The organism is Streptomyces sp. NPDC003697 (genome assembly GCF_053587115.1).
Genome location: NZ_JBSFNN010000003.1, coordinates 112688 through 160698 on the forward strand (window position 1 = coordinate 112688; position 48011 = coordinate 160698).

40 protein-coding genes (1 of these 40 cut by a window edge) are annotated in these 48011 nt (G+C 72.0%); 14 read left to right on the forward strand and 26 right to left on the reverse strand.

Going from position 1 to position 48011, the window contains the following annotated elements:
- From ACWDNY_RS02135 to ACWDNY_RS02160, 6 genes are all read right to left on the reverse strand, one after another.
- On the reverse strand, positions 1-447 hold the beginning of the coding sequence (locus tag ACWDNY_RS02135) for a cysteine desulfurase (RefSeq protein WP_451643771.1). It extends 810 nt beyond the left edge of the window; the window shows 447 of its 1257 coding nt (coding positions 1-447); its start codon is at positions 445-447; its stop codon lies off the left edge, out of view.
- A complete protein-coding gene (gene sufC / locus ACWDNY_RS02140) occupies positions 444-1235 on the reverse strand; it encodes a Fe-S cluster assembly ATPase SufC (protein WP_451643772.1) in 792 nt (263 codons plus the stop codon). Before sufC ends, ACWDNY_RS02135 begins: the two co-directional genes overlap by 4 nt.
- 7 nt (positions 1236-1242) lie before the next feature.
- The gene (locus ACWDNY_RS02145) at positions 1243-1572 is read right to left on the reverse strand and encodes a non-heme iron oxygenase ferredoxin subunit (RefSeq protein ID WP_451643773.1); all 330 of its coding nucleotides are present in this window, start codon (positions 1570-1572) and stop codon (positions 1243-1245) included.
- Positions 1569-2786, reverse strand: coding sequence for a Fe-S cluster assembly protein SufD (sufD, locus tag ACWDNY_RS02150; protein ID WP_451643774.1), 1218 nt, complete (start codon positions 2784-2786; stop codon positions 1569-1571). Before sufD ends, ACWDNY_RS02145 begins: the two co-directional genes overlap by 4 nt.
- A gap of 86 nt (positions 2787-2872) precedes the next feature.
- The gene (sufB, locus tag ACWDNY_RS02155; protein WP_451643775.1) at positions 2873-4294 is read right to left on the reverse strand and encodes a Fe-S cluster assembly protein SufB; all 1422 of its coding nucleotides are present in this window, start codon (positions 4292-4294) and stop codon (positions 2873-2875) included.
- Entirely contained in the window at positions 4291-5046 is a 756-nt protein-coding gene (locus ACWDNY_RS02160; protein WP_451643776.1) for a helix-turn-helix transcriptional regulator, read from the reverse strand. The genes sufB and ACWDNY_RS02160 overlap by 4 nt, the downstream gene beginning before the upstream one ends.
- Positions 5047-5214: 168 nt before the next feature.
- On the opposite strand from ACWDNY_RS02160, the gene ACWDNY_RS02165 reads away from it, so the two are divergent.
- From ACWDNY_RS02165 to ACWDNY_RS02180, 4 genes are all read left to right on the forward strand, one after another.
- The gene (locus tag ACWDNY_RS02165) at positions 5215-6027 is read left to right on the forward strand and encodes an aminoglycoside N(3)-acetyltransferase (RefSeq protein WP_451643777.1); all 813 of its coding nucleotides are present in this window, start codon (positions 5215-5217) and stop codon (positions 6025-6027) included.
- A gap of 100 nt (positions 6028-6127) precedes the next feature.
- Positions 6128-7036 (forward strand): ABC transporter ATP-binding protein, encoded by a 909-nt coding sequence (locus ACWDNY_RS02170; protein ID WP_451643778.1) that lies wholly within the window; start codon positions 6128-6130, stop codon positions 7034-7036.
- The gene (locus tag ACWDNY_RS02175; protein WP_451643779.1) at positions 7033-7803 is read left to right on the forward strand and encodes an ABC transporter permease; all 771 of its coding nucleotides are present in this window, start codon (positions 7033-7035) and stop codon (positions 7801-7803) included. Before ACWDNY_RS02170 ends, ACWDNY_RS02175 begins: the two co-directional genes overlap by 4 nt.
- Before the next feature lie 47 nt (positions 7804-7850).
- Positions 7851-8858: a COX15/CtaA family protein gene (locus tag ACWDNY_RS02180; RefSeq protein WP_451643780.1), complete on the forward strand. Its 1008-nt coding sequence runs from the start codon at positions 7851-7853 to the stop codon at positions 8856-8858.
- Between the two features lie 461 nt (positions 8859-9319).
- Here the strand turns inward: ACWDNY_RS02180 and ACWDNY_RS02185 are convergent, their stop codons facing one another.
- Together ACWDNY_RS02185 and ACWDNY_RS02190 are read right to left on the reverse strand one after the other, a co-directional pair.
- A complete protein-coding gene (locus tag ACWDNY_RS02185; protein ID WP_451643781.1) occupies positions 9320-9652 on the reverse strand; it encodes a hypothetical protein in 333 nt (110 codons plus the stop codon).
- Positions 9653-9795: 143 nt separating this feature from the next.
- A complete protein-coding gene (locus ACWDNY_RS02190; RefSeq protein WP_451643782.1) occupies positions 9796-10797 on the reverse strand; it encodes a heme o synthase in 1002 nt (333 codons plus the stop codon).
- Between the two features lie 356 nt (positions 10798-11153).
- On the opposite strand from ACWDNY_RS02190, the gene tkt reads away from it, so the two are divergent.
- Genes tkt through pgl form a run of 5 tightly spaced genes read left to right on the forward strand, consistent with a single transcriptional unit; the run spans position 11154 to position 17778 of the window.
- Positions 11154-13256 carry a transketolase gene (gene tkt / locus ACWDNY_RS02195; RefSeq protein ID WP_451643783.1) on the forward strand — a complete coding sequence of 701 codons (2103 nt, stop codon included), beginning with the start codon at positions 11154-11156 and terminating at the stop codon, positions 13254-13256.
- Between the two features lie 35 nt (positions 13257-13291).
- On the forward strand, positions 13292-14410 hold the full coding sequence (gene tal, locus ACWDNY_RS02200; protein ID WP_451643784.1) for a transaldolase: 1119 nt from the start codon (positions 13292-13294) through the stop codon (positions 14408-14410).
- Between the two features lie 4 nt (positions 14411-14414).
- Positions 14415-15953, forward strand: a complete 1539-nt coding sequence (gene zwf / locus ACWDNY_RS02205; RefSeq protein WP_451643785.1) for a glucose-6-phosphate dehydrogenase — start codon at positions 14415-14417, stop codon at positions 15951-15953.
- The gene (opcA, locus tag ACWDNY_RS02210; protein ID WP_451643786.1) at positions 15950-16999 is read left to right on the forward strand and encodes a glucose-6-phosphate dehydrogenase assembly protein OpcA; all 1050 of its coding nucleotides are present in this window, start codon (positions 15950-15952) and stop codon (positions 16997-16999) included. Before zwf ends, opcA begins: the two co-directional genes overlap by 4 nt.
- The gene (gene pgl / locus ACWDNY_RS02215) at positions 16996-17778 is read left to right on the forward strand and encodes a 6-phosphogluconolactonase (RefSeq protein WP_451643787.1); all 783 of its coding nucleotides are present in this window, start codon (positions 16996-16998) and stop codon (positions 17776-17778) included. The genes opcA and pgl overlap by 4 nt, the downstream gene beginning before the upstream one ends.
- A gap of 129 nt (positions 17779-17907) precedes the next feature.
- On the opposite strand, the gene ACWDNY_RS02220 is transcribed toward pgl, so the two are convergent.
- The 5 genes from ACWDNY_RS02220 to ACWDNY_RS02240 all read right to left on the reverse strand — a co-directional run bounded on the left by ACWDNY_RS02220 (position 17908) and on the right by ACWDNY_RS02240 (position 24638).
- Positions 17908-18747 (reverse strand): carbohydrate ABC transporter permease, encoded by an 840-nt coding sequence (locus ACWDNY_RS02220; RefSeq protein ID WP_451643788.1) that lies wholly within the window; start codon positions 18745-18747, stop codon positions 17908-17910.
- On the reverse strand, positions 18744-20114 hold the full coding sequence (locus ACWDNY_RS02225) for an ABC transporter permease subunit (protein WP_451643789.1): 1371 nt from the start codon (positions 20112-20114) through the stop codon (positions 18744-18746). The genes ACWDNY_RS02220 and ACWDNY_RS02225 overlap by 4 nt, the downstream gene beginning before the upstream one ends.
- A gap of 6 nt (positions 20115-20120) precedes the next feature.
- Positions 20121-21446: an ABC transporter substrate-binding protein gene (locus tag ACWDNY_RS02230; RefSeq protein ID WP_451643790.1), complete on the reverse strand. Its 1326-nt coding sequence runs from the start codon at positions 21444-21446 to the stop codon at positions 20121-20123.
- A 62-nt stretch (positions 21447-21508) separates the two neighbouring features.
- On the reverse strand, positions 21509-23212 hold the full coding sequence (locus ACWDNY_RS02235; RefSeq protein WP_451643791.1) for a glycoside hydrolase family 13 protein: 1704 nt from the start codon (positions 23210-23212) through the stop codon (positions 21509-21511).
- A gap of 151 nt (positions 23213-23363) precedes the next feature.
- Positions 23364-24638, reverse strand: a complete 1275-nt coding sequence (locus ACWDNY_RS02240; protein ID WP_451643792.1) for an ABC transporter substrate-binding protein — start codon at positions 24636-24638, stop codon at positions 23364-23366.
- Positions 24639-24762: 124 nt separating this feature from the next.
- Between ACWDNY_RS02240 and ACWDNY_RS02245 the strand changes: the two genes are divergently transcribed.
- Genes ACWDNY_RS02245 through ACWDNY_RS02255 form a run of 3 tightly spaced genes read left to right on the forward strand, consistent with a single transcriptional unit; the run spans position 24763 to position 28358 of the window.
- Entirely contained in the window at positions 24763-25278 is a 516-nt protein-coding gene (locus tag ACWDNY_RS02245) for a PadR family transcriptional regulator (RefSeq protein ID WP_451643793.1), read from the forward strand.
- Positions 25275-26024 (forward strand): ABC transporter ATP-binding protein, encoded by a 750-nt coding sequence (locus ACWDNY_RS02250; protein ID WP_451643794.1) that lies wholly within the window; start codon positions 25275-25277, stop codon positions 26022-26024. Before ACWDNY_RS02245 ends, ACWDNY_RS02250 begins: the two co-directional genes overlap by 4 nt.
- A gap of 51 nt (positions 26025-26075) precedes the next feature.
- Positions 26076-28358 carry an FtsX-like permease family protein gene (locus ACWDNY_RS02255; protein WP_451643795.1) on the forward strand — a complete coding sequence of 761 codons (2283 nt, stop codon included), beginning with the start codon at positions 26076-26078 and terminating at the stop codon, positions 28356-28358.
- Between the two features lie 70 nt (positions 28359-28428).
- Here the strand turns inward: ACWDNY_RS02255 and pgi are convergent, their stop codons facing one another.
- The 12 genes from pgi to uvrC form a co-directional block, all read right to left on the reverse strand.
- On the reverse strand, positions 28429-30084 hold the full coding sequence (pgi, locus tag ACWDNY_RS02260) for a glucose-6-phosphate isomerase (protein WP_451643796.1): 1656 nt from the start codon (positions 30082-30084) through the stop codon (positions 28429-28431).
- Positions 30085-30147: 63 nt separating this feature from the next.
- Positions 30148-31416 (reverse strand): MFS transporter, encoded by a 1269-nt coding sequence (locus ACWDNY_RS02265; RefSeq protein WP_451643797.1) that lies wholly within the window; start codon positions 31414-31416, stop codon positions 30148-30150.
- Positions 31417-31635: 219 nt separating this feature from the next.
- Positions 31636-31971 carry an RNA polymerase-binding protein RbpA gene (locus tag ACWDNY_RS02270; protein ID WP_003976875.1) on the reverse strand — a complete coding sequence of 112 codons (336 nt, stop codon included), beginning with the start codon at positions 31969-31971 and terminating at the stop codon, positions 31636-31638.
- Positions 31972-32178: 207 nt separating this feature from the next.
- Complete coding sequence (secG, locus tag ACWDNY_RS02275) at positions 32179-32415, reverse strand: preprotein translocase subunit SecG (protein ID WP_451643798.1); 237 nt, start codon at positions 32413-32415, stop codon at positions 32179-32181.
- A gap of 112 nt (positions 32416-32527) precedes the next feature.
- The gene (tpiA, locus tag ACWDNY_RS02280; protein ID WP_451643799.1) at positions 32528-33304 is read right to left on the reverse strand and encodes a triose-phosphate isomerase; all 777 of its coding nucleotides are present in this window, start codon (positions 33302-33304) and stop codon (positions 32528-32530) included.
- Positions 33305-33309: 5 nt separating this feature from the next.
- Complete coding sequence (locus ACWDNY_RS02285) at positions 33310-34521, reverse strand: phosphoglycerate kinase (protein WP_451643811.1); 1212 nt, start codon at positions 34519-34521, stop codon at positions 33310-33312.
- A 129-nt stretch (positions 34522-34650) separates the two neighbouring features.
- Positions 34651-35658 (reverse strand): type I glyceraldehyde-3-phosphate dehydrogenase, encoded by a 1008-nt coding sequence (gene gap, locus ACWDNY_RS02290; RefSeq protein WP_451643800.1) that lies wholly within the window; start codon positions 35656-35658, stop codon positions 34651-34653.
- A 316-nt stretch (positions 35659-35974) separates the two neighbouring features.
- Positions 35975-38929: a M14 family zinc carboxypeptidase gene (locus tag ACWDNY_RS02295; RefSeq protein ID WP_451643801.1), complete on the reverse strand. Its 2955-nt coding sequence runs from the start codon at positions 38927-38929 to the stop codon at positions 35975-35977.
- Between the two features lie 687 nt (positions 38930-39616).
- On the reverse strand, positions 39617-40606 hold the full coding sequence (gene whiA, locus ACWDNY_RS02300; RefSeq protein WP_361499187.1) for a DNA-binding protein WhiA: 990 nt from the start codon (positions 40604-40606) through the stop codon (positions 39617-39619).
- Positions 40597-41691 carry a gluconeogenesis factor YvcK family protein gene (locus ACWDNY_RS02305; protein WP_451643802.1) on the reverse strand — a complete coding sequence of 365 codons (1095 nt, stop codon included), beginning with the start codon at positions 41689-41691 and terminating at the stop codon, positions 40597-40599. The genes whiA and ACWDNY_RS02305 overlap by 10 nt, the downstream gene beginning before the upstream one ends.
- The gene (gene rapZ / locus ACWDNY_RS02310; protein ID WP_451643803.1) at positions 41688-42740 is read right to left on the reverse strand and encodes an RNase adapter RapZ; all 1053 of its coding nucleotides are present in this window, start codon (positions 42738-42740) and stop codon (positions 41688-41690) included. Before rapZ ends, ACWDNY_RS02305 begins: the two co-directional genes overlap by 4 nt.
- Positions 42737-44848 carry an excinuclease ABC subunit UvrC gene (uvrC, locus tag ACWDNY_RS02315; RefSeq protein WP_451643804.1) on the reverse strand — a complete coding sequence of 704 codons (2112 nt, stop codon included), beginning with the start codon at positions 44846-44848 and terminating at the stop codon, positions 42737-42739. Before uvrC ends, rapZ begins: the two co-directional genes overlap by 4 nt.
- 365 nt (positions 44849-45213) lie before the next feature.
- Here uvrC and ACWDNY_RS02320 point away from each other — a divergent pair, with 365 nt between their 5' ends.
- Complete coding sequence (locus tag ACWDNY_RS02320) at positions 45214-46161, forward strand: hypothetical protein (protein ID WP_451643805.1); 948 nt, start codon at positions 45214-45216, stop codon at positions 46159-46161.
- A gap of 119 nt (positions 46162-46280) precedes the next feature.
- Here the strand turns inward: ACWDNY_RS02320 and ACWDNY_RS02325 are convergent, their stop codons facing one another.
- On the reverse strand, positions 46281-46706 hold the full coding sequence (locus ACWDNY_RS02325) for a Rieske (2Fe-2S) protein (protein ID WP_451643806.1): 426 nt from the start codon (positions 46704-46706) through the stop codon (positions 46281-46283).
- A 233-nt stretch (positions 46707-46939) separates the two neighbouring features.
- Between ACWDNY_RS02325 and ACWDNY_RS02330 the strand changes: the two genes are divergently transcribed.
- Complete coding sequence (locus tag ACWDNY_RS02330) at positions 46940-47851, forward strand: carbohydrate kinase family protein (RefSeq protein ID WP_451643807.1); 912 nt, start codon at positions 46940-46942, stop codon at positions 47849-47851.
- Positions 47852-48011 lie beyond the last annotated feature (160 nt).

The following is a 48011-nucleotide window of genomic DNA, read 5'->3' on the forward strand; positions in this document are numbered from 1 at the left end:
CGCGCCGGTGCGCTGCGCCAGCAGCTGCCACGGCACGATGTTGGAGTGGTGCTCCATCTCGGTGATGACGATCTCGGTCTCGTGGTCCACCCGGTAGGGCTCGTCGGCCCAGCCGAGCATGTTGGCCACGAGGTTGAGCGACTCCGAGGCGTTCTTGGTGAAGATCACCTCGTCGCGGCTGGGCGCGTTGATGAACGCCGCGACCTTGTCGCGCGCGCCCTCGTACAGCGCCGTGGCCTCCTCGGCCAGCACGTGCACACCGCGGTGGACGTTGGCGTTGTGCTGTTCGTAGTACTCGTCCAGGACGTCGATCACCTGGCGCGGAGTCTGCGAGGTCGCCGCGTTGTCGAGGTAGACGAGTTTCCTCCCGTCGTGGACCACGCGGTCCAGGATCGGGAAGTCCTTGCGGATCGCCTCGGTGTCGAGGAGGCCCGGCAGCTGTGTCACGCGACTACCTCCTCCGGGTTCGCTCCGCTCACGGGGCCACCCGTCACATATGCCTCGTAGCCCTCGTTCTCCAGCTTGTCCGCGAGCTCCGGACCGCCGGACTCGACGATCCGGCCGGCGGCGAACACGTGGACGCGGTCGGGCTTGATGTAGCGCAGGATGCGCGTGTAGTGAGTGATCAGCAGGGTGCCGACCTCGCCGGACTCGCGAACGCGGTTGACGCCCTCGGAGACCACGCGCAGCGCGTCGACGTCCAGGCCGGAGTCGGTCTCGTCGAGGATCGCGATCTTCGGCTTGAGCAGCTCCAGCTGGAGGATCTCGTGGCGCTTCTTCTCACCGCCGGAGAAGCCCTCGTTCACGTTGCGCTCGGCGAAGGCGGGGTCCATGTGCAGACGCTCCATGGCCTGCTTGACCTCCTTCACCCAGGTGCGCAGCTTGGGCGCCTCGCCGCGGATCGCGGTGGCCGAGGTGCGCAGGAAGTTGGAGACCGAGACGCCGGGCACCTCGACCGGGTACTGCATCGCCAGGAACAGGCCCGCGCGGGCGCGCTCGTCGACGGACATCTCCAGGACGTCCTCGCCGTCGAGCAGCACGGTGCCGCCGGTGATCGTGTACTTGGGGTGACCCGCGAGCGAGTAGGCGAGGGTGGACTTGCCCGAGCCGTTGGGGCCCATGATGGCGTGCGTCTCGCCCTGCTTCACGGTGAGGTCGACGCCCTTGAGGATCTCCTTCGTGGCGTTGTCGGCCTCGACGGTGACGTGCAGGTCTCGGATTTCAAGCGTTGCCATGGGTGCCTCAGGACTCCTGGGTGAGGGAGACGAGCACGTCGTCCCCTTCGATCTTTACGGGGTATACGGGGACGGGGCGCGTCGCGGGAGGGCTGTCGGGCTTGCCGGAGCGCAGGTCGAAGCGCGAGCCGTGCAGCCAGCACTCGATGTGGCAGTCGTCCACCTCGCCCTCGGCGAGGGAGACGTTGGCGTGGGAGCAGATGTCGTTGATCGCGAAGACCTCGCCCTCGGCCAGGACGACCGAGACGGGCGTGCCGTCGATCTCCACCCGCTTCGGGGTGTCCTCCTCCAGCTCGCTCAGCCCGCAGACGCGGACGAACGCCGATGAGGCAGTCATGCGACCGATGCCTCCAGCTCCTCTTCGATCTTGACGAGCAGGCGCTCCTCGATGTCGTCCACGCCGATCTGCTGGACCAGCTCGGCGAAGAAGCCGCGGACGACGAGGCGACGCGCCTCGAGCTCCGGGATTCCGCGTGCCATCAGGTAGAAGAGCTGCTCGTCGTCGAAGCGGCCGGTGGCGCTGGCGTGGCCCGCGCCGACGATCTCGCCGGTCTCGATCTCCAGGTTCGGAACCGAGTCGACCCGCGCGCCGTCCGTCAGGACGAGGTTGCGGTTCATCTCGTAGGTGTCGGTGCCCTCGGCCCTGGCCTCGATGAGCACGTCGCCGATCCACACCGCGTGGGCGCTGTCGCCCTGGAGCGCGCCCTTGTAGACGGCGTTCGACTTGCAGTGCGGGGTGTTGTGGTCGACCAGGAGGCGGTGCTCCTGGTGCTGGCCCTGGTCGGTGAAGTACAGGCCGAACAGCTCGGCCTCGCCGCCGGTGCCGGCATAGGCCACGCGCGGGTGCAGGCGGACCACGTCACCGCCGAAGGTGACCACGACCGACTTGAAGGAGGCGTCCCGGCCGACGAGGGCGTTGTGCTGGGCGACGTGCACGGCCTTGTCGTCCCAGTCCTGGACGGAGACGACGGTCAGCTTGGCGCCGTCGCCGAGGACGTACTCGACGTTGGCGGCGAGCACCGCGTCACCGGTGTGGTCGATGACCACGACCGCCTCGGCGAACGCGCCCAGTTCGATCACCTGGTGGGCGAAGGCGGTCCCGCCCTGGCCGTGCACCGCGATGCGGACCGGCTCGGTGAGGACGGTCTCCTTCGGCACGGTCACGACCGAGGCCTCCTCGAAGGCGGAGAACGCCTGCGCGGCGACGCGGTCCGCCGGGACGCCCGCCCTGCCGAGCCGCGTGTCGTCGCGGCCGACCGTCTCGACGGTGACGCCCACGGGTGCCTGCACGTCGACCTTGACGCCGTCGCCGGTGACGACGGCGGTGCCGTCGTGCAGACCCCGCAGCCGCTCCAGCGGGGTGAAGCGCCACTCCTCCTCACGGCCGTGCGGGACCGGGAAGTCCGCCACGTCGAAGGACGGCGGCGCGCTCATGCGCGTGGCGACGGTCGACTCGGCGGCCACCGCGATCGAGCCGGAGGTCGTCGACCCCACGGATGGTCCACCCGCCCGAGCGGATCCGGGGATGGGGGAGTTCTGGGCCTCAGCCATGGCTGTCGTTCTGCTCGCTTTCTTGAAACGGGTGCGATCACCGGCTCGCCGGGGGCGGGCCGTCTGCGGCGGGGACGGGCGGCGCGTCAGCCGACCGCGCCCTCCATCTGCAGCTCGATCAGCCGGTTGAGCTCCAGCGCGTACTCCATGGGCAGCTCCTTGGCGATCGGCTCGACGAAGCCGCGCACGATCATCGCCATGGCCTCGTCCTCCGACAGGCCGCGGCTCATCAGGTAGAAGAGCTGGTCGTCGGAGACCTTGGAGACGGTGGCCTCGTGGCCCATGGACACGTCGTCCTCACGGACGTCCACGTAGGGGTAGGTGTCCGAGCGGGAGACGGTGTCGACGAGCAGCGCGTCGCACAGCACGTTCGACTTCGACCCGGCGGCGCCCTCGCCGATCTCGATCAGACCGCGGTAGGAGGTACGGCCACCGCCGCGCGCCACGGACTTGGAGACGATGTTGGACGAGGTGTTGGGGGCCATGTGGACCATCTTGGCGCCCGCGTCCTGGTGCTGGCCCTCGCCGGCGAAGGCGATGGACAGGGTCTCGCCCTTGGCGTGCTCGCCCATCAGGTAGACGGCCGGGTACTTCATCGTCACCTTGGAGCCGATGTTGCCGTCGACCCACTCCATGGTCGCGCCCTCGTAGGCGACGGCGCGCTTGGTGACCAGGTTGTAGACGTTGTTCGACCAGTTCTGGATGGTCGTGTAGCGGCAGCGGGCGTTCTTCTTGACGATGATCTCGACGACCGCGGAGTGCAGCGAGTCCGACTTGTAGATCGGGGCGGTGCAGCCCTCGACGTAGTGGACGTAGGCACCCTCGTCGACGATGATCAGGGTCCGCTCGAACTGGCCCATGTTCTCCGTGTTGATGCGGAAGTAGGCCTGCAGCGGGATCTCCACGTGCACGCCCTTCGGCACGTAGATGAAGGAGCCGCCGGACCACACGGCCGTGTTCAGCGCGGCGAACTTGTTGTCACCGGCGGGGATGACCGTGCCGAAGTACTCCTTGAAGAGCTCCGGGTGCTCCTTCAGCGCGGTGTCCGTGTCGAGGAAGATGACGCCCTGCTCCTCCAGGTCCTCGCGGATCTGGTGGTAGACGACCTCCGACTCGTACTGGGCAGCGACACCCGCGACGAGGCGCTGCTTCTCCGCCTCCGGGATGCCGAGCTTGTCGTACGTGTTCCTGATGTCCTCGGGCAGGTCCTCCCAGGACTCCGCCTGCTTCTCCGTGGAGCGCACGAAGTACTTGATGTTGTCGAAGTCGATCCCCGACAGGTCCGAGCCCCAGTTCGGCATGGGCTTCTTCTCGAAGAGCCGCAGACCCTTCAGGCGCAGCTTGGTCATCCACTCCGGCTCGGACTTCTTGCCCGAGATGTCGCGGACGACCTCCTCGTTCAGACCGCGGCGCGCCGACGCGCCGGCCACGTCCCGGTCGGCCCAGCCGTATTCGTACTTGCCCAGGCCCTCGAGTTCGGGGTGGGCAGTCTCCGTGGGGAGAGTCATGCGGGGTTCCTCCCGGCCGTGCTTGCGGATGCGTTCTGAGTGGTCTTGGAAGTCTTCGGAATGAACGTCGTGCAGACGCCGTCGCCGTGCGCGATGGTGGCCAGCCGCTGGACGTGGGTGCCCAGCAACTCGGCGAAGAACTGGGTCTCGGCCTCACACAGCTGCGGGAACTGCTCGGCGACGTGCGCGACCGGGCAGTGGTGCTGGCACAGCTGCTCACCCTGCTGTGGGTGGGGCGCGCTGCGCGCGGTAGCAGCGTACCCGTCCGCGCTCAGGGCCTTGGCCAGCGCTCCGGTGCGCTCACCGGGAGCGGCGGCGTCCATCGCCCGGCGGTAGGCGGCGGCCTGCCCGGCGAGCCTCGCGCGCGCGAAGGCGACGACGGCCTCGTCCCCGCCGAACCGCTCCTGGATGAAGCGCAGGGCGTCCGCGGCCAGCTTGTCGTACGACTGGTCGAAGGCGTCCCGGCCGCAGTCGGTCAGGGCGAAGACCTTGGCGGGGCGGCCGCGCGTGCGCGTTCCGTAGACCCGCTGCTCGCGCGCCTCCACGACGCCGTCGGCGGTCAGGGCGTCCAGATGGCGCCGTACGGCCGCCTGGGTGAGCCCCAGCCGCCCGGCCAGCTCGGCGACGGTCGACGGGCCGTGGTCCAGGACGGACCGCGCGACGCGGTTGCGCGTGGAGCGCTCACCGGTCGCGGACTCGTCCTGAGGGACAGCCCCCGCAGGGGTCTCCCGAGCCTCGCCAACGTTTTTCACAACGCCATTGTTGCGTAATTCCCGAGATACTGACAAGCGCCGTCCGGATCAAGGGGCGGTGCCCTGCATCACTTAGGTCAACCTAATCGGACCTGCGGCAACGGCCGGCGGCGGATCGCCCGGCCGTCCGGTGGCGCCGGAAAGGGACTTGGGGGAGACTGCTCCACCATGCCGAAACCCTTCCCGACCGGCCCTCTTGTGACCCGGGACACCCTCGCCGCCCAACTGCGCGAGGCGGGCGTGAGTCCCGGCGAGACCCTGCTGGCGCACTCCTCGCTGAGCTCGCTCGGCTGGGTGTGCGGCGGAGCGGCCACGGTCGTCCAGGGGCTGCTCGACGCGCTCGGCCCGGACGGCACCCTCGTCGTCCCCACCCAGTCCGGCCACCTGACCGATCCGGCGGCGTGGAGCAATCCCCCGGTGCCCGAGGAGTGGTGGGAGGAGATCCGGGACACGATGCCCGTCTACGACCCGGCGACCACGCCCTCGCTCGGCGTCGGGGTGATACCGGAGACGGTCCGCACCTGGCCGGGCGCCCTGCGCAGCGCCCACCCGCACACCTCCTTCGCCGCGGTCGGCCCGCGCGCCGCGGAGATCGTCCGGGGGCACGCCCAGGACTGCCGGCTCGGCGAGCGGAGCCCGCTGGCCGCCCTGGAGACGCTCGGCGCCCGGGTCCTGCTGCTCGGCGCCGGATACGACTCCTGCACCAGCTTCCACCTGGCCGAGTACCGGATACCGGCGCCGCTCACCGCGGTGGGACGGCCCGGGCCGGACGGGTGGGAGGTCCTGACCGAGGTGTCGATCAGCTCCGAGCGGTTCGACGAACTCGGCCACGACTTCGAACGCGACCGTCCGGTCCTGCGGGGCAGGGTGGGCGCGGCCGACGTGCGGCTGTTCCCCGTCGCGGACGCCGTGGCCTACGCGCAGCGGTGGCTGGCGCTGCACCGGCCCCGGGAGGAGGAGTTCCCGCACCCGCGCGTCTGAGGCCGGCGGGGCCTACCTAGACTCTGGACCCATGCGAAGTGAGCCCGCCCGCCCGTCTCCCGGCCTCCACCCCTCGAGGAGACGCTTCGCGCCACACCCGATGATCGAGGTTCGGGCCCTGGTGAAGCGGTACGGCACGAAGACCGCGGTGGATGGCCTCGACCTGGTGGCCCGGGCGGGCGTGACCGCCGTGCTCGGTCCCAACGGAGCGGGCAAGACGACCACGGTCGAGACCTGCGAGGGGTACCGGAAGCCGGATTCCGGCACGGTGCGCGTCCTGGGCCTCGACCCGGTGAGACAGTCCGCCGAGCTGCGCCCCCGCGTCGGCGTGATGCTCCAGTCGGGGGGCGTGTACTCCGGCGCGCGGGCGGACGAGATGCTGCGCCACGTGGCCAGGCTGCACGCCCACCCGCTGGACGTGGACACCCTGATCGAGCGGCTCGGGCTCGGTGCCTGCGGGCGCACCTCGTACCGCCGGCTGTCCGGCGGCCAGCAGCAGCGCCTCGCCCTGGCGATGGCCGTGGTGGGCCGCCCCGAGCTGGTCTTCCTCGACGAGCCGACGGCAGGCCTGGACCCGCAGGCCCGCCGGGCCACCTGGGAACTGGTGCGCGACCTGCGCGACGACGGCGTGTCCGTGATCCTCACGACGCACCACATGGAGGAGGCCGAGCAGCTCGCCGACGACGTCGCGATCATCGACGCCGGCCGGGTCATCGCCCAGGGGTCGCCGGAGGAGCTGTGCCGCGGCGGCGCCGAGAACACCCTGCGCTTCGCCGGACGTCCGGGCCTGGACGTCGGGTCCCTGCTGAAGGCACTGCCCGCGGACTGCGCCGCCGCCGAGCTGACACCGGGCTCGTACCGGATCGTCGGCAAGGTCGACCCGCAGCTGCTCGCCACGGTCGCGTCGTGGTGCGCGCAGCACGGGGTGATGCCGGACCGGATCTCCGTGGAGCGGCACAGCCTCGAGGACGTCTTCCTGGAGCTGACCGGCAAGGAGCTGCGCTCATGACCGCCACCGGTACCTACACGCCGAAGCCCGGCGCGGCCTCGCTGCCCCGCATGATCGCGGCACAGGCGGCGCTGGAGACGAGGATGCTGCTGCGCAACGGCGAGCAGCTGCTGCTGACCGTGGTGATCCCCACACTGCTGCTCGTGCTGTTCAGCTTGGTGGACATCGTGGACACCGGCGCCGGCGAGGCCGTCGACTTCCTCGCCCCCGGCATCCTGGCCCTCGCCGTGATGTCGACGGCGTTCACGGGGCAGGCCATCGCCACCGGTTTCGAGCGCCGTTACGGGGTGCTGAAGCGGCTGGCCTCCTCGCCGCTGCCGCGCTGGGGGCTGATGACGGCCAAGACGGCGTCGGTGCTGGTCACGGAGGTACTGCAGATCGTCCTGCTGACGGTGATCGCCTTCGCGCTGGGCTGGTCCCCGCACGGCGGTCCGGCAGCCGTCGTCCTCCTGCTGGTCCTCGGGACGGCCGCCTTCTCGGGGCTCGGCCTGCTGATGGCGGGCACGCTCAAGGCCGAGGCCACGCTGGCCGCCGCGAACCTGGTCTTCCTGCTGCTGCTCGTCGGCGGCGGCGTGATCGTCCCGCTGGAGAAGTTCCCCTCCGGCGTACAGGACGTGCTCGGGCTGCTGCCGATCTCCGCCCTGTCGGACGGCCTGCGGGAGGTGCTCCAGCACGGCGCCGGCATGCCGTGGGGCGACCTGTCGGTGCTGACCGTGTGGGCGGTCCTGGGGCTCGCGGCCGCCGGCCGGTTCTTCCGCTGGGAGTAGCCGCCGGGACGGACCCTCGTGAAAGGGTGCACAAGCGGCGCCCTACCATGGACGGCGTGCCGAACCTGACCCGCGCCGACGCCGCGTCCGCCGCGCGCAACCCGCTCGCCTTCGTCGCCGCACGCTGGACCCCGCATCCGAGGACCGTCCAGCGGGCGGCCCTCGCCGCGCTCGTGATGGCGGTGGTCATCGTCGTCACCGGCGGCGCCGTCCGTCTGACCGGCTCGGGCCTGGGCTGCCCGACGTGGCCCAAGTGCACCGCCGACTCGCTCGCCACCACGCGGGCGATGGGCCTGCACGGCGTCATCGAGTTCGGCAACCGGATGCTGACGTACGTGCTGTGCGCGGCCGTCGGCTGGGCGATCGTCGCCGCCCGCTCGCAGAAGCCGTGGCGGCGCAGCCTCACGCGGCTGGGCTGGGCCCAGTTCTGGGTGGTCATGGGCAACGCCGTGCTCGGCGGCATCGTGGTGCTCGTCGGCCTGAACCCGTACACCGTCGCGGCCCACTTCCTGCTGTCCACGGCCCTCATCACGGTCGCCACGGTGATGTGGCAGCGCACCCGCGAGGGCGACGCGGCGCCCCGGCCGCTGGTCGGCAAGGCCGTGCAGCAGCTGGTGTGGTTCCTGACCGCCGCCGCCGTCCTGCTGGTCGCCGCCGGTACGGTCGTCACGGGGGCGGGGCCGCACGCGGGCGACTCCCAGGAGGTCGCGCGGATCCCCGTCGACTGGGAGACGGTCACCAAGCTGCACGCGGTGCTGGCCTGGATCGTGGTGACGCTGACGTTCGCCCTGTGGTTCGTGCTCAAGGCGGTCGACGCGCCCGGTGCACCGCTGCACCGCACCCGCGAGCTCTTCCTGGTCCTGCTGGCGCAGGGCGTGATCGGCTATGTCCAGTACTTCACCCACCTGCCGGAGGTGCTGGTGGGCGCGCACATGCTGGGGTCGTGCCTGGTGTGGATCGGGGTGCTGCGGGTGCTGCTGTCGCTGCGCGAGCGTCCCGCGGCGGTGGCGGACCTGGCGGGGCCCGCGGCCGAGACGGCCCTGACGAAGGTCTGACGCGGGGCCGCACCCCGGTACACGCCGGCGCGGCGCCCGCGTCGGCGCACACGTACGGGAAGACCCGGGCGGGACGGGCGGCGTGGTGGTGACGCGGGGAGCCGTGCGGCAGGACGGGAAGCGGTCCCGAGGCCGGCGGAGGCGCGAGTGACCGCACTGCGGGACGGGAGGCGGTCCCGAGGCCGGCGGGGGCACGGGCGGAACCGGTCGGCGCGCGACGGGCGGGCCCCCGGGGCGGGCGAGAGCCGGGCCTCGAAAACGACTGGGCCCGGCTCCGTTATGAGCACGCCGGGGCGGTACCGGTCCACCAGGGACGGCGTTTCGGCCGTCCGGACGCCTTCCGGGGGTGGACCGTGCGCTCCCCGGGGCCCGTCGCCGGGCCCCGCGCTCCTACGGTCCCCATGGGTGAACCCGGCGTCGGATGTCGCTCTGCGGCGACGTGTACGGCGGTCCGGCGGCCGTCAGCCGTTGCTCGGGCCGCCGACCTGGATGCCCGCCATGCGCGTCCACTCGTACGGCCCCGTCCTGACCTTGGCCGCGAACTCGCCGTCGAAGGCCTCGTGGACGGTGATGCCGGCCTTCCGTACCGCCTGCTCGGCGAGGGCGTGGCTGGGGGCCACGACGTCGCCCCAGGCGCCGTCCTCGCCGACGAGGACGATGCGGGCGCCGCGCTGCCCGAGGTAGGCCACCTGGCCCTCGGCGCCGCCGTGGGCCCTGGCGAAGGAGCTGATCTGCTTGGCGAGCCGCGCCACCTTGCGCTCGGCTCCGGGCTCAACCTGCTGCGTGTCTGCCATGCCCAGATGCTACCGACGGGTAGAGGGGACGGCGACGGGCGGGGTCCGTGGCCTTGACCACGCTCCCCCGTCCTCCCGGCCCGGCAGGGGCGTCGCGGTGTCCCGTCGCCCCGGGACGCCCGGGGGTCCGGCCGGTGCGGGAACTACCGCAGGAAGGGGTCCACCGCGATCGCCACGAACAGCAGCGACACGTAGGTGATGGACCAGTGGAACAGGCGCATCTCCTTCAGCTTCGCGCCGGTCGCCTCGGCCCTGGCGCGGTTCTGCAGCGCGTGCGCCTCCCACAGCCACCAGCCACCCGCCGCGAGCGCCACCGCGGTGTAGAACCAGCCGGTGTAGCCGAGCGGCGTCAGCAGCAGCGACACGCCGACCATTACCCAGCTGTAGACCACGATCTGCCGCGCGACCACCTTGTTGGAGGCGACGACCGGCAGCATCGGCACGCCCACGCGCGCGTAGTCGTCCTTGACCTTCATGGACAGCGGCCAGTAGTGCGGCGGCGTCCAGAAGAACATGACCAGGAAGAGGATGACCGGCGCCCAGGACAGGGAGTCGGTGACCGAGGACCAGCCGATGAGGACCGGCATGCAGCCGGCGATGCCGCCCCAGACGATGTTCTGCGACGTGCGCCGCTTGAGGATCATCGTGTAGACGACGACGTAGAAGAGGAGCGCTCCGAGGGACAGCCACGCCGACAGCCAGTTGACCGTGAGGCCGAACAGCAGCGTCGAGACCACGCCCAGGGCGATGCCGAAGGCGAGGCACTCGCGCGGGCTGACCGTCCCGGTGACCAGCGGACGCTGCGAGGTGCGGTCCATCAGGGCGTCGATGTCGCGGTCGATGTACATGTTCAGCGCGTTGGCGCCGCCCGCGGAGAGGTAGCCGCCGAGGCAGGTCAGCAGCACGAGCCCCAGGTCGGGAACACCCTGCTGCGCGAGGAACATCACCGGAACGGTGGTGATCAGCAGCAGCTCGATGATCCGTGGCTTGGTCAGCGCCACGAACGCCTTGACGCGGGTCCCGAACGGCCGGCGGATCGGGCTCTCGTTCGCACCGAGTTCCCCCATTGCCTGGACGGCATGGGAGGGACCCCCATCCGCTGGACGGGATTCGACGGCCGTCACGCACACCCCTGACAGAGACATCCCAGCGAGCCCTCCCGTGTGAATGCACGGTAAAGGCTCGCGCGTACCACGCCACTGTAGACGTTGCCCAGACCCGGACATTCGCGGGGGTCCGGCTGTGTTGGAGCGTGTGGCCCGACGGGCGTACGGACGCTCGATTGAGCAGTCGGATGAGCGCCGTCGTATTCATGTGTCGAATGGGACGCCGGCCAGTGGACAGGCGGAAGTTCGGAGAGTCCCGGCACTCCGCGGCGACGCGGAAAAACGCAGGTTGTTAGGGGATAGGCTCGACAGCGGCCGGCCGGCGCCGATGCGCCGGCAGCCCGTGGGCGCACGTACCCCGGCAACCGACATGTGGAGAGGAGCCCTGACCCAGGGTGAGCACCAAGCCGACCACCACAGAGCTCGAGTGGACCGAGCTGGACCAGCGCGCGGTGGACACCGCGCGCATCCTGGCCGCCGACGCCGTACAGAAGGTCGGCAACGGCCATCCCGGTACGGCGATGAGCCTGGCCCCCGCCGCCTACACCCTCTTCCAGAAGGTGATGCGGCACGACCCGGCCGATCCGCAGTGGGTGGGGCGCGACCGCTTCGTGCTGTCCGCCGGCCACTCCTCCCTGACCCTCTACACCCAGCTGTACCTGGCCGGCTTCGGCCTGGAGCTGGACGACCTGAAGTCCTTCCGCACCTGGGGCTCGAAGACGCCGGGCCACCCGGAGTACGGGCACACCAGGGGTGTGGAGACCACGACCGGTCCGCTCGGACAGGGTGTCGCCAACGCGGTGGGCATGGCGATGGCCGCCCGCTACGAGCGCGGCCTGTTCGACCCGGACGCGCCGGAGGGCGAGTCCCCCTTCGACCACTTCGTGTACTGCATCGCCGGCGACGGCTGCCTGCAGGAAGGCATCTCCGCCGAGGCGTCCTCGCTGGCCGGCCACCAGAAGCTCGGCAACCTGATCCTGCTGTGGGACGACAACCACATCTCGATCGAGGGCGACACCGAGACGGCCGTCTCCGAGGAGACCACCGCGCGCTACGAGGCCTACGGCTGGCACGTGCAGCGGGTGGAGCCCCAGGAGAACGGCGACCTCGACCCGCAGGCCCTCTTCGCGGCGCTCCAGGAGGCCAAGGCGGTCACCGACCGGCCGTCCTTCATCGCGATGCGCTCGATCATCGCCTGGCCCGCCCCGAACGCGCAGAACACCGAGGCCGCGCACGGCTCGGCACTGGGCGACGAGGAGGTCGCGGCCACCAAGCGCGTTCTCGGCTTCGACCCGGAGAAGACCTTCGAGGTCTCCGATGAGGTCCTGGACCACACCCGCCAGGCCCTGGAGCGCGGCCGCCAGGCCAAGGACATCTGGGAGAAGAGCCTGCAGGAGTGGCGCGACGTCAACCCCGGGCGCGCCGCCGAGTTCGACCGCATCAGCGCCGCCGAGCTGCCCGCGGGCTGGGAGGAGAAGATCCCGGTCTTCGAAGCCGGCAAGGCCGTCGCCACCCGCGCCGCCTCCGGCAAGGTGCTGCAGGCGCTCGGCGAGGTGATCCCCGAGCTGTGGGGCGGCTCCGCCGACCTGGCCGGCTCGAACAACACGACGATCGACAAGACGTCGTCGTTCCTCCCGGCGGGCAACCCGCTGCCGGAGGCGGACCCGTACGGCCGCACCATCCACTTCGGCATCCGCGAGCACTCCATGGGCGCGGAGCTGAACGGCATCACGCTGCACGGCAACACCCGCGCCTACGGCGGCACGTTCCTCGTCTTCTCCGACTACATGCGCAACGCGGTGCGGCTGTCGGCCCTGATGCACCTGCCGGTGACGTACGTGTGGACGCACGACTCCATCGGCCTGGGCGAGGACGGCCCGACCCACCAGCCGGTCGAGCACCTGGCCTCGCTGCGGGCGATCCCCGGCCTGAACATCGTCCGCCCGGCCGACGCCAACGAGACCGCCATCGCCTGGCGCGAGATCCAGCGCCGCTGGACCAAGGAGTTCGGCAAGGGCGCCCCGCACGGGCTGGCGCTGACTCGTCAGGGCGTGCCGACGTACGAGCCGAACGACGACGCCGCGCGCGGCGGCTACGTCCTGTTCGAGGCCGAGGGGCCCGGAGGGGAGAGCGCCGAGCCGCAGGTGATCCTGATCGCCACCGGTTCCGAGGTGCACGTCGCCGTCGAGGCGCGCGAGCAGCTCCAGGCCGACGGCGTCCCCACCCGCGTGGTCTCCATGCCGTCCGTGGAGTGGTTCGAGGAGCAGGACCAGGGGTACCGGGACAGCGTCCTGCCGCCTGCCGTCAGGGCGCGCGTCGCGGTCGAGGCGGGTGTCGGGCTCACGTGGCACAAGTACGTGGGAGACGCCGGCCGCATCGTGTCCCTGGAGCACTTCGGTGCCTCCGCCGACGCCAAGGTCCTCTTCCGCGAATTCGGATTCACCGCGGAGAACGTGGCCGCCAAGGCCCGGGAATCTCTCACCGCCGCCCAGCGCTGACGCTCATATACGACACGTAGGAGATGACTCATCCCATGACAGACGCACTGAAGCGCCTTTCCGACGAAGGCGTCGCGATCTGGCTGGACGACCTGTCGCGCAAGCGGATCACGTCCGGCAACCTCGCCGAGCTGATCGACGAGCAGCACGTCGTGGGCGTCACGACCAACCCGACGATCTTCCAGAAGGCCATCTCGCAGGGCGACGGCTACGACCAGCAGCTGTCCGACCTCGCCGCCCGCAGGGTCACCGTCGAAGAGGCGATCCGCATGATCACCACGGCGGACGTCCGGGACGCCGCCGACATCATGCGCCCCGTGTTCGACGCCACCGGCGGCCGGGACGGCCGGGTCTCCATCGAGGTCGACCCGCGCCTCGCGCACAACACGAAGGCCACCGTCGCCGAGGCGCGGCAGCTGGCCTGGCTGGTGGACCGCCCGAACGCGCTCATCAAGATCCCCGCCACCCAGGCGGGCCTGTCGGCGATCACCGAGACGATCGCGAACGGCATCAGCGTCAACGTCACGCTGATCTTCTCCCTCGAGCGCTACCGCGCGGTCATCGACGCCTACCTCACGGGCCTGGAGAAGGCGCGCGAGAAGGGCCTGGACCTGTCGCGGATCCACTCCGTGGCCTCCTTCTTCGTGTCCCGCGTGGACACCGAGATCGACAAGCGGATCGACGCGCTCGGTACCGACGAGGCCAAGGCGCTGCGCGGCAAGGCGGGCATCGCCAACGCGCGGCTGGCCTACCAGGTGTTCGAGGAGGTCTTCGCCTCCGACCGCTGGAACGCGCTGGAGAAGGCGGGCGCGAACAAGCAGCGTCCGCTGTGGGCCTCCACCGGGGTGAAGGACCCGGCGTACAGGGACACCATGTACGTCGAGGAACTGGTGGCGCCGAACACGGTCAACACCATGCCGGAGGCCACCTTGGAGGCCACCGCCGACCACGGTGAGATCCGCGGCGACACCATCAGGGGCACCTACGAGCAGGCCCGCGCCGACCTCGACGCGCTGGAGAGGGTCGGCATCAGGTACGCCGAGGTGGTCCGACTGCTGGAGGACGAGGGCGTCGACAAGTTCGAGACGTCCTGGAACGACCTGCTCAAGTCGACCGAGGCGGAGCTCCAGCGCCTCGCCCCCGCGGAGGGCTGAGACCTTGTCCCGGCCTTCCGGTACCGGAGCGAACCCGCTCCGTGACCCCGCCGACCGACGGCTCCCGCGCATCGCGGGGCCGTCGGGCCTGGTCATCTTCGGCGTCACGGGCGACCTGTCCCGCAAGAAGCTCATGCCCGCCGTCTACGACCTCGCCAACCGGGGTCTGCTGCCGCCGGGTTTCTCGCTCGTCGGCTTCGCCCGGCGCGACTGGGAGCACGAGGACTTCGCCCAGGTCGTGCACGACGCCGTCAAGGCGCACGCGCGGACGCCCTTCCGCGAGGAGGTCTGGCAGCAGCTCATCCAGGGGATGCGCTTCGTACAGGGCACGTTCGACGACGACGAGGCGTTCGAGCGGCTGCGCGGCACCATCGAGGAGCTCGACAAGGCCCAGGGCACGGGCGGCAACTTCGCCTTCTACCTGTCGGTGCCGCCGAAGTCCTTCCCCGTGGTCATCCAGCAGCTGAAGAAGCACGGGCTGGCCGACCAGACGGGCGGGTCCTGGCGGCGCGCGGTCATCGAGAAGCCCTTCGGCCACGACCTGAAGTCGGCCGAGGAGCTCAACGCGATCGTCCACGAGGTCTTCGCCCCGGACCAGGTCTTCCGGATCGACCACTACCTGGGCAAGGAGACCGTCCAGAACATCCTGGCGCTGCGCTTCGCCAACCAGATGTTCGAACCGATCTGGAACCGGTCCTTCGTGGACCACGTGCAGATCACGATGGCCGAGGACATCGGCATCGGCGGCCGCGCCGGCTACTACGACGGCATCGGCGCCGCTCGCGACGTCATCCAGAACCACCTGCTGCAGTTGCTGGCGCTGACCGCGATGGAGGAGCCCTCCTCCTTCGACGCCGACGCGCTGGCCGCGGAGAAGACCAAGGTGCTGGGTGCCGTGCGGCTGCCGAAGGACCTCGGCGCCTCCACCGTGCGCGGGCAGTACGCGGCCGGCTGGCAGGGCGGCGAGAAGGTCATCGGCTACCTCGAGGAAGAGGGCATCGACAAGGCGTCGAAGACCGACACCTACGCGGCGGTCAAGCTGGGCATCGACAACCGCCGCTGGGCGGGCGTCCCCTTCTACCTGCGCACCGGCAAGCGGCTCGGCCGCCGCGTGACGGAGATCGCCGTGGTCTTCCAGCGGGCGCCGCACTCCCCCTTCGACACCACCGCCACCGAGGAGCTCGGCCAGAACGCGGTCGTCATCCGCGTCCAGCCGGACGAGGGCGTCACCGTCCGCTTTGGATCCAAGGTGCCGGGCACGTCGATGGAGATCCGGGACGTGTCGATGGACTTCGCCTACGGCGAGTCCTTCACGGAGTCCAGCCCGGAGGCGTACGAGCGGCTCATCCTGGACGTCCTGCTCGGCGACTCCAACCTCTTCCCGCGCACCGAGGAGGTCGAGCTGTCCTGGGAGATCCTCGACCCGATCGAGGAGTACTGGGACCAGCACGGCAGGCCCGCGCAGTACCCGTCGGGCACGTGGGGGCCGGCCGAGGCGGACGAGATGCTCGCACGAGACGGACGGAGCTGGCGCCGGCCATGAAGATAGACCTGACCGACACCACGTCCAGCAAGATCAACAAGGCGCTCGTCGAGGGCCGCCGGGCCATCGGCACACCGGCCGTCGGCATGGTGCTCACGCTGGTCATCGTCACCGACGAGGAGAACGCCTACGACGCCCTGAAGGCCGCGAACGACGCCTCACGCGAACACCCCTCGCGCACGCTGGTGGTCGTCAAGCGCGTCTCGCGCACGTCGCGCGACCGCACGTCCTCGCGTCTGGACGCCGAGGTGCGGGTCGGCGCGGACGCGGGCACGGGCGAGACGGTCGTGCTGCGGCTGCACGGCGAGGTCGTCGACCACGCCCAGTCGGTGGTCCTGCCGCTGCTGCTGCCGGACGCGCCGGTGGTCGTCTGGTGGCCGGTGAGCGCCCCCCTCGACCCCGCGAAGGACCCCCTGGGCGCACTGGCGCAGCGCCGGGTCACCGACACCTACGCCTCCGAGGACCCGGTGCGGGACCTGGCGGCGCGGGCCGAGGCGTACACGCCGGGCGACACGGACCTGTCGTGGACCCGCATCACGCCCTGGCGGTCGATGCTCGCCGCGGCCCTCGACCAGGTGACCTGCGAGGTCCAGGCCGTCGAGGTGCAGGGCGAGGAGTTCAACCCGAGCTGCGAACTGCTCGCGATGTGGCTCGCGGACCGGCTGGACGTGCCGGTGCGGCGGACCGTGTCCGCGGGGCCGGGCCTGACCGCGGTGCGCATGGACACCACCTGCGGCCCGATCGCCCTGGACCGCGGCGACGGCCGGCTGGCGACCCTGGCCATCGAGGGACAGCCGGAGCGCGCGGTGGCGCTCAAGCGGCGGGACACGGCCGAGCTGATCGCGGAGGAGCTGCGGCGTCTGGACCCGGACGACACGTACGCCTCGGCGCTGAGGTTCGGGGTGCACCGGCTGCTCGGGGCGCCGGCGACCGGCGGGCCGGTCGCGGTGCCGGAGCCGGAGGACGACGTCGCCAAGGGCCCGGCCCAGCGGTCGGCCTCCGGCGGCGCCGAGAGGGTGGCGACACGGGAGGCGGCGGCGAAGTGAGCACTCCGCAACTGGTCGTCCACCGCGACAAGGACCTGATGGCGCAGGCCGCCGCGGCCCGCCTCATCACGCGGATCGTCGACGCGCAGATCTCCACGGGGTCGGCGTCGGTGGTCCTCACCGGCGGCCGCAACGGCAACGGCGTGCTGGCCGCGCTGGCGGCGGCACCGGCCCGGGACGCCGTCGACTGGAGCCGGCTGGACCTGTGGTGGGGCGACGAGCGGTTCCTGCCGGAAGGCGACCCCGAGCGCAACGTCACCCAGGCCCGCGAGGCGCTGCTGGACTCCGTTCCGCTGGACCCGAAGCGCGTGCACGCCATGCCCGCGTCGGACGGACCGTTCGGCTCGGACGTCGAGGCGGCGGCGGAGGGCTACGCCGAGGAGCTGGCCCGGGCGGCCGGCCCCGGCAACCACGGCGGCGTCCCGGCGTTCGACGTGCTCCTGCTGGGCGTGGGCCCGGACGCGCACGTGGCCTCGCTGTTCCCGGAGCACCCGGCGGTGCGGGAGACGGAGCGCACCGTGGTGGGGGTGCACGGCGCTCCGAAGCCGCCGCCGACCCGGATCTCCCTCACGCTGCCCGCGATCCGCGCGGCCCGCGAGGTGTGGCTGTTGGCGGCGGGTGAGGACAAGGCGAACGCGGTGGCGATGGCGCTGTCGGGCGCGGGTGAGATACAGGCTCCCGCGGCGGGCGCCCGGGGCCGGGCCCGCACCCTGTGGCTGCTGGACACGGCGGCGGCCTCGCAGCTGCCGAGATCGCTGTACCCGCCGGCGTCCGCGTGACCGCGCGAACCCGTCCACGCCCGAGGCGTGGACGGGTTCGTTCGTGTACGGGGTTCGCGCGGGTGCGGGTTCGCGCGGGGGCCGGCGCGGGCCGGGAACGCCCACGCCGGCCCCCGGCCACCGCCTCCGCTACTTCACGGACCCGGCCATCACGCCCTGCACGAAGTGCCGCTGGAACGCGAAGAACACCACGACCGGCACGACGAGCGACAGGAACGCCCCCGGCGCCAGCACGTCGATGTTGCTGCCGAACTGCCGGATCTGCGACTGGAGCTGGACGGTCAGCGGCTGTGAGGAGCTGTCCGCGAACAGCAGCGCCACCAGCATGTCGTTCCACACCCACAGGAACTGGAAGATGGCCAGGCTCGCGATCGCGGGCCGCCCGACGGGCAGCACCAGCCGGGTGAAGATCCGCCACTCGCTGCCGCCGTCCATCCGCGCGGCCTCCAGCATCTCCTTGGGCATCTCGGCGAAGTAGTTCCGCAGCAGGAACACCGCGAACGGGAGCCCGTAGGCCACGTGGAAGAGGACGACGCCCGGGATGGTCCCGAACAGGCCCAGCAGGCCGAAGAGTTTGGCGACCGGCAGCAGCCCGATCTGCACGGGCACCACCAGCAGGGCCACCACCAGCAGGAAGAGCGGCTCCCGGCCGGGGAAGTCCAGCCAGGCGAAGGCGTATCCGGCCAGCGCGGCGATCACGACGACGAGCGCCGTCGTGGGCACCGAGATCAGCACCGTGTTCCAGAACGCCCGGGTGATGCCGGCGTTCTCCAGCAGGGCCGCGTAGTTGTCGAAGGACAGCTGCCCGGGACTGGCCAGGGCCGTCCACCAGCCGCCCTTCGCGGTGTCTGCGGCGGACCTCAGCGAGGACAGGAACAGTCCCGCCAGCGGCGTCAGCCAGACCAGCCCGACCAGCACCAGGAAGGCCTGCACGAGCCCGTTGCCCAGGCCCCGCCTGACCGCGTTCATCGCTGACTCCTTCGGAAGCGGCGGACGTTGAAGACCATCGCGGGGACGACCAGCAGCAGCAGGAGAACCCCGAGCGCGCTGCCGAGGCCCTGGTTGTTGCCGCCGCCGAACGACACCAGCCACATCTGGGTGGCCAGCACGGTCGCGTCCTCCTGCACCGGCCCGGGCGCGATGATGTAGACGAGGTCGAAGACCTTCATCACATTGATCACCAGGGTCACGAAGACGACGGTCAGCACCGGGGCGAGCAGCGGGACCGTGATGCGCCGGAAGATCTGCCACTCGTTCGCCCCGTCCATCCGGGCCGCCTCCAGTGCGTCCCGGGGCAGCGTGGACAGGCCCGCGCCGATCAGGACCATCGCGAAACCGGTCCAGATCCACAGGTAGGCCCCGATGATCGCCGGAGTGACGAGGGTCGGGCCGAGCCAGGAGACGCCCTGGTAGGGCGCCGCGAAGTTGGACGCCGGCAGCCTCACCGCGTACGCGCCGGTGTCGAGCCCGGAGAAGCGGAAGGAGCCGTCGGCGGCCGTCGTGGCGCTCGCGACCGTCCGTCCGCCGCGCACCGCCTGGACCTCCATGCCGGGCAGTCCGCTCTCCGACCGGTCGACCGCGCCCTGCCTTCCTCCCCCGCCGGGGGTGAAGTCGAGGTAGACCACACCGCGGATCTCGTCCGGCGCGGCCTTCCGCCCGGCCGCCCCGGACGCGGGTTCGGCGTCCCGGGACAGGTCCCCGGGCAGCACGCCGACCATGGGCAGCGTCACCGCGTCGCCCGGCGAGAGGCTCGCGCCGGTCGCGTAGGAGCCGTCGCCGTCCGGGTTCAGCCCGAGCCCCGTGCGGGCCCGTGCCGTCGGATAGGACGGCGTGGTGGTGAAGGCGTCGTGCACCGAGGTCACGGCGGCGTTGAGCACGCCCTTGTCGGGGTCCTCGTCGTAGGCGAGCCGGAAGATGATGCCGGCGGCGAGGAAGGACACCGCCATCGGCATGAACAGCAGCAGCTTGAACGCCGTCGCCCAGCGGACCTTCTCCACCAGAACGGCGAGGATCAGGCCGAGGCCGGTCAGCAGGGCCGGGGCCACGACCACCCAGATCGTGGTGTTGCGGATGGCCTTGAGCGTCGCCGGGTCGCGGAACATCTCGGCGTAGTTGCCGCCGCCGACGAACCGGGTGCCGGAGGCGTCGAAGAAGCTCCGCCCGACGGAGAACAGCACCGGGTAGACCACGAGCGCGCCGAGCAGCAGCAGCGCGGGGAGGACGAACAGCACGGCGGCGACCCGCCCCCGCCGCCGCGGGCGCCCCGGGCGGGGGACGGGCCCGGCGGCGGGCGGGGGGCTCGCCCCCTTCTCCTTCACGGGAGTGATGGCGGTCATCGCGGCTCAGCCCTGGTAGGCCTTGGCCGCGGCGGCCTCCAGCTTCGCCGCGGTCGCCTTCGGGTCGGAGGGGTCGCGCAGGAAGTCCTGCAGCAGCTTCCACTCGCCGGTGCCCTTGGTGCCGCCGAACGCCGCGGGTGCCTGGTCGGACATGTCGAAGCGGACCGAGTCGCCGGCGTCGACCAGGGACTTGGCGGTGGCGCGGGTGACGTCGTCGCCGTAGGAGGCGAGGTCGAGCTTCCTGTTCGGGGACAGGAAGCCGCCCGCCTTCGCCCACACGGCCGCGGCCTCGGGGGTCGCCAGGTACTCCAGCAGCTTCATGCCGGCCCGGGCGTGCTTGCCGTCCTTCAGCACGACGGCCGCGTCGCCGCCGCTGACCACGGGTGCCGTGCCGCCGTCGACGGCCGGGAAGGGGAAGAAGTTCGCGTCCTTGCCGACGGTCCTGCCGAACTGGTCCTTGGCGACGCCCGCGACGAAGTCGCCCTCGTAGACCATGCCGGCCAGGGGCTTGGGCCCGAACACCTTCTCCACCGAGCCGGGGAAGTCGGTGTTGAGGGCCGTGTTCTGCCCGCCGGCGATGAGCTGCTTGTCCTTGAACAGCTCGCCGAGCGTGCCGAGCGCCTTGACCACGCTCGCGTCGGTCCACTTCAGCTTGTGGGCGGCGAGGGCGTCGTACTTCTCGGGGCCGGCCTGGGAGAGGTAGACGTTCTCGAACCAGTCGGTGAGGGTCCAGCCGTCCTGGCCGGCGACCGCGAACGCGGCGAGCCCGGAGTCGGAGACCGTGTGCCCGGCCTTCAGCATCTCGGCGTAGGTCTTCGGCGGGGTGACGCCGGCCTGCGTGAGCGCGTCGGGGCTGTACCAGACGGTCGACTTGTGGGCGGCCTTGAAGTACAGGCCGTACAGGGTGCCGTCGACGCTGCCGTAGTTCTTCCACACGGGGGCGAAGCCCGCGTCGACGGACTGCCGGGCGGTGGCGGACAGCGGCGTGAGCCAGCCCTTCTTCGCGAACTGCTGCAACACGCCGACCTGCGGGACCATGACGACGTCGGGCGCGTTGCCGCCCTCGATCTTGCTGCCGACGACGGTGGAGACGTTGTCGCCGGTGGACACGAACTGCGTCTTGGCGCCGGTCTTCTCGGTGAACGCGTCCAGCACCTTCTGGAAGTTCTTCTGCTCGGTGCCCGACCAGACGCCGGCCACGGTGACCGTCTGGCCGCTGAGCGCCTTGTCGCCGCCGCCCGCGGTGACGGGGCCGCCGCCGCAGGCGGTGGCGCCGAGCGCGAGGGCCAGGGCGGTGCAGCCGGTGAGCAGGGTGGTACGTCGTCGCATCATCGTTGATGTCCCTTCAGGGGTTGGTGACCGGGTTGGTGACCGGGTTGGTGACTGACGGTTGATCAGGACGTGCTGTCGTCCGTGATCCACCAGGCGGCGGTGGACCCGGCGAGCACGCCGGGCGGGCAGGTGCCGCTGGCCAGCAGCGGGGTGCCGGGGACCGGCGCGGGAGTGGGCGCCGTACCGAAGTTGACGGCGCACACGAGACCGTCGCCGCGGACGAAGCCGAGGACGCCGGGCGGGGTGTCCAGCCACCGCAGCGTGCCCTCGCCCAGTTGCGGCAGTGAGGCGCGCAGGTGGAGGCCGTCGCGGTACAGGTGCCAGAAGGAGCGGGTGTCGGCGAGGGCGCGGTCGGTGGCGTGCTCGGCGAACCACTCCGGCTGGGGCAGCCACGGTTTGGCGCCCCCGGCACCGGAGGTGAAGCCGAACGGCGAGGCCTGCCCCGACCACGGCAGGGGCACCCGGCAGCCGTCGCGGATCCGGGCGCGGCTGCCCGTGCGGCGGAAGATGGGGTCGGTGAGGACGTCGTCGGGCAGGTCGACGACCTCCGGCAGGCCCAGTTCCTCGCCCTGGTAGATGTACGCGGCCCCGGGCAGCGCCAGCATGAGCAGCGCGGCGGCGCGGGCCCGGGCGGCGCCCAGACCGCTGCCCGCCGGGGTCGTTTCGCCGTAGCGGGTGACGGTACGGACCTGATCGTGGTTGTTCAGGACCCAGGTGACCGTCGACCCGGTGCCGGCGATGTCCTGCATGGCCTCGGAGATCACCTTGCGGAAGGCGTCGGCGTCCCAGGGGGCGCTGAGCAGGTCGAAGAAGAACGCCTGGTGGAGTTCGTCCGGACGGACGTAGCGCGCGTGCTCGCGGGCGGTCGGCACCGACACCTCGCCCACCAGCAGGCGCTCGCGGCCGTCGCGTGCCGTGTACTCCTCGCACACCGCCCGCCAGTGCCGCCACACGTCGTGCACCTCGGGCTGGTTCCAGGCGAGCGGGTTGACCGAGTCGCGGGTGCGGGCGTCGGCCTCGGGGTCCGGGGAGTCGGGCAGGGCGGGGTGCTTGAAGAGGCCGGCCGCGACGTCGATGCGGAAGCCGTCGACCCCGCGCTCGAGCCAGAACCGCAGCACCCGGTCGAACTCGGCGGCGACCTCGGGGGTGCGCCAGTTCCAGTCGGGCTGCTCCGGCGTGAACATGTGCAGGTACCACTGGCCGGGTCGGCCGTCCGCCTCGGTGATCCGGGTCCAGGCCGGGCCGCCGAACATGGCGTGCCAGTTGTTGGGCGGCTCGCTGCCGCCAGGACCGCGGCCGTCGGCGAAGTGGAACCGGGCGCGGGCCGCGCTGCCGGGCGGGGAGGCGAGCGCCTCGCGGAACCATGGGTGCTCGCTGGAGCAGTGGTTGGGGACGATGTCCAGCAGCACCCTGACGCCGAGTCGGCGGGCGGTCGCCACGAGCAGGTCGAACTCGGCGAGGTCGCCGAAGGTGGGGTCGACGTCGCAGTAGTCGGCCACGTCGTAGCCGTGGTCGTGCTGCGGCGAGGGGTAGAAGGGGCTCAGCCAGATCCCGTCGACGCCCAGCTTCTTCAGGTACGGCAGGCCGGCCCGGACACCGGCCAGATCGCCGATGCCGTCGCCGGTGCTGTCCAGGAAGCTGCGGACGTACACCTGGTAGATCACCGCGTCGCGCCACCAGCGGTGGGCGGGTATGGGCTTGGGACTCACCCCGTTGACCTGTCTGTGCGTGCCGGGCGGCCCCGACCGGGGCGCGCTGTTATGCATGCATGTTAGGTAGAGGTGTCACGAGGGTGTCAACGAACGTGCACGATGCTGTCGGCGCGCCAACGCCCCTAAAAAGGGGCATACCGGTTCGGTTTGCGTGCAGTTGAGATGTGCGCGTTACCTAACAGGTAAGCAGGAAGGGGTGAGCGGTTCAGCCGCGGCGCGAGATGGCTGCCAGCTCGCGCGCCAGCCGCCGGACGGCCGCCTCGGGTGTCTGACGTCCGGTCAGTGCGTCGTGCACCACCGCCTGCACCACCAGGCTCACCTGGTCGTAGTGCGGGCTCTTGGGACGGGGAGCGGCCGTGAGCACGGCGGTGCGCAGGGTCGGCAGGTAGGGGAACCGCCGCACCAGCTCGGGGTCCTCGTAGAGCGCGGCACGCACCGGCGGCAGGGCGCCGCGGGTCAGCACCTGGCGCTGGACGCGCTCGCCGGTCAGGTAGGCGATCAGGCGCGCTGCGGACTCGGGGTGCCGCGCGTGCGTGGTGACGGCCAGGTTCGATCCGCCCAGGACGCTCGTGCCCGGCCCGTCGGGCCCCGGCAGCGGCACGGCGCCGATCCTGCCGGCGACCTTCGATCCCGGGGCGGAGGCCACGGCGTACGCGTACGGCCAGTTGCGCAGGAAGAGCAGCCGGCCGTCCTGGAAGGCCTGCTTGGACTCCTCCTCCTTGTACGTGAGCGCCTCCTTCGGGATCCAGCCCTCGCGCACGCCGCGGGCGAGGAACCCGATGCCCTCGCGCGCCGCGGCGGAGTCGACGGTCACCCGGGTGCCCTCGTCGCCCAGGACGCTGCCGCCCGCCGAGTACACGGCCTCGGCCGCGTTGACGGTCAGGCCCTCGTAGGGCAGGAACTGGCCCGCATAACCGCCGAGTCCGTGCCGGGGCGCGATCGTCGCCGCGTCGCGCTCCAGCTCCGCCCAGGTGCGTGGCGGGGGGACGCCCTCCTCTGCGAGGACGTCCTTGCGGTACAGCAGCAGCCCGGCGTTGGTGACGTACGGAACGGCGTACAGCCGCCCGTCGTAGGTGGCCGTGCCCACGACCGGGGGCAGGAACGTGTCCAGCGGGAAGCGGTCCCGCGGCAGCGGGCGGATCCAGCCGGCCGCCGCGAACTCCGAGGTCCAGTTGACGTCGATGTTGAGGACGTCGAACCGGCCGCCGTCGCCGTCCCGCAGGTCGGTGGTCATCTGCGCGTAGGTCTCGTCGGCGGAGTCCGGCAGCTCGACGAGGGTGACCCGCTCGCCGGGGTGGGCGCGGTTCCAGCCTCCCAGCAGGGGGGCGAGGTAGCCGGTGAGGTCGCCGGCCGTGGCCAGGGTGAGCGGGCCGCGGCCGCCCTCGCCGCGCTGGTCGGCGCGGGCGCCGGAGGCGACGTATCCGGTGAGGACCACGGCGAGGACGAGGAGGCCCCTACCGGCGGCGTGTATCCACCGCATAGGTTCCTCCCTGTACACCGGCACCGGGCACCCTCGCCCGGGTAAGAGGCCATGTATACCCGTTAGGTATCAGCGATACTAGGGCCTGCGGCACATTACCCAGGATGCGAAGAGGAGAGCACGAGTGCGCCTGCCCCTGCTGGCTCTCCTCGCACGCGGCCCGGCCCACGGCTACGAGCTGAAGCAGGACCTTGAGCAACTGCTGGGTGCCGCGTACCCTCAGCCCAACGTCGGCCAGATCTACGTCACCCTCTCCCGCCTCGAGAAGACGGGACTGATCGAGGGCGAGGAGGTCGAGCAGTCGGGCCGGCCCAACAAGAAGATCTACCGCCTCACCGACGCCGGGCGGGAGGCGCTGCGCGCCTGGTACGAGGAGACGGCGGACGAGCCGCGGGTGCGGGACGAGTTCTTCATGAAGCTCGCCCTCGCCCCGCAGACCGGCCTCGCCGACCAGATCGCCCTCATCAACAAGCAGCGGCGTCAGTACCTCAACACCATGCGCGACCTGTCGAAGCTGGCCGCGGCCGAGAGCCGGGACAACCGAATCGCCCATCTGCTCATCGAGGGCGCGATGCTGCACCTGCAGGCCGATCTCGACTGGCTGGAGCGGTGCCAGGAGGAACTGGAGGAGCTGGAGTGAGCGACAGCCCCCCTGTGCTGCTGCGGGCCGAGGGACTGGTGAAGACCCACCACGGCGAGGGCGCGCCCGCGCATGCCGTGCGCGGGGTCGACCTGGCCGTGCGGCGTGGCGAGTTCGTGGCGGTCACGGGCCCCTCCGGAGCCGGCAAGTCGACGCTGCTGCACCTGCTCGGCGGTCTGCAGCGCCCGGACGCGGGCAGCATCCGGCTGGACGGCCGCCGCACGGACTCCTACTCCGAGGCGCGCTGGGCGGAGGAGCGCAGGAACGGCATCGGCATCGTCTTCCAGTTCTTCAACCTGGTCTCCAACCTGTCGGTCGCCGACAACGTCGAGCTGCCCGCGCTGCTCGCCGGCCGCTCGCCCCGCCGGGCCCGCGCCGAGCGTGAGGAACTGCTGGCCGAGCTGGGACTGACGGGCAAGGAACGGAGCATGCCGGGCGAGTTGTCCGGCGGCGAGCAGCAGCGGGTCGCCCTGGCGCGGGCGCTGGTCAACCACCCGCCGCTGCTGCTGGCCGACGAGCCCGCCGGCAGCCTCGACAGCAAGGGCACCCGCGAGGTGATGCGGCTGCTGACGCGCTTCCACCAGCGCGGCCAGACCATTGTCCTGGTCACCCACGACGCCCGGCTGGCGAGCGCTGCGGACCGGGTGATCAGCTTCTTCGACGGCCGGATCGTGGACGACGCGGAGCTGGACGGCGCGCCGTCGCGCGGGGCCGGCATCTCGGGCGTACTGGAGCTGAAGGACTGAGTGCGGTGTACGACCACCTGACGCGCGCGTCCGGGCCGAGGAGCTGAGGGCGTGCGAGCCACGTTGCGCTGGGCGCACTCCGATCTGCGCACCCACCGCGGGGAGGCGCTGTTCCTCGTGCTGGCCACCGCCGGCATCGTCGCCTCGCTGCTGCTGGCCACGGCGCTGTTCGGCTACGCGACCAACCCCTGGCAGCGCGTGTTCACCCAGTCCCGCGGCGCCCACGTCTGGCTGCACACCGCCCCCTCCGCCGACACCGGCCGCCTCACCGCGCTGGACGGCGTCGCCTCCGTCGCCGGCCCCTACCCCACCGAGTCCGCGACCGTCTCCGCCCGCGGCACCCGTGCCGCGGTCGAACTGCGCGGCCTGCCCGGGCGGCCGGACGTGGGCCGTCCGCTGCTGGTCTCCGGCCACTGGCTGGAGCCCGGGCAGCCCGACGGGGTGGTCCTGGAGAGCCGTCTCGCGCGGGCCTTGCTGGCCGAACCCGGGGACGCGCTCGCCCTGCCGGGCACCTCCCGCACACTGACCGTGGTGGGTGTCGCCGACAGCGCCGAGCCCCGCTACCGGCCCGGCGAGCAGCCGGGGCTGGTGTGGGCGCTGCCGTCGGCGGTGCGCGACCCGGACGGCCGGGTGACGGGGCTGCGTCTGACCGACCCGGACGACACCGACTACGCCGTCCAGCGCGCGGTCACCGTGCTCGGCGCGGGAGCGGTCGGGGAGGTCTCCACCTGGCAGCAGGCGCGGGCCGAGGCGCAGGGCGGGGACCGGCTGCTCGGCCAGGTGCTGGGCCTGTTCGGCCTGGGCGCGCTGGCCGCCGCCGGGTTCGCCGTGCACGGCGCGATCGGCACGCGGATCCGCGGTCATCTGCGGGACATCTCGGTGCTGAAGGCGATCGGCTTCACACCGGGGCAGGTGGTCCGGATCTTCCTGCTCCAGCACGTCGCCTACGCCCTGCTGGGCGCCGTCGCCGCGGCGGCGGCCGGCCAGTGGCTCGGTACCCGCGTCCCCGGCCGGCTCGGCGACGCGGTCGGCGTGTGGCAGGGCCTGCCCGGGCACACCGTGGCGCTGGTCGCGGTGCCGGCGGGCACGGTGCTGTTCATCGGCGCGGTCACCGGGCTCGCCGCCTGGCGGGCGGGTCGGGTGCCCCCGGTTCCGGTGCCCCGTCCGTCGGCCCCGCCCGGCGGGCGGCTGACGGGCGTGGCGCGGCGGGCCCTCGGGCTGCGGCTGCCGCCCGCGCTGGTGCTGGGCGGGCACAAGGCGTTCGCCCGCCGCCCGCGCACGCTCGCCACGGCGGGGCGGCTGGCTCTGCCCCTGCTGCTGATCGTGGTGGCGATGAGCGCGTGGACCACCATGGACCGGTTCCACGCCCGCCCGGACCAGGTGGGCCTGCCGGCGGCGCTCACCGTCCGCGCGGACAGCGGGCTGGGCGACCGGGAGCTGCGGGCCCTGCTGGAGCGCGAGCCACGGGTGACCGCTGTCCACCAGGGCGTCGAGGTGGCCGCCCTGGTCCCGGGTCAGACGGCCACCATCGCCCTGCGCGGTCTCGGTACGCGCCGGGATCCGTACCCCTTCACCGTCGCCGAGGGCCGCCCGGCCAGGGGCCCGGACGAGGCGGTGGCCGGGCAGGGGCTGCTGGACCTGCTGGACGTGCGCGTCGGTGACTGGGTGCGGATGACCGTCGGCGACCAGCCGCAGATCCTGCACATCGTGGGCCGCAGCATCGAGCCGGAGAACGCCGGCCGGGTCATCTCCACCTCGCTGGACACGCTCCGCGAGAACGACCCGCGGCTGACACCCAGCATGTACCAGCTGCGCCTGCGTCCGGGCGCCGATCCGGAGCGGGTGGCCGCCGCCGTGTCCGCGGCCGGCCACGGCCATGTGGACGTGCACGCCGTGACCAACCCGGCCGACGGGCTGTCCTCACTGCGGGCGGTCGTCGCCGGACTGGTCTGCGTGCTGGCCCTGATCGGGCTGCTGGAGCTGCTGACGGCGATCGGCGGCGCCGTCCGCGAGGGCGAACGGGACCTGCTGGCGCTCAAGGCGGTCGGGCTGTCCCCGCGCCAGATCACCGGGATCACCGTCACCGCCACGAGCTGCACCGCCCTGGTCGCGGTCGTCTCCGGTACCGCGCTGGGACTGCCGCTGGCCCACTGGCTGATCGACGCCCAGGGCCGCTCCAGCGGCATCGGCGCCGGCATCGCCCGGAGCCCGTCCCCGCTGCTCCTGCTGCTGTTCGGGACGGCCGCCGTGCTGGGGGCCGCCGTCCTCGCCGCCCTGCCCGCCGCCCGCGCGGCCCGCCGCAGGCTCGCGGACACCCTGAGCGCGGTCGCCTGACCGGAGGCCGTGGCGGCGCACCGGCGGAGCCGGGCCGCCGGTGCGCCGCGTCCCGGACGCGCCGGGCCGGTCACCGTCGGCCGCGCAGCTCCCGGTACCTGGCGACCAGCGCCGTCGTGGAGGCGTCCAGCCCTTCGACCTCGGCGCCCTCGATCAGGGCGGGCTCGACGCGCCGGGCGAGGACCTTGCCGAGCTCCACGCCCCACTGGTCGAAGGAGTCGATGTCCCACACCGCTCCCTGGGCGAACACCTTGTGCTCGTAGAGGGCGACGAGTTGGCCGAGCACGGACGGCGTCAGCTCCCGCGCCAGGATCGTCGTCGTCGGGTGGTTGCCCCGGAAGGTCTTGTGCGGCACCAGTTCCTCCGGCACCCCTTCCCCGCGCACCTCGTCCGGTGTTCTGCCGAAGGCCAGGGCCTGCGTCTGGGCGAAGAAGTTGGCCATCAGCAGGTCGTGCTGGGCCCTGAGTTCGCCGCTCAGCTCGGCCACCGGTGCGGCGAAGCCGATGAAGTCCGCCGGGACCAGCCGGGTGCCCTGGTGGATGAGCTGGTAGTAGGCGTGCTGGCCGTTGGTGCCCGGCGTGCCCCACACCACCGGTCCGGTCTGCCAGTCGACGGGCTGCCCGAGCCGGGTGACCGACTTGCCGTTGGACTCCATGTCCAGCTGCTGGAGGTAGGCGGTGAACTTCGACAGATAGTGGCTGTAGGGCAGCACGGCGTGCGACTGGGCGTCGTGGAAGTTGCCGTACCAGACGCCCAGCAGGCCCAGCAGCAGCGGCGCGTTGGACTCGGCGGGCGCGGTCCGGAAGTGCTCGTCCACGGTGCGGAAGCCGTCGAGCATCTCCCGGAAACGGTCCGGGCCGATGGCGATCATCAGCGACAGGCCGATGGCCGAGTCGTAGGAGTACCGGCCCCCGACCCAGTCCCAGAACTCGAACATGTTGGCCGTGTCGATGCCGAACGCCGAGACCTTGCCGGCGTTGGTCGACAGGGCCACGAAGTGCCGGGCGACGGCCTCCGGGCCCGCGTCCAGCCCGTCGAGCAGCCAGTTGCGGGCCGCGCCGGCGTTGGTGACGGTCTCGATGGTGGTGAACGTCTTCGAGGCGACGACGAACAGCGTCTCGGCCGGGTCGAGGTCGCGGGTGGCCTCGTGCAGGTCGGCGCCGTCGACGTTGGAGACGAAGCGGACCGTCAGGTCACGGTCGGTCCAGGGGCGCAGCACCTCGTGGGCCATCGCCGGCCCGAGGTCGGAGCCGCCGATGCCGATGTTGACGACGTTTCGGATGCGCTTGCCGGTGTGGCCGGTCCACTCGCCCGCGCGCACACGATCCGCGAAGCCGGCCATCCGGTCGAGCACCGCGTGCACCCTCGGCACCACGTTCTCGCCGTCGACCTCGACCACCGCGTCCCGGGGGGCGCGCAGCGCGGTGTGCAGCACGGCGCGGTCCTCGGTGACGTTGATCTTCTCGCCGCGGAACATGGCGTCGCGCAACCCGGACACGCCGGTCGCCTCCGCCAGTTCGCGCAGCAGCCGCAGTGTGTCGTCGGTGACGAGGTGTTTGGAGTAGTCGATGTACAGGTCGCCGACCTGGAGCGTGTACCGCGCGCCGCGGTCCGGGTCCGCCGTGAACAGCTCCCGCAGGTGGATGCCGGCGAGTTCCTCGCGGTGCTTGGCCAGCGCGGTCCACTCGGGTGTGTGGTCGAGCCTGGTACGGCCGTCTGCGTTCATGTCGGACCTCTGTCTTTCTCCCTGTGCTCGCTGCGACCTGCGCCGCCGCCCCGAGGCAGGCGGTCAGCGGTCGGCGTGAGCGGTCGTCACTTCGTCGTCCTGCGCAACAAGGACTACGTCCGGCTCGCGCACGGGTATCAACGAGGTGACGGACAGAACGAAGAAGGCGGCGGTGAGCAGTGCCGGGGCGTTCGGGCCCCACGCCGTCGCGACGGCGCCGCCGAGCAGGGCGCCGAGGGGGGCTCCGGCGACCGCGAGGGTGCGGAAGGCGGCGCTGACCCGGCCCAGCATCTCGGCGGGGCTGCGCTGCTGCATGAGCGTCGTCGTGTTGACGTTCCACACCATGCCCATGAACCCGAACACGGCGAGAGCGGCCACGAGCACGGCGAGGCTCCGCACCGTGCCCATCACGGTCAGGGCGGCGATCTGCACCGCTCCGGCCAGCAGGACGGCCCGTACCCGGCCCAGCCGGTCCGTGATCCGGCGGTTGACCGCTCCCCCGGCCAGGCTGCCGACCGTGTACGCGGTCGTCGCCGCCGCGTATCCCCCGGTGCCCGCGTCCAGCCATCCGGTCACCAGGACGACGAGTGTGGCGATGAGCGCGCCCATACCGACGTTGCACAGGGCGGTCGCCCCGCACAGGGCACGCAGGGCCGTGTCGCGTCCCAGCGTGCGCAGGCCCTCGACGATCTCCCGGCGCAGGGTGCTGCCCGCGGGTGCCGGCCTGCGCCGCGGGGCGACGCCGCGCAGGGAGGCCACGAGAGCGGCGGCCACCAGGAACGTCAGGGCGTCGGCCGCGAAGGGGGCGGCGGCACCGACCACGAGCAGCAGCGGCACGGCCGGGCCGCCCAGCAGTCCGCCGGCGACGCGCTGACCGGTCATCAGGCGGGCGTTGGCGCTGCCGAGTGCCGCACGGTCCACCAGCCCGGGCAGCAGAGCGGTGGCCGCGTTGTCGAACAGCGTCTGCAGGGTGGTCAGGGCGAAGGCCAGTGCGACGAGCAGGCCGATCGAGACGTGTCCGAGGGCGACGGCCACGGCGAACCCGCCCACCAGCAGGCCCCGCACCACGTCGACCGTCCACATGGCGCGCCGCTGGTCCACCCGGTCGGCGACGGCGCCGCCGAGCAGGCCGAAGACGATCCAGGGCAGGTAGCCGCAGGCCGTGACCGACGCGATGAGCAGGGGCCGGTCCGTCACCGAGACGGCGAGAAGCGGCAGCGCGGCCGCACGCAGCGCGTCACCGAAGCTGGACAGCACTGCGGCACTCCACAGCCGCCCGAAGCCGCCGCGCCACGCGGGCGCGCCGGTCAGTGTCGTCCCTGTCCCCGTCACGGCCTTCCCCCTCACGATGCCCGATGCACACACCGTAGGAGGCGCCACTGACAACGGGTGCCGGCGGCGGCCGTCGGCCCGGGCGCGGGACGTGCCGGACCGGGCGCCGGCCGGCAGATCGGCAAGTCGGCAGGGCGGCAGGTCGGACCTCGGACAACGCGTGATCCGCGGGTCCGTTCGCGTCAGGGCGGCACAGGAGGGCCGGCGGGCGGACCCCGCCTAGATCTCGCCCCGCAACTTGGCGAGCGCCTCGGCGAGGATCGCCTCGCCGTCCGCGTCGCTGCGCCGCTCCCGTACGTACGCGAGGTGCGTCTTGTACGGCTCGGTGCGCGGCGGGTCCGGCGGGTTGTCCCGGTCCTGCCCGGCCGGGAAGCCGCAGCGCGGGCAGTCCCACGTCTCGGGTACCTGCGCGTCGCTGGCGAAGCTGGGCTGTGTCTCGTGCCCGTTGGAGCACCAGAAGGAGATGCGCAGACGCGGCGCGGACTCGCCGCGCTCGGCCTCGCCCATCGGCCCCGCCCCGACCCGGCTTCCTCGGATCGCGTTGCCACTTGCCACGGTCGTAACTCCCTGCGTCATGGTGCCGCGAAGCGAGTCGGCGTTCCGCTTCGCTGCGAGCGCCTCAGTCTACGTAAGGCCCAACGCGCGTCCAGTGATTGGAGTTACCGGCCCCCACATCCAGACGCAAGCCCCATGATAGGCCGCGCTCACGGGCGCGGTCCGAACATGGGGCCTTATCAGCGGAATGTACGGTTCTCGCCGACGTCAGTTGTTCGCCTTCATCAGGATGCCGAGCACGATGATGCAGGCGAGCCACAGCAGACCGATCACCACGGTGATCCGGTCGAGGTTGCGCTCGGCGACCGAGGAGCCGCCGACGGACGACTGCATGCCGCCACCGAACATGTCGGAGAGGCCGCCACCCTTCCCCTTGTGCATCAGCACCAGCAGCATCAGCAGCAGGCTGAAGACGATCAGGGCGATCGAGAACCCCAAAACCACGGCTGGACCAACTTCCTCGGATTCGGATGGACGACGGGGCATGGCGGACGGACGCCTGCCATGCCCCGCAAGAGTACGACGGATCGCCGCTACGGCCTACTCACCGAGGGGCTCACTGCTCGCGGAAGCGGACGATCTTGACGAACTCCTCCACGTCCAGCGAGGCACCGCCGACCAGGGCACCGTCGATGTCGGCCTGGGCCATGATCTCGGCGACGTTGCCCGACTTCACGGACCCGCCGTACTGGATGCGGACCTTGTCGGCCACGTCCTGCGAGTACAGCTCGGCGACCTTGCCGCGGATGGCGGCGCAGACCTCCTGCGCGTCCTCGGCACCGCAGACCCTGCCGGTGCCGATGGCCCAGACGGGCTCGTAGGCGATCACGACCGACTCGACCTGCTCGGCCGGGAGGTCCTTCAGGCCGGTCTCGACCTGGCCGAGGGTGTGGGCGACGTGCCGGCCGGCCTCACGGACCTCCAGCTCCTCGCCGACGCACAGGATCGGGGTCAGACCGTGCTTGCGGGCGGCCTTGACCTTGGCGTTGACGAGCTCGTCGGTCTCGTGGTGGTACCGGCGGCGCTCGGAGTGGCCGACGACCACGTAGGTGCACTTCAGCTTGGCCAGCATGGGGCCGGAGATCTCGCCGGTGTAGGCACCGGCGTCGTGCTGCGAGACGTCCTGTGCGCCGTACTTGATCCGCAGGTCGTCGCCGTCGACCAGGGTCTGCACGGAGCGCAGGGCGGTGAAGGGCGGCAGGACGGCGACCTCGACGGCCTCGTAGTCCTTGTCGGCAAGGGCGAAGGCGAGCTTCTGGACGTGGGCGATGGCCTCGAGGTGGTTGAGGTTCATCTTCCAGTTGCCCGCCATCAGCGGCATGCGCGTGCTCATCAGGTTCAGTCCTCCAGTGCGGCGAGGCCGGGGAGCGTCTTGCCCTCGAGGTATTCGAGGGAGGCGCCGCCTCCGGTCGAGATGTGGCCGAATGCCGACTCGTCGAAGCCCAGCGTACGGACGGCCGCGGCGGAGTCGCCGCCACCGACGACGGTGAAGCCGTTCGAGTCGACGAGGGCCTGTGCGACGGCCCTGGTGCCCTCGGCGTAGTCGGGGTGCTCGAAGACGCCCATCGGACCGTTCCAGAAGACGGTCGCGGCGTCGGCGATCTTGGACGCGAACAGTTCGCGCGTCCTCGGGCCGATGTCGAGGCCCTCGTGGTCGGCCGGGATCTTGTCCGCGTCGACCACGACGTGCCGGGTGGGGGCCTTGGTCCTGAGGTCCGGGAACTCGGTGGAGGCCACGACGTCGACCGGGAGCAGCAGCTCGACGCCGTTCTTCTCGGCGCGCTCCATGTACTCGGCGACGGTCGGGACCTGGTCCTCCTGCAGCAGGGAGATGCCGACCTCGTAGCCCTTGGCCTTGAGGAAGGTGTAGGCCATGCCACCGCCGATGAGAAGGCGGTCGGCCTTGCCGAGCAGCCGGTCGATGACGGCGAGCTTGTCGGAGACCTTGGCGCCGCCCAGCGCGACGACGTAGGGCCGCTCGACGTCCTCGGTGAGCTTCTTCAGGACGCCGACCTCGGTGACGATGAGGTAGCCGGCGAAGTGCGGCAGCCGGGCCGGCAGGTCGTACACGGAGGCGTGCTTGCGGTGCACCGCGCCGAAGCCGTCACCCACGTACGCGTCGGCGAGGGCGGCAAGTCGGTCCGCGAACTCGCCGCGCTCGGCGTCGTCCTTGGACGTCTCGCCGGCGTTGAAGCGCAGGTTCTCCAGGACGGCGACCTGGCCGGGCCGGAGGCCGTCGACGGCGGCGTGCGCGGCGGGGCCGACGGTGTCCTCGGCGAACGCCACGGGGGCGCCGAGGAGTTCACCGAGCCGCTCGGCGGCGGGCCGCAGCGAGAAGGCGGGGTCCGGGGCGCCCTTGGGACGGCCCAGGTGGGAGGCGACGACCACCTTGGCACCCGCCTCGGCGAGGGCCCTGACGGTGGGCAGCACGGCGCGGATGCGGCCGTCGTCGCTGATGACGCCGTCGGCCAGCGGGACGTTGAGGTCGGCGCGGACGAACACGCGCTTGCCGTCCACGCCTTCGGAGAGAAGTTCGTCGATCGTCTTCATCTGGGAGGACTCCTGGTCGGGGCTCTTGATCGTGCGGAGGGCTGGTCGATCCATACGCGAGTCAGGGCCCGGACAGCAAGTTCGCGCTGCCCGAGCCCTGCTCTCACATGGCGGTGCCTGCTACGGCGATCAGAGCTGGTTGCCGACGAACACCGTCAGGTCGACGAGACGGTTGGAGTAGCCCCACTCGTTGTCGTACCAGCCGATGACCTTCACGTTCTTGCCCTCCTGAACCATGGTCAGGGAGGAGTCGAAGGTGCAGGACGCCGGGGCGTGGACGATGTCGGAGGAGACGATCGGGTCCTCGGTGTACTCGAGGATGCCCTTCAGCTCGCCCTCGGCGGCCTTCTGGAAGGCGGCGTTGACCTCCTCCTTGGTGACCTCGCGGCTGAGCTCGATGACGAGGTCGGTGACCGAGCCGGTCGGGACCGGGACGCGCATGGCCATGCCGTCCAGCTTGCCCTTGAGCTGCGGCAGCACGAGCGCGGTGGCCTTGGCGGCGCCCGTGGTGGTCGGGATGATGTTCTCGGCGGCGGCCCGGGCGCGGCGCAGGTCCTTGTGCGGGAAGTCCAGGATGCGCTGGTCGTTGGTGTAGGCGTGCACCGTCGTCATCAGGCCCTTGACGATGCCGAAGTTCTCGTCGAGGACCTTCGCCATCGGCGCCACGCAGTTGGTGGTGCAGGAGGCGTTGGAGATGACGTGGTGGTTCGCCGGGTCGTACGTGTCCTGGTTGACGCCCATCACGATGGTGACGTCCTCGTTCTTGGCGGGAGCCGAGATGATGACCTTCTTGGCGCCGCCCGCGATGTGCTTCTCGGCGTCTTCCTTCTTGGTGAAGATGCCGGTGGACTCGATGACGACGTCGACGCCCAGCTCGCCCCACGGGATGTCGGCGGGGTTGCGCTCGGAGAGGACCTTGATGGTCCTGCCGTCGACGGTGATCGTGTCGGCGGTGTGGGAGACCTCCTGCTTGAGGCGGCCCAGGATGGTGTCGTACTTCAGCAGGTGAGCGGTGGTCGCGGTGTCACCCAGGTCGTTGACAGCCACGATCTCGATGTCTGCACCCTGCTCCAGCAGCGCGCGGAAGTAGTTACGACCGATGCGGCCAAAGCCGTTGATGCCTACGCGGATCGTCACGAACCGATCTCCTCGTTGGTACGCCGGTTTCGACGCCGGCGAGCTGTATGGGATGTCCCCGACCAACCCCGACCCTACCTCTCTGGGGCCCCCGGGGTGACATTGAGACGCCGCCTACCCGGCCCGACGGTCCGTACCCGTCAGTAGGGGTACGGACCGCCACGGGAGCGATGACCGGATCACTCCGATCGGCTGCCTTATGTCGTTGCGTGATGCCCGCATTGGTCACTCTTTCGTGAGCCCCTCGGCTCACTTGTCGAGTGCCCTGGGCACGGTGGTCGACGCACCCGCCGGGCGCCCCTGAGCGCCTCTCCGCTCACCTGCCGAGTGCCCGGAGCGCCCTCCTCGTCAGAGCCGCCCGGTCCGCCGCCGAGGGCACGTGCTCCAGGCCGAAACCGAGCAGCACGGTCCGGTCCGTGGTGACCGCTCCGTAGGTGCGGAAGAGGGTTCCGGAGCGGGCCCAGTCCTTGAGGACGGCGGGGCTGCCCGCGGGCGGCCCGGGCACCTTCCACGGGCCGAGGGACGTCTCGAACCCCTCGGTCTCCCGCACCGCGCCGGCGGTCACCAGCGAGGCGTCGTCGGCGAGGACACCGCGCCCGCCGGTGCCCGGGTCGGTGACATAGGCGAGAGAGACCTCGACCGTCCTTCCGGCGTAGGCGCTCAGGTCGAACTCCACCTGCTGCCAGCCGTTCGACGACCCGGTGAAGCTGTGCCAGGACCCGCTGGTCCCGGTCGCCGTGCAGCCGGGGCCGGTGAGCGTCAGATAGTGCGCGAGCCACGGGTGCTCCCCGACGAGGAACCCGCCCCCGCACTCCTCGGGCACGGCCGTACCGCTCCTGCTGGCCGTGTCCGGGAGTGTCGTCCAGTCGTCGGCCCCGGCGGTGTGGATCTCCACGACGGCGTGGTCGTAGCCCGGCTCGGTGTCCCACAGCAGCCGGGTGCGCAGCGCGGGCCGGTCGGCCGCGCCCATATGGGAGAGGTCGATCGTCCGGGTGAGGCGCTTGTAGGCGTCGTCGGTGTGGACCGCGGCGGCCATGCCGGAGCCCGTGTAGGGCCCGTAGGGATTGACGGTGCCGGCGAACCGGCCGGCACCGGCGCTGGCGAACTGCGGGTAGGCCGCCACCGGCAGCTCCTCGGAGGTCACCGCGTACGTGCCCGCCTCGTCCAGCGGGTTGCCGGGCGCGCCGGTGAGCGCGCCGGAGAAGCCCGCGAGCTCGGCGGAGCCGGTGAAGCCGGTGGCGCCGGAGGTCGAGGTGCGCGAGTACGCGCCCAGGTAGTACTGACTGAAGTCGTCCGACAGTGCGCCGCCGCCGAGATCCACACTGCCGCCGGCCCGCTCGCCGGCCTCGATCAGACGTCCGCCCTCGTTGAGGTAGGCGCGCAGTTGGAGCTGAGTGGCCTGGCCCGGGCCGCGGACGCCGGAGTAGTGGACGACCGTGCGGAAATGCTTCAGCACGCCGAGCGCGTCCGGCGCGCCCTGGGTGGCGACGTCCCACACCAGGGCCCGGCGGCCGTTGGCGCGCAGCGCGTCCACGTAGGTCCGCGCCTGCTTCGCGGCCGTGTCCTCCTCGGCGACCACGAGAGTGTCCGCCCCCGGCAGCCGGGCCACGCGGTAGGTGAAGTGCCCGCCGGCCACCTTCCTGCCGCCGGCGGACCGGCCCGTGAACCACACCTCGACCCTGTCCCCCGGGACGGCGCCGCGGACCGTGGCCCGGTACTCGTCGAAGTACAGGTCGTCCTCACCGCCGTAGGTCTCGCCGCCCTGCCACGGCCTGAGCGCCGCCGTGCGGGTGCGTCCGCCGTTGACGCGGTAGCCGAGCCTCTTGTCGCGCACGGACTTGCGGACGACGGCCGAGACCTGCTGGCCGGCGCCGCCGGCGTACGACACGGGGAAGGCCGCCGGGGTGAAGTCCGGGGCGGTCAGGCCGACCGGGGAGGATGGCCGGTCGGGGTGGGAGGCCGTCTCGGCGACGGAGAGCGCGAACGGGACGTTCTTCTCGAATTCCTGCTCGATCAGCTTCTCGTCGTCGGGGAAGGTGAAGACCGAGCGGCAGTCGGCCGCCCTCCATTCGTCGTCCGGGTCGGCGTCGGATGCGGTCTGACAGGTCGACATCTCGGGGGTGAACATCCCCATGCCGTTGACGTTCGCCGCGTGGCCGTCCGCCTCGCCGTTGGTGGTGTACAGCTCCGAGGAGACCTGCGAGCGGTAACCCGGGATCGCCGGCTTGTCCGGGGTGCCGGCGAGCGCCCGGTAGAGGACGTCGTCCGGGGTCGGGGTCGCCACCTGCCAGCCGACACCGTAGAGGAGGAGTTCCGCGGCGGAGTGGTAGTTGATGCCGTACGTGAAGCCGATGCGCTTCTCGAACCGGTCCAGCGCCCGGGTCTCCGGTTCGGAGGCCGGGGCCGCGCCGCGGTAGGTCTGGCTGGTGGGGTTGGGGGACGAACCCTCGTCGTCGTACCCCCACTTGTAGGCGAAGTTGCGGTTGAGGTCCACGCCGTCGCCGGTGGAGATGACGCCGTCGCCGTTGACGTCGCGCAGGTTCTTGCGCCACAGGCGGGTGCCGGCGTCCTTGAAGGTGTAGTCGTAGCCGTCGGGGTTGGCCGAGAGGACGAACCACAGCTCGGTCGAGTCGACGATCCCTCTGATCCGCCGGTCGGTGGGGTAGTTGTCCAGGTAGTGGTGCATCAGCCGCCGGGTCATCTCCGGAGTGATCCACTCGCGGGCGTGCTGGTTGGACATGTACAGCACGGCGGGCTTGGAGCCGTCCCGGGACGTCCTCGCGTTGCGGGTCAGTTTGAGCGCGAGGATGTCCTGGCCGCGCACGGTCCGGCCGATCGAGACGACCTTGGCCAGGCCCGGGTGGGACCGGGCGGCCGCGAGGATCTCCTCCTTCAGCCCGCCCTTGCCGCTGTAGGGGCGGAAGACGCCCTGGGAGGCGACCTCCACCCGCCGCCTGGCGGCGGCCGACAACGCCCGCTCGGTGAGGTGGACGCCCTGTCGTCCGAGCCTCTCGGCCTGGGCCTCGGTGAGCTGGACCTCGACGGTGGTGCGGCCCGTGCCGGTCACCCGCTCGCCGAGTTCGTGGCCGTCCTGACCGGCCTTCAGCAGCAGGGGTAACTGCCGTGCGGTGACATCGGCACGGAAGACCCTGACCTCGTCCGGGTCCGGCCGGCCGGGACTTCCGCTCTGCGCCTGGGCGATGGGTGCGAGGCTCGCTCCGCCGAGCAGGAGCGTGCCGACAGCGAGGATCGATCTCGCTCTGTGTCTCATGACCCCCCCTAACGGTGGTCCGCCACAGTGACGAATGGTTGCCAGGCTCGTGTCGGTCCCGGACGGGGTCAAGGACGCTTCAGGACAGGAGGACGCCGGTGCCCGAAGACCGTGGAAGGGGTGTCGGCACCGGCGGGTGGAGGCCGACGGGACCTGCGGCGGGACCGTGGGTCCGGGAGGAGTTCCGTACGCCGGGCGGTGCGGCGGCGGCCCTGCCGCACCCGCCGGCGGACGAGGAGCTCACGCGCGCCGGCGTGGTCCGGCACGCCGGGGGTGCCTCCGCGCGGCCGGCTCGCGGGGTGGGCCGGAGTCGGGGCGAGCGGCTCACGTCCGTGCGGATGGGTCAGCGCGACGGGGCGCCCGCCGCAGCCGTGCCGCGGTCGGATCGGCGGGCACCCAGCCCGCGTCCGCCCGGACGGTCACACCCGTGCGGGGGCCGGCCGTGCCCGCCGGGCGGCTCGCGTCGGTGCGCGTGACCGGCGTCAGTGCGTGAGCGGCGCCCGTGCGGGCGGCTTCCGTCCGTGCCGGGCGGCCTCGGTCCGTGCGGGCGGCCTCAGTCGTGTCCGTGGCCAGTGCCCGCGGCTGCCCTCCGTGCGCGTGGCCAGTGCCCGTACGGGCGGCTTCCGTCCGTCAGTGTGGGCATCCGTCCGTGCGCCTGGCGTGCGTACGGCGGACGCCGAGGACGTGTCAGCCGGCGAGGTTGTCGGCGAGTTCCTCGCTGAGGTTGGCCTCCGTGCCCGGAACACCCAGGTCGGCGGCGCGCTTGTCGGCCATCGCCAGCAGGCGGCGGATACGCCCGGCGACGGCGTCCTTGGTCAGCGGCGGGTCGGCGAGTGCGCCCAGTTCCTCGAGGGAGGCCTGCTTGTGCTCCATGCGCAGCCGCCCCGCGGCCGCGAGGTGCTCGGGCACGTCGTCACCGAGGATCTCCAGGGCCCGCTGGACGCGGGCACCGGCGGCGACGGCGGCGCGCGCCGAGCGGCGCAGGTTGGCGTCGTCGAAGTTGGCCAGACGGTTCGCCGTGGCCCGGACCTCGCGGCGCATCCGCCGCTCCTCCCAGGCCAGCACCGACTCGTGGGCGCCCAGGCGGGTCAGCAGCGCCCCGATGGCGTCCCCGTCGCGGACGACGACCCGGTCCACACCGCGCACCTCGCGGGCCTTGGCGGCGATCGACAGCCGGCGGGCGGCGCCGACCAGGGCGAGTGCGGCCTCCGGCCCCGGGCAGGTCACCTCGAGCGAGGACGAACGCCCGGGCTCGGTGAGCGAGCCGTGCGCCAGGAAGGCCCCGCGCCAGGCGGCCTCGGCGTCGCAGGTGGCCCCCGAGACCACCTGCGGCGGCAGGCCGCGGATCGGGCGTCCCCGGCCGTCGACCAGGCCGGTCTGACGGGCCAGCTGGTCGCCGCCGGCGACGACGCGCACGACGTAGCGCGAGCCGCGGCGCAGTCCGCCGGGCGCCATCACGATCAGCTCGGAGCTGTGACCGAAGATCTCCAGGATGTCCCGCTTGAGGCGGCGGGCCGCCATCGCGGTGTCCAGCTCCGCCTCGATCACGATGCGCCCGCTCACCAGATGGAGGCCGCCGGCGAACCGCAGAATGGCGGAGACCTCCGCCTTCCTGCAGCAGGTCCGGGTGACGGGGAGCCGGGAGATCTCATCCTTCACCGCTGCCGTCATCGCCATGGGCCGATCCTTCCATGCATCCGAAAAATACGGTCGTACGCGGCGGCCAACAGCTCCGGGTCGTGCCGGGGAGTTCCGTCGCCCCTGGCCACCGGCGCCAGCTCGACCGCGGCGCCGAACCGCTTGGCGGCCTCGGCGAGGACCTCGCGGTCGGGCGCGGCGGCCTCGTCGGCCAGCACCACGTCCAGGGCGAGTTTAGGGGCGTGTCGTCCCAAAACCTCCACATGACGCTGCGGGGAGAACCCCGCGGTTTCTCCCGGCTGCGGTGCGAGGTTCAGCGAGAGCACCCGGCGCGCCTTCGTCGTCGTCAGGGCGTCCAGGAGTTCGGGGACCAGCAGGTGCGGGATGACCGAGGAGAACCAGGAACCGGGGCCGAGCACCACCCAGTCCGCGTCCAGGACCGCCTCGACGGCCTCCGGGACGGCCGGCGGGTCGTTCGGCACCAGGTGCACGGACTGGACCTCGCCCCGGGTCAGCGCGACGGTCGCCTGGCCGCGGACGGTGTCGACGTCGTCCGGCCGCTCCGGGGCGTGGCCCTTGACCAGTGCCTGGAGTTCCAGGGGCACGGCGGACATCGGCAGCACCCGGCCGTGCGCGCCGAGCAGCTTGCCGACCAGGTCCAGGGCCTTGACGTGGTCGCCGAGCTGCTCCCAGAGCGCCACGATCAGCAGGTTGCCGACCGCGTGGTCGTGCAGGTCGCCCTGGGAGGTGAAGCGGTGCTGGATGACGCGGGCCCAGGTCTGGCCCCAGTCGTCGTCGCCGCACAGCGCGGCCAGCGCCTTGCGCAGGTCGCCGGGCGGCAGCACGCCCAGCTCGTCGCGCAGGCGCCCACTGGAGCCGCCGTCGTCGGCCACGGTGACGACGGCGGTGAGGTCGCCGGTGATCCGCCGCAGGGCCGCCAGCGAGGCGGACAGGCCCATTCCGCCTCCGAGGGCGACCACCTTGGGCTGGGCGCCACGCCGGCGCGGCCTGCCACCGCGGGCCTCGGCGGGGCGGCCGGCGCGCCCTTCGGACGCCGGGCGGCCGGAGCGGCCCTCGGGCACGGTCCGGCGCAGCCTGCCCAGCCGTGGAGTACGTCCGGTCACTCGCGCCCCATGTCCCGGTGTACGACCACGGTCTCCACTCCCTCGGCCGCGAGCCGCGCGGCGAGCTTCTCCGACATGGCCACCGAGCGGTGCTTGCCGCCCGTGCAGCCGATGGCGATGGTCACGTAGCGCTTGCCCTCGCGCCGGTATCCGGCCGCCACGAGCCGCAGCAGCTCCGCGTAGCGGTCGAGGAACTCCTTGGCGCCTGGCTGGTTGAAGACGTAGCCGGCGACCTCCTCGTTCAGGCCGGTGAACGGCCGCAGCTCCGGGACCCAGTGCGGATTGGGCAGGAAGCGCATGTCCGCCACCAGGTCGGCGTCGACCGGGAGGCCGTACTTGAAGCCGAAGGACATCACGGTGGCCCGCAGCTCGGGCTCCTCCTCGCCGGCGAACTGGGCGTCCATCTTGGCGCGCAGTTCGTGCACGTTGAGGCTGGAGGTGTCGATCACCAGGTCGGCGTCGCCCCGCAGCTCGCGCAGCAGCTCCCGTTCGGCGGCGATGCCGTCGACGATGCGGCCGTCGCCCTGCAGGGGGTGCGGACGGCGCACCGACTCGAAGCGACGTACCAGGGCCTCGTCGGAGGACTCCAGGAAGACGATCCGCCGCGTGACCCCACGGGTGTCCAGGTCCGCGAGGGACTCGCGCAGATTGTCGAAGAAGCGGCGGCCCCGCACGTCGACCACGACCGCGATCCGCGCCACGTTGCCCTGCGAGCGGGCGCCGAGCTCCACCATGGTGGGGATCAGCGCCGGCGGGAGGTTGTCGACGACGAACCAGCCGAGGTCCTCCAGACACTTGGCCGCCGTCGACCGGCCCGCGCCCGACATGCCGGAGATGATCACCAGCTCGGGGATGGCCGCCTCGGGGAACCCGACGGTGTCGATGCCCGTACTCACCTGTGCTCCGTTGTCGTGAGGGGTGTCCTGCGCAGAGCCCCCGGGGGCGCCCCGGGGCGTGTCCTGCCGGACGTCATCCTCTCCCGTTTCGCCGTGCGTTTCCCTGAGCGCCCGATCTCGATCCGGTGTCGGCCGCTCGCCGTGCTCGGTCATGTCTCCTGCCCCCGTCGTTCGTCCGGGGCACCCGTGGTCCCGGGCTCCCCCGCGGGGCCCGCCGTCGTCCCGGGCACCGCGTCGTCCATGTCTTCCATGATCTCTCCAGTCGCCGTGTTCACGGCCGGCGCGGCCGGGGCCGCCTGGGCGAGGGCGACGGCAACCGTCTCGGCCGTCTTGCGGCCTATACCCGGAACCTCGCGGATCTGGTCGATTGTCGCGGATCGCAGCTTCTTCACCGAGCCGAAATGCTTGATGAGGGCCTGTTTGCGCGTCTCGCCGAGGCCGGGGACGTCGTCCAGGGGGCTGGACCGCAGACGCTTGGTCCGCTTGGTGCGCTGGTAGGTGATCGCGAAGCGGTGGGCCTCGTCACGGATGCGCTGCAGCAGGTACAGGCCCTCACTGGTGCGCGGCAGGATCACGGGGTCGTCCTCGCCGGGCACCCAGACCTCCTCCAGCCGCTTGGCCAGGCCGCACACGACGATGTCGTCGATGCCCAGCTCGTCCAGGGCCCTGCGGGCGGCGGCGACCTGCGGCTGCCCGCCGTCGACGACGACCAGCTGCGGCGGGTACGCGAACCGCTTCGGCCGGCCGTCCTCCTCGGTGAGGGCGGCCGCGGAGCCGTTGACCATGGAGCCCTGGCCGCCGACCGGGGCGTCCTGGCCCTCCGTGGGCACGTCCTGGTCCTCGGTCCACTCGCCGGTCCTCTCCTTCTCCGCGAGGTAGCGCCGGAACCGGCGGGTGATGACCTCGTGCATGGAGCGGACGTCGTCCTGCCCCTCGAAGCCCTTGATCTGGAAGCGGCGGTACTCGCTCTTGCGCTGCAGGCCGTCCTCGAAGACGACCATGGAGGCCACGACGTCGTCGCCCTGGAGGTGGGAGATGTCGTAGCACTCGATCCTCAGCGGGGCGCTGTCCAGGTCGAGGGCCCCGGCGATCTCCTCCAGCGCCCGGGAACGGGTGGTCAGGTCGGAGGCGCGCCTGGTCTTGTGCAGCGCGAGCGCCTGCTGCGCGTTGCGCTGCACCGTCTCCATGAGGGCCCTCTTGTCGCCGCGCTGCGGTATGCGCAGCGAGACGTTGGACCCGCGGCGGTCGGTGAGCCACTGCTGGACCGGCTCCACGGGATCGGGCAGGGCCGGGACGAGGACCTCCCTGGGCACGGCGTCCCCCGTCTCCTCGCCGTACAGCTGCTGCAGGGCGTGCTCGACCAGGGCTCCGGTGGTGACCTCCTCGACCTTGTCGGTGACCCAGCCGCGCTGGCCGCGCACCCGTCCGCCCCGGACGTGGAAGATCTGCACGGCCGCCTCCAGCTCGTCCTCGGCGAGGGCGACGAGGTCGGCGTCGGTCGCGTCGGCGAGCACGACCGCGTTCTTCTCCATGGCCTTCTTCAGGGCCTCCATGTCGTCGCGCAGGCGGGCGGCCCGCTCGTACTCCATCTCCTCGGCCGCCGTCGTCATCCGCATCTCCAGGCGGCGCAGGTACGTGCCCGTGCGGCCGGCCATGAAGTCGCAGAACTCCTCGGCCAGTTCCCGGTGGTCCTCGGCGGAGATCCGCCCGACGCAGGGCGCGGAGCACTTGCCGATGTAGCCGAGCAGGCAGGGGCGGCCGGTGCGCGCGGCGTTCCTGAAGACACCTGCCGAGCAGGTCCGCACCGGGAAGACCCGCAGCAGCAGGTCCACGGTGTCGCGGATGGCCCAGGCATGCGCGTACGGCCCGAAGTACCGCACACCCTTCTTCTTGTGGCCGCGCATCACCTGCACGCGCGGGAACTCCTCGTTCATCGTCACCGCGAGGTACGGGTAGCTCTTGTCGTCGCGGTACTTGACGTTGAACCGGGGGTCGAACTCCTTGATCCAGGAGTACTCCAGCTGCAGCGCCTCGACCTCCGTGGACACCACGGTCCATTCCACGGACGCGGCCGTGGTGACCATCGAGCGGGTCCGCGGGTGGAGGTTCGCCAGGTCCTGGAAGTAGTTCGCCAGGCGCTGGCGCAGGCTCTTCGCCTTCCCGACGTAGATCACCCGGCGGTGCTCGTCGCGGAACCTGTACACCCCGGGAGAGTCCGGGATCTGTCCCGGCTGGGGGCGGTAGCTGGAGGGGTCGGCCATGTTTCACACCCTACTGGCGCGAGGTGACAACGCGACGGGCCTGTGGACAACGCCGCGCCCGGCCCGCAGGCGCGCCCCGGCGGACCGCGTACGTGCGCCGATGCGGAGGGTGAACGGTGACCTGCCGCCCGCCGCCAGGGAAGCCCTGCGGCCGGAACCAGGGTGCCGACTCGGCCAGGAGGGCACGGCCGCCGGGTCACAGGTGTTGTCGGGACCTGGTCAACACGCTTCAATGCGGGGAACTCGGGGCCTGATACGACGGCGTGCGCAGGTGGGAAAGCCCCGTTTCCGCGCCGACCCGGGCTCCGGCGCCCGCGTGAACGGTCTGACCAGCCGTTGTGACACCTTCACAGAAAGGCCGCTGCATGCCGCACGCCACACAGCAGGCGGACGCCACCACCGCCGAACTGGACACGGCCCTGCGAGGCGGCCCCTTCCACGTCGCACTGCGCGCCGCCATCGCCGCCCGCGGACTGCCGCTGCAGCGCGTGCAGCACCACCTGTCGCGCTACGGGGTCAGGGTCGGCGTCACCAGCCTGAGCTACTGGCAGCAGGGCGCCCGCCGTCCGCAGCGCCCCGAGTCGCTGCGGGCGGTCCGCGCCCTGGAGGAGATACTGCACCTGCCGGAGGAGTCGCTGATCCGGCTGCTCGCCGACACCGAGGACCGCTCGGCCGCCCGCCGCCCCGAGGCCCGCTCCTACCGTTCCCTCGTCGAGGCCTCGGACGTCCTGGAACGGCTGCTGGCCGAGCTGGACTCGCCGCTCGACGGCGGACTGCACACCCTCGGGCACCACGAGCGCGTGCGCATCGGGGCGCGCCGGGAACTCGCCGGACGGGACTCGCAGCACATCGTGCGCGCCCACCGGCACGGCGTGGACCGCTTCCTCGCCGTCCACCACGGTGACCCGGGCTGCGTGCCGGAGCGGATGCGCGTGCACGCCCTGGAGAACTGCCGCGCCGGGCGTACCCGCTGGCACCACGACACGGGCGTGTTCGTGGCCGAACTCCTCTTCGACACCCGGCTGCGAGCCGGCGACACCTTCCTCTTCCGCTACGGCGTCGAGGACGGCACGGCGGGAGTGTCCCGCGAGTACATCCGCGGGTTCGGCTCGGCGGGCGGGCAGTACGCCCTCCAGGTGCGGTTCGACGCCGGTGGCCTGCCCCTGCGCTGCCACCGCTTCGCGCAGCACTCGGCGGCGGCCCCGCGCAGCGGCCGCCAGGACCTGGCGGTCAGCGAACGGCACCGCTCCGTCCACCTGGTCGAGCCGCGCGTGCGGTCGGGGATCGTGGGCATCGGCTGGGACTGGGAGTGACCCGGCTGCGAGCGGAGAGCGGACGGGAGCGGGCGGAGACGGCGCGGCGGCTCGGCGCCGGAGTGGCGCGGCCCGGTGCGCGGTGGGCGCCGGTGCCCGCGGCGGGCCGGCCGCCCCCGTCAGGCGCCCGGACCGGCCACGATCGAGCCGTTGTCGGCGCGGACCGGCAGCTCCCGCAGTGCCTCGGTGGCCGGGGACTGCGTCACCTCGCCCGTCGTGGCGTCGAACCGACTCCCGTGGCAGGGGCAGAGGAGGGTCGTCCCCTGCAGCTTGTCGATGGCACAGCCGGCGTGCGTGCAGATGCTGCTGAACGCCCTCAGGGCACCGCTCGTGTCGCGGCTGACCACCACGTTGTGCTCCCGGTAGAGCTTGGCGCCGCCCTTGGCGACCTCGCTCTCGGCGCCGAGCCGGACGGGGGCCGTCGGTACCGCGGAGGCCGACCCGCCGCCGCCCGCCGCACAGGCGGCGAGCCCCAGTCCCGCCACGGGCGTGAGGGCCGCCCCGCGCAGGACGGTACGGCGGCTCGCTGAGGGACGGCCGGGCATGAGGATCTCCACTGGTCCGGGGGCTGTGCACCGCGACGATACCCACCCGTTCGGGACGGCCGGCGACGGGGCCCCGTGGGGACGCGAGCGACTGCGCGAGCGTTTACGTCCGGCGCCCGATCGGATACCGTCCCCGGCGACGGGCACGCGGGGCGGCAGGGGCGATCCGGGGAGCCGAACGCGATGGCGACGATGGCGGACGTGGCCCGGCAACCGCCGAAAGGAACCGACTCGTGATCGTCGTCGCCGGTGAGGCCCTGATCGACCTGGTGCCGCAGGGCACGGGGGCCCTCGCACAGCTCAAGCCGGCGCTCGGCGGCGGTCCGTACAACACGGCCGTCGCCCTCGGGCGCCTCGGCTCGGCCACCGCGTTCTGCTCTCGCACCTCGACCGACGCCTTCGGCGAAGCCCTCCTCGACGGACTGCGGCGGGCCGGGGTGGACGTCTCCGGTGTGCAGCGCGGCGACGAGCCGACCACGCTGGCCGTCGCCACCGTCGGCGCCGACGGCTCGGCCGCGTACTCGTTCTACGTGGACGGCACCGCCGACCGCCTGTTCACCGCCCCCGCCGGTCTGCCCGCCGACACCCGCGCGGTGTCCTTCGGCACGTGCTCGCTCGTCCTGGAGCCGGGCGCGAGCGCCTACGAGGAGCTGATGCGGACGGCTGCGGCCCGGGGCGTGTTCACCGCACTCGACCCCAACATCCGCTCCGGACTGATCCCCGACGCGGACGCCTACCGGGCGCGTTTCAGGAGCTGGCTGCCGTCGGTGTCGCTGCTGAAGCTGTCCGTGGAGGACGCACGGTGGCTCGGCGGCAGTCCCCGCGAGTGGCTGGCCGCCGGTCCCTCGGCGGTGGTGGTCACCCACGGCGGCGACGGGCTCACGGCCTTCACCCGGGACGGCGCGGAGCACTCCGTCCCCGGCGAGAAGGTCGACGTCGTGGACACCATCGGCGCGGGCGACACGGTCAACGCGGCCCTGCTGCACGGGCTTGCGGCACACGACGCCCTCTCCCCCGCGGGACTCGCGGCTCTCGGCGCCCCCGGCTGGACTCGTCTGCTGCGTTTCGCCGCGCGCGCGGCGGCCGTCACGTGCTCGCGGGCGGGCGCGGAGCCGCCGTACGCCCGCGAGGTGGGCGAGCCGTAGGCGGGCAGCACGGTGCGCGGTGAGCGAGGGTGACGCGCGCGGCGCCCCCGCGGGTCGATTCCCGCGGCACTGGACGCTGCCCGCCTTCGAGCGCTACGACGCCGAGGCCGACCCGGCCGGCACGGCAGAACGGAAGACCCTCGTGTACGGAAAGAGTGTC

What these genes read in the sequence shown, in the direction of transcription:
- sufC (WP_451643772.1), bottom strand. Translation starts at nt 1,235, where the DNA reads ATGGCAACGCTTGAAATCCGAGACCTGCACGTCACCGTCGAGGCCGAC.
- ACWDNY_RS02145 (WP_451643773.1), bottom strand. Translation starts at nt 1,572, where the DNA reads ATGACTGCCTCATCGGCGTTCGTCCGCGTCTGCGGGCTGAGCGAGCTG.
- sufD (WP_451643774.1), bottom strand. Translation starts at nt 2,786, where the DNA reads ATGGCTGAGGCCCAGAACTCCCCCATCCCCGGATCCGCTCGGGCGGGT.
- sufB (WP_451643775.1), bottom strand. Translation starts at nt 4,294, where the DNA reads ATGACTCTCCCCACGGAGACTGCCCACCCCGAACTCGAGGGCCTGGGC.
- ACWDNY_RS02165 (WP_451643777.1), top strand. Translation starts at nt 5,215, where the DNA reads ATGCCGAAACCCTTCCCGACCGGCCCTCTTGTGACCCGGGACACCCTC.
- ACWDNY_RS02170 (WP_451643778.1), top strand. Translation starts at nt 6,128, where the DNA reads ATGATCGAGGTTCGGGCCCTGGTGAAGCGGTACGGCACGAAGACCGCG.
- ACWDNY_RS02175 (WP_451643779.1), top strand. Translation starts at nt 7,033, where the DNA reads ATGACCGCCACCGGTACCTACACGCCGAAGCCCGGCGCGGCCTCGCTG.
- ACWDNY_RS02180 (WP_451643780.1), top strand. Translation starts at nt 7,851, where the DNA reads ATGGACGGCGTGCCGAACCTGACCCGCGCCGACGCCGCGTCCGCCGCG.
- ACWDNY_RS02185 (WP_451643781.1), bottom strand. Translation starts at nt 9,652, where the DNA reads ATGGCAGACACGCAGCAGGTTGAGCCCGGAGCCGAGCGCAAGGTGGCG.
- ACWDNY_RS02190 (WP_451643782.1), bottom strand. Translation starts at nt 10,797, where the DNA reads ATGTCTCTGTCAGGGGTGTGCGTGACGGCCGTCGAATCCCGTCCAGCG.
- tal (WP_451643784.1), top strand. Translation starts at nt 13,292, where the DNA reads ATGACAGACGCACTGAAGCGCCTTTCCGACGAAGGCGTCGCGATCTGG.
- opcA (WP_451643786.1), top strand. Translation starts at nt 15,950, where the DNA reads ATGAAGATAGACCTGACCGACACCACGTCCAGCAAGATCAACAAGGCG.
- ACWDNY_RS02220 (WP_451643788.1), bottom strand. Translation starts at nt 18,747, where the DNA reads ATGAACGCGGTCAGGCGGGGCCTGGGCAACGGGCTCGTGCAGGCCTTC.
- ACWDNY_RS02225 (WP_451643789.1), bottom strand. Translation starts at nt 20,114, where the DNA reads ATGACCGCCATCACTCCCGTGAAGGAGAAGGGGGCGAGCCCCCCGCCC.
- ACWDNY_RS02230 (WP_451643790.1), bottom strand. Translation starts at nt 21,446, where the DNA reads ATGATGCGACGACGTACCACCCTGCTCACCGGCTGCACCGCCCTGGCC.
- ACWDNY_RS02235 (WP_451643791.1), bottom strand. Translation starts at nt 23,212, where the DNA reads ATGCATAACAGCGCGCCCCGGTCGGGGCCGCCCGGCACGCACAGACAG.
- ACWDNY_RS02240 (WP_451643792.1), bottom strand. Translation starts at nt 24,638, where the DNA reads ATGCGGTGGATACACGCCGCCGGTAGGGGCCTCCTCGTCCTCGCCGTG.
- pgi (WP_451643796.1), bottom strand. Translation starts at nt 30,084, where the DNA reads ATGAACGCAGACGGCCGTACCAGGCTCGACCACACACCCGAGTGGACC.
- tpiA (WP_451643799.1), bottom strand. Translation starts at nt 33,304, where the DNA reads ATGAGCACGCGCATGCCGCTGATGGCGGGCAACTGGAAGATGAACCTC.
- ACWDNY_RS02285 (WP_451643811.1), bottom strand. Translation starts at nt 34,521, where the DNA reads ATGAAGACGATCGACGAACTTCTCTCCGAAGGCGTGGACGGCAAGCGC.
- ACWDNY_RS02295 (WP_451643801.1), bottom strand. Translation starts at nt 38,929, where the DNA reads ATGAGACACAGAGCGAGATCGATCCTCGCTGTCGGCACGCTCCTGCTC.
- whiA (WP_361499187.1), bottom strand. Translation starts at nt 40,606, where the DNA reads ATGGCGATGACGGCAGCGGTGAAGGATGAGATCTCCCGGCTCCCCGTC.
- rapZ (WP_451643803.1), bottom strand. Translation starts at nt 42,740, where the DNA reads ATGACCGAGCACGGCGAGCGGCCGACACCGGATCGAGATCGGGCGCTC.
- uvrC (WP_451643804.1), bottom strand. Translation starts at nt 44,848, where the DNA reads ATGGCCGACCCCTCCAGCTACCGCCCCCAGCCGGGACAGATCCCGGAC.
- ACWDNY_RS02320 (WP_451643805.1), top strand. Translation starts at nt 45,214, where the DNA reads ATGCCGCACGCCACACAGCAGGCGGACGCCACCACCGCCGAACTGGAC.
- ACWDNY_RS02325 (WP_451643806.1), bottom strand. Translation starts at nt 46,706, where the DNA reads ATGCCCGGCCGTCCCTCAGCGAGCCGCCGTACCGTCCTGCGCGGGGCG.